General features: G+C 56.2%; 56 protein-coding genes and 2 pseudogenes (2 of these 58 only partly in view). 23 read left to right on the top strand and 35 right to left on the bottom strand.

Annotation, left to right across the window (positions count from 1 at the left end; genetic code table 11):
- Positions 1-1716, top strand: the 3' portion of a protein-coding gene (locus ACZ46D_RS03385) for a flagellar hook-basal body complex protein (protein ID WP_464928628.1). It extends 180 nt beyond the left edge of the window; the window shows 1716 of its 1896 coding nt (coding positions 181-1896); its start codon lies off the left edge, out of view; it ends in the stop codon at positions 1714-1716.
- A 134-nt stretch (positions 1717-1850) separates the two neighbouring features.
- Here ACZ46D_RS03385 and ACZ46D_RS03380 read toward each other — a convergent pair.
- The 18 genes and pseudogenes from ACZ46D_RS03380 to ACZ46D_RS03295 all read right to left on the bottom strand — a co-directional run bounded on the left by ACZ46D_RS03380 (position 1851) and on the right by ACZ46D_RS03295 (position 21577).
- Positions 1851-2183: pseudogene (locus ACZ46D_RS03380) on the bottom strand (type II toxin-antitoxin system HicB family antitoxin).
- 565 nt (positions 2184-2748) lie between these two features.
- Positions 2749-5178 (bottom strand): flagellar hook-basal body complex protein, encoded by a 2430-nt coding sequence (locus ACZ46D_RS03375; RefSeq protein ID WP_464928627.1) that lies wholly within the window; start codon positions 5176-5178, stop codon positions 2749-2751.
- A 41-nt stretch (positions 5179-5219) separates the two neighbouring features.
- Complete coding sequence (locus tag ACZ46D_RS03370) at positions 5220-5888, bottom strand: flagellar hook assembly protein FlgD (RefSeq protein WP_464928626.1); 669 nt, start codon at positions 5886-5888, stop codon at positions 5220-5222.
- A gap of 20 nt (positions 5889-5908) precedes the next feature.
- Positions 5909-7699, bottom strand: a complete 1791-nt coding sequence (locus tag ACZ46D_RS03365) for a flagellar hook-length control protein FliK (RefSeq protein WP_464928625.1) — start codon at positions 7697-7699, stop codon at positions 5909-5911.
- A 487-nt stretch (positions 7700-8186) separates the two neighbouring features.
- Positions 8187-8681 carry a MotE family protein gene (locus ACZ46D_RS03360; RefSeq protein WP_464928624.1) on the bottom strand — a complete coding sequence of 165 codons (495 nt, stop codon included), beginning with the start codon at positions 8679-8681 and terminating at the stop codon, positions 8187-8189.
- Between the two features lie 37 nt (positions 8682-8718).
- On the bottom strand, positions 8719-9168 hold the full coding sequence (locus tag ACZ46D_RS03355) for a flagellar export protein FliJ (RefSeq protein WP_464928623.1): 450 nt from the start codon (positions 9166-9168) through the stop codon (positions 8719-8721).
- Positions 9169-9194: 26 nt separating this feature from the next.
- Positions 9195-10517 carry a FliI/YscN family ATPase gene (locus ACZ46D_RS03350; protein WP_464928622.1) on the bottom strand — a complete coding sequence of 441 codons (1323 nt, stop codon included), beginning with the start codon at positions 10515-10517 and terminating at the stop codon, positions 9195-9197.
- A gap of 40 nt (positions 10518-10557) precedes the next feature.
- The gene (locus ACZ46D_RS03345) at positions 10558-11001 is read right to left on the bottom strand and encodes a FliH/SctL family protein (RefSeq protein WP_464929246.1); all 444 of its coding nucleotides are present in this window, start codon (positions 10999-11001) and stop codon (positions 10558-10560) included.
- Between the two features lie 12 nt (positions 11002-11013).
- Complete coding sequence (locus tag ACZ46D_RS03340; protein WP_464928621.1) at positions 11014-11301, bottom strand: hypothetical protein; 288 nt, start codon at positions 11299-11301, stop codon at positions 11014-11016.
- A complete protein-coding gene (gene fliG / locus ACZ46D_RS03335) occupies positions 11294-12319 on the bottom strand; it encodes a flagellar motor switch protein FliG (protein WP_464928620.1) in 1026 nt (341 codons plus the stop codon). The genes ACZ46D_RS03340 and fliG overlap by 8 nt, the downstream gene beginning before the upstream one ends.
- A gap of 3 nt (positions 12320-12322) precedes the next feature.
- Positions 12323-13933 carry a flagellar basal-body MS-ring/collar protein FliF gene (gene fliF, locus ACZ46D_RS03330; RefSeq protein WP_464928619.1) on the bottom strand — a complete coding sequence of 537 codons (1611 nt, stop codon included), beginning with the start codon at positions 13931-13933 and terminating at the stop codon, positions 12323-12325.
- A gap of 38 nt (positions 13934-13971) precedes the next feature.
- Entirely contained in the window at positions 13972-14271 is a 300-nt protein-coding gene (gene fliE, locus ACZ46D_RS03325; protein ID WP_464928618.1) for a flagellar hook-basal body complex protein FliE, read from the bottom strand.
- A 64-nt stretch (positions 14272-14335) separates the two neighbouring features.
- Positions 14336-14773, bottom strand: coding sequence for a flagellar basal body rod protein FlgC (flgC, locus tag ACZ46D_RS03320; protein ID WP_464928617.1), 438 nt, complete (start codon positions 14771-14773; stop codon positions 14336-14338).
- A gap of 3 nt (positions 14774-14776) precedes the next feature.
- Positions 14777-15163, bottom strand: a complete 387-nt coding sequence (gene flgB, locus ACZ46D_RS03315; RefSeq protein ID WP_464928616.1) for a flagellar basal body rod protein FlgB — start codon at positions 15161-15163, stop codon at positions 14777-14779.
- 266 nt (positions 15164-15429) lie between these two features.
- Positions 15430-16867 (bottom strand): annotated as a pseudogene (locus ACZ46D_RS03310) (sigma-54-dependent transcriptional regulator).
- Positions 16860-17993 carry a two-component system sensor histidine kinase NtrB gene (locus ACZ46D_RS03305; RefSeq protein ID WP_464928615.1) on the bottom strand — a complete coding sequence of 378 codons (1134 nt, stop codon included), beginning with the start codon at positions 17991-17993 and terminating at the stop codon, positions 16860-16862. Before ACZ46D_RS03305 ends, ACZ46D_RS03310 begins: the two are co-directional and overlap by 8 nt.
- A 40-nt stretch (positions 17994-18033) precedes the next feature.
- A complete protein-coding gene (locus ACZ46D_RS03300; RefSeq protein WP_464928614.1) occupies positions 18034-20109 on the bottom strand; it encodes a tetratricopeptide repeat protein in 2076 nt (691 codons plus the stop codon).
- An 82-nt stretch (positions 20110-20191) separates the two neighbouring features.
- The gene (locus ACZ46D_RS03295; protein ID WP_464928613.1) at positions 20192-21577 is read right to left on the bottom strand and encodes a sigma 54-interacting transcriptional regulator; all 1386 of its coding nucleotides are present in this window, start codon (positions 21575-21577) and stop codon (positions 20192-20194) included.
- Positions 21578-21773: 196 nt separating this feature from the next.
- Here ACZ46D_RS03295 and ACZ46D_RS03290 point away from each other — a divergent pair, with 196 nt between their 5' ends.
- From ACZ46D_RS03290 to ACZ46D_RS03275, 4 genes are all read left to right on the top strand, one after another.
- The gene (locus ACZ46D_RS03290) at positions 21774-22502 is read left to right on the top strand and encodes a cell division ATP-binding protein FtsE (RefSeq protein WP_464928612.1); all 729 of its coding nucleotides are present in this window, start codon (positions 21774-21776) and stop codon (positions 22500-22502) included.
- A gap of 61 nt (positions 22503-22563) precedes the next feature.
- Entirely contained in the window at positions 22564-23451 is an 888-nt protein-coding gene (locus ACZ46D_RS03285; RefSeq protein ID WP_464928611.1) for a cell division protein FtsX, read from the top strand.
- 3 nt (positions 23452-23454) lie between these two features.
- Positions 23455-24738 (top strand): murein hydrolase activator EnvC family protein, encoded by a 1284-nt coding sequence (locus ACZ46D_RS03280; protein WP_464928610.1) that lies wholly within the window; start codon positions 23455-23457, stop codon positions 24736-24738.
- Positions 24739-24863: 125 nt separating this feature from the next.
- Positions 24864-26240, top strand: coding sequence for a S41 family peptidase (locus ACZ46D_RS03275; RefSeq protein WP_464928609.1), 1377 nt, complete (start codon positions 24864-24866; stop codon positions 26238-26240).
- A 190-nt stretch (positions 26241-26430) separates the two neighbouring features.
- Here ACZ46D_RS03275 and ACZ46D_RS03270 read toward each other — a convergent pair whose 3' ends face one another.
- The 9 genes from ACZ46D_RS03270 to ACZ46D_RS03230 all read right to left on the bottom strand — a co-directional run bounded on the left by ACZ46D_RS03270 (position 26431) and on the right by ACZ46D_RS03230 (position 33433).
- Complete coding sequence (locus ACZ46D_RS03270) at positions 26431-27012, bottom strand: FumA C-terminus/TtdB family hydratase beta subunit (RefSeq protein WP_464928608.1); 582 nt, start codon at positions 27010-27012, stop codon at positions 26431-26433.
- Positions 27009-27845 (bottom strand): fumarate hydratase, encoded by an 837-nt coding sequence (locus tag ACZ46D_RS03265; RefSeq protein WP_464928607.1) that lies wholly within the window; start codon positions 27843-27845, stop codon positions 27009-27011. The genes ACZ46D_RS03270 and ACZ46D_RS03265 overlap by 4 nt, the downstream gene beginning before the upstream one ends.
- A gap of 175 nt (positions 27846-28020) precedes the next feature.
- Positions 28021-28611, bottom strand: a complete 591-nt coding sequence (locus tag ACZ46D_RS03260) for a PilZ domain-containing protein (RefSeq protein ID WP_464928606.1) — start codon at positions 28609-28611, stop codon at positions 28021-28023.
- A gap of 130 nt (positions 28612-28741) precedes the next feature.
- Positions 28742-29590, bottom strand: coding sequence for a 3-methyl-2-oxobutanoate hydroxymethyltransferase (gene panB / locus ACZ46D_RS03255; protein ID WP_464928605.1), 849 nt, complete (start codon positions 29588-29590; stop codon positions 28742-28744).
- Positions 29591-29625: 35 nt separating this feature from the next.
- Entirely contained in the window at positions 29626-30675 is a 1050-nt protein-coding gene (ruvB, locus tag ACZ46D_RS03250) for a Holliday junction branch migration DNA helicase RuvB (RefSeq protein ID WP_464928604.1), read from the bottom strand.
- On the bottom strand, positions 30672-31289 hold the full coding sequence (ruvA, locus tag ACZ46D_RS03245) for a Holliday junction branch migration protein RuvA (RefSeq protein ID WP_464928603.1): 618 nt from the start codon (positions 31287-31289) through the stop codon (positions 30672-30674). The genes ruvB and ruvA overlap by 4 nt, the downstream gene beginning before the upstream one ends.
- Positions 31290-31480: 191 nt before the next feature.
- Positions 31481-31996, bottom strand: coding sequence for a crossover junction endodeoxyribonuclease RuvC (gene ruvC, locus ACZ46D_RS03240; protein WP_464928602.1), 516 nt, complete (start codon positions 31994-31996; stop codon positions 31481-31483).
- Between the two features lie 2 nt (positions 31997-31998).
- Positions 31999-32748 (bottom strand): YebC/PmpR family DNA-binding transcriptional regulator, encoded by a 750-nt coding sequence (locus ACZ46D_RS03235; RefSeq protein ID WP_464928601.1) that lies wholly within the window; start codon positions 32746-32748, stop codon positions 31999-32001.
- Positions 32749-32821: 73 nt separating this feature from the next.
- Entirely contained in the window at positions 32822-33433 is a 612-nt protein-coding gene (locus ACZ46D_RS03230) for an RlmE family RNA methyltransferase (RefSeq protein ID WP_464928600.1), read from the bottom strand.
- Positions 33434-34293: 860 nt separating this feature from the next.
- Between ACZ46D_RS03230 and ACZ46D_RS03225 the strand changes: the two genes are divergently transcribed.
- From ACZ46D_RS03225 to ACZ46D_RS03170, 12 genes are all read left to right on the top strand, one after another.
- Entirely contained in the window at positions 34294-34998 is a 705-nt protein-coding gene (locus ACZ46D_RS03225) for a hypothetical protein (RefSeq protein ID WP_464928599.1), read from the top strand.
- A complete protein-coding gene (locus ACZ46D_RS03220; protein ID WP_464928598.1) occupies positions 34995-35459 on the top strand; it encodes a LolA-like protein in 465 nt (154 codons plus the stop codon). Before ACZ46D_RS03225 ends, ACZ46D_RS03220 begins: the two co-directional genes overlap by 4 nt.
- 324 nt (positions 35460-35783) lie before the next feature.
- Complete coding sequence (locus ACZ46D_RS03215; protein WP_464928597.1) at positions 35784-36290, top strand: hypothetical protein; 507 nt, start codon at positions 35784-35786, stop codon at positions 36288-36290.
- Positions 36291-36717: 427 nt separating this feature from the next.
- The gene (locus ACZ46D_RS03210) at positions 36718-38013 is read left to right on the top strand and encodes an NAD(P)/FAD-dependent oxidoreductase (RefSeq protein ID WP_464928596.1); all 1296 of its coding nucleotides are present in this window, start codon (positions 36718-36720) and stop codon (positions 38011-38013) included.
- Between the two features lie 137 nt (positions 38014-38150).
- Positions 38151-38888 (top strand): OB-fold nucleic acid binding domain-containing protein, encoded by a 738-nt coding sequence (locus tag ACZ46D_RS03205; protein ID WP_464928595.1) that lies wholly within the window; start codon positions 38151-38153, stop codon positions 38886-38888.
- Positions 38889-38981: 93 nt separating this feature from the next.
- Positions 38982-40118, top strand: coding sequence for a metallophosphoesterase (locus ACZ46D_RS03200; protein ID WP_464928594.1), 1137 nt, complete (start codon positions 38982-38984; stop codon positions 40116-40118).
- Positions 40119-40292: 174 nt separating this feature from the next.
- A complete protein-coding gene (locus ACZ46D_RS03195; RefSeq protein ID WP_464928593.1) occupies positions 40293-41840 on the top strand; it encodes a DUF2235 domain-containing protein in 1548 nt (515 codons plus the stop codon).
- Between the two features lie 36 nt (positions 41841-41876).
- Positions 41877-42908 carry a patatin-like phospholipase family protein gene (locus ACZ46D_RS03190; RefSeq protein ID WP_464928592.1) on the top strand — a complete coding sequence of 344 codons (1032 nt, stop codon included), beginning with the start codon at positions 41877-41879 and terminating at the stop codon, positions 42906-42908.
- A gap of 13 nt (positions 42909-42921) precedes the next feature.
- Positions 42922-43182, top strand: coding sequence for a hypothetical protein (locus tag ACZ46D_RS03185; RefSeq protein WP_464928591.1), 261 nt, complete (start codon positions 42922-42924; stop codon positions 43180-43182).
- Positions 43183-43219: 37 nt separating this feature from the next.
- Positions 43220-43633 carry a hypothetical protein gene (locus tag ACZ46D_RS03180; RefSeq protein WP_464928590.1) on the top strand — a complete coding sequence of 138 codons (414 nt, stop codon included), beginning with the start codon at positions 43220-43222 and terminating at the stop codon, positions 43631-43633.
- Between the two features lie 623 nt (positions 43634-44256).
- A complete protein-coding gene (locus tag ACZ46D_RS03175) occupies positions 44257-44412 on the top strand; it encodes a hypothetical protein (protein WP_464928589.1) in 156 nt (51 codons plus the stop codon).
- Between the two features lie 68 nt (positions 44413-44480).
- Positions 44481-45437, top strand: coding sequence for a sulfite exporter TauE/SafE family protein (locus tag ACZ46D_RS03170; protein WP_464928588.1), 957 nt, complete (start codon positions 44481-44483; stop codon positions 45435-45437).
- A gap of 30 nt (positions 45438-45467) precedes the next feature.
- On the opposite strand, the gene ACZ46D_RS03165 is transcribed toward ACZ46D_RS03170, so the two are convergent.
- Together ACZ46D_RS03165 and ACZ46D_RS03160 are read right to left on the bottom strand one after the other, a co-directional pair.
- On the bottom strand, positions 45468-46301 hold the full coding sequence (locus tag ACZ46D_RS03165; RefSeq protein ID WP_464928587.1) for a prenyltransferase/squalene oxidase repeat-containing protein: 834 nt from the start codon (positions 46299-46301) through the stop codon (positions 45468-45470).
- A 33-nt stretch (positions 46302-46334) separates the two neighbouring features.
- Positions 46335-46676, bottom strand: a complete 342-nt coding sequence (locus tag ACZ46D_RS03160; protein ID WP_464929245.1) for a DUF190 domain-containing protein — start codon at positions 46674-46676, stop codon at positions 46335-46337.
- 51 nt (positions 46677-46727) lie between these two features.
- On the opposite strand from ACZ46D_RS03160, the gene ACZ46D_RS03155 reads away from it, so the two are divergent.
- Positions 46728-46988: a hypothetical protein gene (locus tag ACZ46D_RS03155; protein WP_464928586.1), complete on the top strand. Its 261-nt coding sequence runs from the start codon at positions 46728-46730 to the stop codon at positions 46986-46988.
- Positions 46989-47011: 23 nt separating this feature from the next.
- Here the strand turns inward: ACZ46D_RS03155 and ACZ46D_RS03150 are convergent, their stop codons facing one another.
- From ACZ46D_RS03150 to ACZ46D_RS03140, 3 genes are read right to left on the bottom strand one after another with little or no spacing between them, the layout of a single operon-like run.
- The gene (locus tag ACZ46D_RS03150; protein ID WP_464928585.1) at positions 47012-47389 is read right to left on the bottom strand and encodes a fluoride efflux transporter FluC; all 378 of its coding nucleotides are present in this window, start codon (positions 47387-47389) and stop codon (positions 47012-47014) included.
- Between the two features lie 4 nt (positions 47390-47393).
- A complete protein-coding gene (gene rsmI / locus ACZ46D_RS03145; RefSeq protein WP_464928584.1) occupies positions 47394-48281 on the bottom strand; it encodes a 16S rRNA (cytidine(1402)-2'-O)-methyltransferase in 888 nt (295 codons plus the stop codon).
- The gene (locus ACZ46D_RS03140; protein ID WP_464928583.1) at positions 48278-49069 is read right to left on the bottom strand and encodes a sensor histidine kinase; all 792 of its coding nucleotides are present in this window, start codon (positions 49067-49069) and stop codon (positions 48278-48280) included. The genes rsmI and ACZ46D_RS03140 overlap by 4 nt, the downstream gene beginning before the upstream one ends.
- A gap of 203 nt (positions 49070-49272) precedes the next feature.
- Between ACZ46D_RS03140 and ACZ46D_RS03135 the strand changes: the two genes are divergently transcribed.
- Entirely contained in the window at positions 49273-49956 is a 684-nt protein-coding gene (locus ACZ46D_RS03135) for a hypothetical protein (protein WP_464928582.1), read from the top strand.
- A 93-nt stretch (positions 49957-50049) separates the two neighbouring features.
- Complete coding sequence (locus ACZ46D_RS03130) at positions 50050-50388, top strand: hypothetical protein (RefSeq protein ID WP_464928581.1); 339 nt, start codon at positions 50050-50052, stop codon at positions 50386-50388.
- A 17-nt stretch (positions 50389-50405) separates the two neighbouring features.
- Here ACZ46D_RS03130 and ACZ46D_RS03125 read toward each other — a convergent pair whose 3' ends face one another.
- Both ACZ46D_RS03125 and ACZ46D_RS03120 read right to left on the bottom strand, forming a co-directional pair.
- The gene (locus ACZ46D_RS03125; protein WP_464928580.1) at positions 50406-51155 is read right to left on the bottom strand and encodes a hypothetical protein; all 750 of its coding nucleotides are present in this window, start codon (positions 51153-51155) and stop codon (positions 50406-50408) included.
- The gene (locus ACZ46D_RS03120) at positions 51152-52753 is read right to left on the bottom strand and encodes an RNA-directed DNA polymerase (RefSeq protein ID WP_464928579.1); all 1602 of its coding nucleotides are present in this window, start codon (positions 52751-52753) and stop codon (positions 51152-51154) included. Before ACZ46D_RS03120 ends, ACZ46D_RS03125 begins: the two co-directional genes overlap by 4 nt.
- A 399-nt stretch (positions 52754-53152) precedes the next feature.
- On the opposite strand from ACZ46D_RS03120, the gene ACZ46D_RS03115 reads away from it, so the two are divergent.
- Positions 53153-53569, top strand: a complete 417-nt coding sequence (locus ACZ46D_RS03115) for a rhodanese-like domain-containing protein (RefSeq protein WP_464928578.1) — start codon at positions 53153-53155, stop codon at positions 53567-53569.
- A gap of 145 nt (positions 53570-53714) precedes the next feature.
- Here the strand turns inward: ACZ46D_RS03115 and ACZ46D_RS03110 are convergent, their stop codons facing one another.
- Entirely contained in the window at positions 53715-54323 is a 609-nt protein-coding gene (locus tag ACZ46D_RS03110) for a DedA family protein (RefSeq protein ID WP_464928577.1), read from the bottom strand.
- A gap of 275 nt (positions 54324-54598) precedes the next feature.
- Between ACZ46D_RS03110 and ACZ46D_RS03105 the strand changes: the two genes are divergently transcribed.
- Together ACZ46D_RS03105 and ACZ46D_RS03100 are read left to right on the top strand one after the other, a co-directional pair.
- Complete coding sequence (locus ACZ46D_RS03105) at positions 54599-54949, top strand: ArsR/SmtB family transcription factor (protein WP_464928576.1); 351 nt, start codon at positions 54599-54601, stop codon at positions 54947-54949.
- A 4-nt stretch (positions 54950-54953) separates the two neighbouring features.
- Positions 54954-56080: the 5' portion of an SO_0444 family Cu/Zn efflux transporter gene (locus ACZ46D_RS03100; protein WP_464928575.1), read on the top strand. Its footprint extends 19 nt past the window's final position; only the first 1127 of its 1146 coding nucleotides appear in the window; it begins with the start codon at positions 54954-54956; its stop codon lies off the right edge, out of view.

The following is a 56080-nucleotide window of genomic DNA, read 5'->3' as shown; positions in this document are numbered from 1 at the left end:
CAACTTGGCCAAATCGGAACCTCCTTTACAGACGGCTCGCTCGAAACCACTGGCAAGGCCACGGATATGGCCATCAGCGGCCCTGGTTTTTTCATGGTCCGCCGGGATGACGCCACAGCGGCGGACACCTACACCCGTTCCGGAAACTTTAAACTAACAGACCACCTGGGCGCGGAACTCAACGCCTCCAACCTGGTCACCCAGACCGGCCAATTCGTGCAGGGCTACAACTTGAACGCCAGCACCGTTTCGCCCACCGTGGCCAGCGATATCCTGATCAAGAACATCGCCCCCCAGTCGGCAACCAGCCAGGTACAGCTTGTGCTGAACCTACAGAACAATCCGGCCCTGCAAGAACCCGCCGCCAGTCCGGTCAACCTGTTTGACAGCTGGGATGGGACCAACACGACCCAGCCCATCGCCACAAACAATTACGACTATAAAACCTCACTGACCATCTACGGCGCTGGCGATGAAACCGCCGGTTTTGCAACGCCCTCGGCCACCTATGACCTGACGGTCTATTTCGACGCCACGAAAAACCCCAACGAACAGGAATTCATGGTCACCTGCGATCCTGCCTTGGATCAGCGGCTGAACGCCGGAGGCACCCGCTACGACAGCGCAACGGATAAAGGGGCAGGCGCTCTGCTCTACGGCGTTCTTTCCTTTTCAAACAGCGGCGACCTGACCAATATCCAATGCTGGAATGTGCCGCCCGATGGCACCGTTGCCCCAACCACCCCCGCCAATCTGCTTACCTTGGCCAGGGGCGAATCCTACTACAGCTTCGACTTCAATTTCACCGGCACACCAACCAATAATTCCTCAACTCTGAGCTTTGGCACTACTCCGACGCCACAGGCGGTGATAAGTCCCGCCGCGGCGTTCAGCTCGGCCACTACCTCGGGGCGCATCAGCGCAACCTCCTCCTGGGATACAGCCTCCGACAGCCTGGGGAACACCGTGCAGGCCGGGGACACAATCACCCTTCAGGGCGTTACCGGAGATGGAACCCCTGCCTCGTACACCTACACCGTGAATTCTACCGAGACGGTGGCAAATTTCCTTGCCGGGATAGAAACCCAATTTGCCTGCACAGCGGGAATCGTCGATGGCCAGCTCACCCTCACCGACACCGAAGTGGGAGCAAGCCAGCTGGCAATCTCCTCGATTACCCACACTAACGCAAACGGGGCTACCCCCCTCACCGATCCAACCATTGCCCAGATCTTCGGCAACCAGAGTGCATCCTTCACCGTTGACCTCGGAGACCGGTATCAAGCATCAGGGCTGACCACCACCAACTATGCAACCCCTTCATCAATCCTGTATCAAAGCCAGAATGGTTACGGAAAAGGCAGATTGCAAGATATCAGCGTGGACAGCGAGGGATTTATCACCGGGCAGTACTCAAACGGCCAGAACATCCAACAGGCCCAGCTGGTGCTGGCTAACTTCATGAACCTGCAAGGGTTGCAGAATATGGGCGACAACAGCTTCGTCGCTTCAGCTGAGGCCGGCACCGCAATAATCGGGACCGCTGGCCAGCCATCCTTCGGCACCGCCTCCAACTACAGCCTGGAGATGTCCAATGTTGATCTGGGCCGGGAAATGGTGGATATCATCACCACCCAGCGCGGCTTCCAGGCCAACGCCAAAAGCCTTTCCACCGTTGACGATCTGTACGAAAAACTGCTCCAGATGATACGGTAATCATTCCAATCCTAGACTTCCCTCCCTCGACAAGGGGCAGGGGGGGGTGGGTGGAGGTGCCGACGACCGTGTCCTGGGCAGCTCCCCCTCACCCCAACCCTCTCCCGCCAGGGGAGAGGGAGTTCGCCTCCGCTCTACGCCTGCGCCGCCTTCTTGATGATTTTCGCCGCCCGCTGATTGAGACTTTTTCCTGCAAGCGCCGCAGCTCATCGCGCTGCCGCGTGTCCCTCCGGCTGCACCCGCAACATGAGCTTGCCGGCTGCCGGCTTCTGCGGTTCTCTCCCGATTTTTTCACAGGTTTCAACGTAATCATCGACTGCTTCTTCAAAGGCAGCATGCAACTCTTTTACTCTATCGGCATGGAATCCAACGATATCGTGGTTGCCAGCGATATGGCCGACAAAGATATCATCGCGCGCGTCAAACTCAATCCGTGCCGCATATCCCTTGTAGTTCTCGGTATTCATTCTTTTACTCCTGCCGCTAAAAGAAATACTAGGACATCTTCAACCTGATAGGGCTTTGCAACCTTTGAAGGCTGCAGCCCATGGAAGGTGCCAACCGTCTTGTTGATTACAAATCGTACCCGAGAACCAGGAGGGCCTTCGATGGTTTCCGCACCAAGCGCACAAACAAAGCCTCGACACAGCTCCATTCCACGGTTTTGCATGTCGGAACTGCAAAAATTGCCTCAAGCGTTTTTTTTGTGCTTGCTGTTCATGCCCTATAATAGCGGAGCATCCCTCAATCTGCAGTCACATTTTGATAGCACTATCGGAAACGACACAGAAGATCAAGGCAACGAAAACTCCCTCTCCCCCTGCGGGAGAGGGTTGGGGTGAGGGGGAGCTAGCCAAGATAAGGTCAGTCGGCACCTTCACCCACCCCTCGATCCCCTGCCGTCGAGGGAGGGGAAGACGTGTTGCCTCGAACACACGACAGCAGCGAAACAGATTTCCCCACAAAAAACCGGCGGCCCGGAAACATCTTCCGAACCGCCGGATCAGGCAGGAGACCTGGACTAAAAACGACTTACCGCTTGATGTTGATCAGGTCGGCCAACATCTCGTCGGTGGTGGTGATGATCTTGGAGTTGGCCTGGAACCCACGCTGGGTGGTGATCAGCTTGACGAACTCCGCGCCGAGATCAACGTTGGACTGCTCCAACGAGTTGGGCGAGATCGTGCCCAGGCCGTTGGTTGCCGGTGGACCGGTGATGGGCGCACCGGACTCGCTGGTTTCCCTAAAGACATTACCGCCCTCCTTGCGAAGCCCTGCCAGGTTGTTGAAACTGGCCAGAGCCACCTGGGCCCTTTGCAAGACCTGCCCGTTGGAATAATTGCCGGTGATGATCCCGGCGGTATCCACGGAAACCGACTGGAGAAAGCCCGCGGCAAAGCCGTTCTGATCCTGGAAGATGGTGGTGGAGCTGTTGGCGTACTGGGTAGTGGAGAGCGCCTCGGTGCTAAAGGATGTGCTCACTGTAGCCCCGACGCGGCTGCCATCCTCGCCGCTGGTATCGGCATTGATGATAGTGTAATCGTTTGCCGCTGCGCCAAAGGGGATATCTCCGCCCGAGGCGGTACAGCTATCAACCAGAAGCGCACTGGGGGTTGCGCCGATCACATCGGCCTGGCGGTCGGTGAGCACCAAACGGCCCGCGCCGTCAATGGAGGCCTCGGCATCAAATGCGTTCTCCAGCCAGGAAAGCAGATGCTGCACCGTGGCATTTGCCCCTCCTCCCGTTGTGAATGGGGGGCCATAGCTTGTTCCCACTGTAAATACGCTATTCACGTTCGTGCCATCTCCGCGCTTTCCGACAAAAGTCAGCGTATCATTTAGAACAAGAGCGCTGCTGGCACTGTCAAACACGCTGGTCAACAGGGTATCGGCGGTAATCGGCGTAGAACCGCCAGCGGCGGTCACGGCCCTCCCTGTGGAGACAACCTGCCGCTTGGAGGTTGTGACATTAAAGTTGTTCGTGGTGGCAGTGCTGGCACCAAAAGGGTTCACTCCAGTGTCGAATCCAAAAGTGGTCACAGCCAGGCCGCTGGGTCCGCCACTGTTGTCGGTCATCACGATTCTGCCCGCCGCATCGATGGTGCAGGTGCAGTTAAAGCCGTTGAAGGGGGCGGTATCATTTGCATTCATCGCATCCAGTAGATCCTGCACCTTGCCAGCGCCGAGGGGGGGAATGGTATAGGAACCACTGACCGCGGCGCCATTGTTCCGATATCCCGTCCAACTTATCACCGCCCCGGCAGCAACAGTGGCTCCCGTACTGTCCTTCACCGCACTCCATTGAGTCTCTTTGGTAATCGGCGTGATACCGGCGTCGATGTAGCCCCCGCTGCCGCTTACCAGTATCTGACTCATGGCAGTGCTTTGCCCGCTGTACCGGGCGCCGAGATTCAGGGCGATCTGCTGATTGGTCGTGGCACCGGTGAAATTCGCGTCAAAGGAGTAGTACTGGTCCGTATTCCCCAAAGTAAGCCGGTTGGTGTTCTGGGCCGGGTCTACGGCACCGTCGGGGGGCACGTTCCAGGCCGACATATTGTTGATGGCGCCGGAGGTGGAAAAATCAATCTTCCCGTACAACAGGGCGCCAGCACCCTTATGGCTCTTGTAGTTGTAGGTGGCGTCCGGGGTGTAGATGGAAGCCTCGTCGTTGCTGCCATCCACGACGCCGGCGGCGTCAAGACCAGTGCCCAATCGCCGATTGTCTTCGCTGGGCTCGCAGGTCACCAGAAACTCCCACTGGTTATCCTTGGTGGTACGGTCGAAATACACGGTAAGATCATGGCTTGCACCCACGGAGTCATAGACCTTGATGGCCGTGGTGTACTCGTAGGCATTGGAACTGATAGGGGAGGTGGGTACCGGCAACGCCGAGTTGGTCCCATTCCAGGCTTCGAATAGATTAAGTTCGTTAACCTCGTTGTTCTTCCGGGAATCCACGTTGGCAATAACCTGGACGCTGGTGGTCGCAACCGGCGGGGTGGTCTTGCCAAGGTTGATGTCACCGATGGTGCCCTGTCGCTCGCCGGAGGTGGTGTCCAGGGTCCACCCCTGGACAAAATTGCCGGTGGGATTGACCAGATAGCCCTCCTTATCGAAACGGAACTCCCCGGCCCGGGTGTACATGTCCGCTTCGGCGCTGCCTGCGGCCCGGAGCATAAAAAAGCCCTGGCCGCCGATGGCCAGATCAGTGGCGGTGGAGGTGGACTCAAACGAGCCCTGGGCAAATATGCCGTCGATGGTGGTCATGGTCACACCGCGTCCGACCTGGGCCGCGCCTGCGGCCGTGGCCACACTCTGGGAAAGAACATCCTGAAAGGTCGCCCGGCTCGATTTGAAGGCGATGGTGTTGACGTTGGAAACGTTATCACCCAAAACGCTCATGGCGTTGCCCATGGTGCTGAGACCACTGATACTTGCGTACAACGAACTTGAAACACCCATGTTCTACCTCCTGTTTTCTTGTGCTGTATTTTTCATTGGTCTCACTTCACCACCAAGATATCTGCCACATTCATAGCGATGGAATTATCCACGGTTACCTGGGCCTTGCCGCCGTCAAAATTCACCCCGGTGACCCGACCGGTTGAACGGTAATCAACATCAACTTTCTGCCCTAAGGCATTTATGGCAACCACGTTGTAAGTGTACTGCCCATCGGGAACCACGGTGCCGCTGGGTGTTGTCGCATCCCAAGTCAACTCATGGATACCAGAGGCGGCATACCCCAACTCAACGGTGTCCGCCATGCGGCCTGCCGAGTCATAAATCTCAATCCGGCAGGAATCGGCGGCATCGGCCAAGGTGTATTCCGTGGTCGAAACCTTCCCAGCCACCACGCCCATGTTGTTTCCGGCCCCCTGCACCTCTTTGCCGATCAGGGTCAGGAGCTGGAGATTGTTCTGCGACACCTGGTAACCAAGCAATTTTTCCAGGTTGTCGGACATCTTCATGGTGGCTTCCATGTTGGAAAACTGGGCGAGCTGCGAGGCCATGTCCGTGCTGTCCATGGGCTCCAGCGGGTCCTGATGCTGCATCTGGGTGATGAACAGAGTCATGAAATCGTTACGATCCAGGGTTTTCTTGCCCACCGTTTTCACGGCTGCGGCATCCTGGGTCGGCAGAGTCGAACTGGTGGTTGCTGTGGTAGTCATTGTTTTTTCCTCTCTCGTTCTCAGGCAAACAGATCAACACCGTTTTCACGGCCAATTCCGGGCTGCGCCCGCTGGTAGAGTATATCCTCGGGCAGATCCGCCAGAGTTGTCCTCCGTTGGCCCGCCCCTTTTTCCAGCGAACCCGCCTGGAACTGCTGCCAGGCTTGGTTGCTGTCATTGTTGTCCCGGCTCAAGGACACCATGCATTCACCCATGGTAAAACCTTGTTTTTCCATATTTTCCTTAAACTGCTCCAGGTTGCTTTCCAGCACCTCTTTGACCCGGGAATTCTCCATGGCAAAGGAAACCGCAACCTGATTGTCGCGCACCGTCATCTCCACCTTGACTTCGCCCAATTCCTTGGGATAGAGCTTGAGAACCAGATGATGTTCCTGATTGCGCAATCCCTGGAGCACGCCCTGGGAAAGCTGGACGAAACTCTGTTGCTGGAGGCCATGGGGCATGTTGGGAATATGCACGAAAGGTCTGGCTGCCTGACTGGAAACGGCGGTCGCGCCGACAGATTCCGCCTTGGCCGCCACGACAGCTTCGGTTTGAAAGATGGAACTGTTTTCGGTAAAGAGTTCACCGCTGGCAGAGGCGTTCTTGCCGTCTTGTCCGACCTGCCCGTCGTGGTCCATGGCAAGAACCGGTTTCGCGGTTTCCCCGTCAAGCAGCGCTGCGGCATCCGCGTCCTGGGAGGCAAAAAGATTCTTGGTCTGGTCCAGCTTTTTCTCCAGAGCCGCTTCCGCAGCTCCCTGCTGTACCTTGACCTTGGAAAAATCAACGCTTTTCATGAGCTTTTCAAAAATAGCAACCACCGAACCCTGAACGGCGGAAGAGAGACTCGGCCCCTTGGTTTCAAAACCGGACTTGGTCAGCACCTCCTGCAGATCCGCAAGAAAGGAAAGCGGCTCTGCCTGGAGCCTGTTGGCCTTCACCTCCTGAACACCCTGCTCCAACATGTTTTTCAGCCGATCCAGGGTGAGCGTCACCGGCGGGCCATCCTTAACCAGACCTTCGATAACCGGCAACCGCTCGGGTAACAGGGCTCGCTGCAACTGCTGGGAGACCCCGGCATTGGCAAGAATATCCTGCAACTGTTCCGCTTCAACCGGAGTGATATCGGTAATTCTTACTTCGGGCAGATCCTTCAGCCCGGCGAGAAATTTTTGCAGATCAAGGGTGTTGTCTCCCCGCACCGCTGTCTCGCTGATCTTGCTCACCTCGGCCACGGGGACGCCGAGGCGTTCGAGAAAGCTCTGGAGAAGCGGCAGATCGGTTTCCGGCGCGGTCACGGGTGCGTCGTCTTGCAAGGTCTGGAAATGGCGGGAGAATGAGGCAAGAAAATCGGCAAGATTCAACTTGCCGTCCTGGTTCTTCATTTTTTCCAGGAGCGCGGTCATTTGGCTTTCGTTCATGCCCGCATCCTTGGCGATCTTCTGCAGAAGCTCGGGATCAGGCACCGGGAATGACCATTCTCCAGGTCCCAGTTTTTGATCGCCTGCGCTCTTCTGGAGATCCTGGACAAACAGCCCCAACAAGGCGGCGACGGTGGTTGCCTCATCGGCCCCTTCCTTCTTTGCCGAAGCGGTGGCAGACGCCTTCCGGTCAGCGGCGGAAGCAAGGGTGGCCTTGGCTTTTTGTGTACCGAGAAGGTTGCTTTTGCCCCGGCGTTCGGTGGCCATCTTCTTTTCCATATAGTCGGAAAAGTTCGACCCGGTTTTCTGGCCAGCGGGGGTTTTCGTCTCAACCGCCGCCGTTACCTGGGCCTTGGGGGCCTGCACAATGGGAATCATGAGTGCGTCCACTGAAAAACTCCTCGCCTGGGAAGATTGATCTTGCTTTTGCGCCCGGATGGAGCGCACTTGCCAATGAGCAAAAGCAAAAGGTGTGCCACGATGGAATCAGCCAGCGCCACATATAGCTATAATACTGAAAAAACAATAAGTTACATAATATCTATAACCAGTGGCGCTCCCTGAAAATAAACCGCGAGGGCAGCAAGAGAGGAAAAGAATTCCCCCACCAAAAACCGAGAGAGGGATGAGGAGGCAGGGTTGGGCAAGAATTGCCGGGAGCTGAAAATGAAGAGCAAGATGACAAGGTTCCCTCCCCACTTGCGGGGGAGGGTTCGGGTGGGGGGGGCAGGGCTAGCGAGCATGGTCATTCAGGAGGTCGGCACCTTCACCCACCCCCCAAACCCCCTCCCGTCAAGGGAGGGGGAGAATAGGACAAAAAAAAGCCCCTCCGGCTAACCGCCGGAAGGGCTGAAAAATCAAAACCGGACAACACTCCTTAGGGCAACCCAAGAAGCCTGCTCACCCGCACCGCCTTGTCCTGGCCCAGCTTGGGGATAATCTTCGCCACCGCCTCGGTTTTCATGGCTCGCAATATCTCCACCGCCTCGGCATCCTCCATCTTATCAAGCAGGGGCGCCACCTTGGAGGGACTCATGGCGCTGTAAACCTTGATCAGGTTTTTAAACTGCTGATCTTTGCCCTTAACCGCCCCGCCAAGCTGTCCCTTGAGTTCTTCCTGCAGAGCGTTGAGCTTGGTGTACTTCTCGTCCACCTCCTTGTTCAGGGCGGAGAGTTCCTTCTCCTTCTCGGCCATGGCCTTTTCCTTGGCGGCCAGGGCATCTTCACGCTCCCTCAACCCGGCGGCACCGGAAATCTCCTGGGGCGTGAGCCTTCCCGGGGGTTTCTCCTCGGTAAAAGCAGGGATGGTCACCAGCAGGGTCAAGAGCACGGTGACAACTTGTATAAGGTATCTGCGGTTGCTTTTTTTCATGGTCCCATCCGAGGGGTTGTGGAACCCCCGTCCCTGCCTAGTGGAGATTTCCCTTACGTCCGAAACGAAGCACCATCATCTCGTCCGCCTCGTTCTGCTCTTTCTTCAAGCCAGCCAGGAGGAATTTCTGATAATCCCGCTCCCTGGCCTTTTCCATAACCTTTTTATCCTGCACCTTGGAGGTCAGCTCTTCCCTGGCCCGGGCAACAGCCCCACGCTGGGCCTCCAGCAAGGCTTGCCCAGCCTCGACCTCCTGCTCCTTGCGGAAGATGCCCTCCACATAAAAAGCAAAAATCGGGGCCAGCATCTGTTGCTGCTTTTCTTCTTCAAACTCGGCAATCAATTCCTGCCGCTGCTGCTTCAACGCGGCAAGCTGCAACTTCTGCTGTTCAAGCAGGGTGAGTTCCCTGGCCAGTTTCTGCTGGGCAAGCTCTTCCAGATTCCGCCGCAACCCAAGGACTGTTTCAAGCCTGAAATGATAGGCCATTGTTCCCTCTCCGTGGACCTTTGGCCCTAAACCGCCTTATCATCAGCAAAAATCGCCGCCAGCTGTTGGGCGCTTTCGGCAAAGGAAACCTTCTCGTCCACCTGCTGCTTGAGATAGCCGTTCAACCGGTCGATCATGGCAATGGCGTTGTCGATTTTCGGATTGCTGCCCTTGGCATAGGCGCCGATATTGATCAGGTCTTCCGAGCGGCGGTAAGTGGCCATGACTTCCAAAAATTTATGGGCGACGCGCACCTGATCCCTAGGCACAACATCGGTCATACACCGGCTGATGCTGCCCATGACCTCGATGGAAGGGTAATGCCCCTGACTCGCCAAATCACGACTCAGGATAATATGACCATCCACGATGGAGCGCACCGCGTCGGCGATGGGCTCGTTCATGTCGTCGCCCTCCACCAGCACCGTGTAGATGCCGGTGATGCTCCCCTTGCCCATGCAGGTTCCAGCCCGCTCCAACAATTTGGGGAGCTGCCCGAAGACCGAGGGGGTATAACCGCGGGAGGTGGGCGGTTCGCCGATGGCCAGGCCAACCTCCCGGCTGGACATGGCAAAACGGGTGACGGAATCCATCATCAGGATCACATCGCGGCCTTTATCCCTAAAAAACTCGGAGATAGCCGTGGCAAGATAGGCCCCGCGCATCCGCACCAGGGGCGGTTGATCCGAGGTGGCCACCACTACCACGGAACGGGCCAGCCCCTCGGGGCCGAGATCCCGCTCGATAAAATCCTTCAACTCCCGGCCACGCTCACCGATCAGGGCGATAACGCTGATGTCGGCGGCCGTATGCCTGGCGATCATGCCCAACAAGGTGGACTTCCCCACGCCGGAGCCGGCAAGAATCCCGATGCGCTGGCCCTTGCCCAGGGTCAACAGGCCATTGATCGCCCGCACCCCCACGTCCACCGGCTCGAAGATGCGCTCCCGCTCCATGGGATTTAAGGGCGTGGCATAGAGGGGATACTGCATCTCGGCGTGCAGAGGCCCCTTACCGTCCATGGGATTGCCCAGGCCGTCAATAACCCGGCCCAGCAGAGATTCGGCCACCGGCACCCCGGCCTGCCCGCCCACCAGCCGAATGGCGCTGCCCGGTTCAACCCCGCGCATCTCGCCTAAAGGCATGAGCAGAACCCTGCCTTCCCGAAAGCCCACCACCTCGGCCAGCACCGTGCTCTGATTCTTGAAAACCGAAACCTCGCAGATGCTGCCCACCGGAATACCAGGCCCCAGGCTCTCCAGAACCATGCCGATGACCTGGTTCACCCGGCCGCCCACGCTCACCAGCGAGGTATCCTGGGCAACCTGGAGACAGTGGGAAAGATTCATGGCATCATCATCCTTGCAAAAAGCTGACCGCTTATAGCTCTCAGCTTTCAGTGGTATTCGCGGCCATGGCCGCGAGAAAGGCCTGCTCAACCGCACCATACAGCCTTGCCTTGCAGTTTTCCAGGGTGGCGTCGATCTCGCCGAAATCTGTTTTCAGGAAACAGCCGCCCACGGCAATGTTGGGGTCCTCCACAAGCTGGATCCGGTTCTTGCCCTCGATCAGGCGGGAATTCTCCAGGCTCGCTTTTTTTAGTCGGCCAAAATCATCGCCATGCAGATGGATCTGCACCGTGGAGTTTTCCACCACAAATTCCATGGCTTTTTTAAGACAGGCCTGGATAACCAGGGGATTCACGGAAACCTCGTGGTACACCAGCCGGTCCACCATGGTGGTGATCAGCTCGAGGATACTCTCTTCATGCTGCCGCAGAAGCGCTTCCCGCTCCCCATCCAGGGCGGCAAACAGCGCGGCAAACTCTTCCAGCTGCTGCTCATACTAGGCCAGCCCTGCCGCCTTGCCTGCGGCCTCGCCCTTGGCCAGACCATCGGCATAGGCTTCCTCCCGGAGTTTTTCCGCCTGATCCCCGGCCTGGCGAATCATCTCAGCCGCCTCCTCCATGGCAATCTCCTGCGGAGACCTATGCTTTGCAAGCCGTTTGGCGTCAGCGCTGCCAGGCTTGGTCTGCCAGAAATCCTCAAAGGAGAGGAAATCTTCCGTTTCCAGGCTTGGCCCGGTCTGCGTCGGCACCGCACCATCCTGCTGTCGCTTGATAACCTTAGACAAATTCGTCCTCGCCGCCACCGCCGCTCATGAGCTGGATCTTGCCTTCCTGCTCCAACCGTTTGGCGATCTTGATTATGGACTGCTGAGCGGCCTCGACATCCTTCACCCGGGTCGGCCCCATAATTTCCATGTCTTCCTTGAGCATTTCCACGGCCCGTGAAGACATACAACTGAAGATCTTTCCCTTGAGCTCCTCAGAGGCGAGCTTGAGTGCCAATTTCAGATCATCGGTGCTGACCTCCTTGAGGATAGACTGAACCCCACGATCGTCCACGCCCATGAGATCTTCAAAAACAAACATGAGTCGACGGATTTCATCGGCCAGATTTTCCCGCTGTTCTTCAATCCCTTCGAGAATAGACGCCTCCAGACCCCGATCAGCATTATTCAGGATTTCGGCCACGGCCTCCACCCCGCCGAGACGCTGGCCCTCCATGCCTTCCACGGAAAGCAACTCGTCTTGCAACACTCGGTCCACATCCACAAGAATCTCAGGGCTTACCTTGTCGAGTTCCGCCATACGCATCATAACTTCCACCTGAACATCCTCATTGAACTCCATGAGGATCTGGGCCGACTGAACCGGCTCCAAAACAGAAAGAACCAGGGCCACGGTTTGGGGATGTTCGTTGCGCAGGAAGTTGACCAGCACCTTGGGTTCGAGCTTGCGCGCCTTCTGAAAAAGGGTCAGCTTCCAGTCGGAACGGATTTCTTCCAGAATCTCGCTGGCCTTGTCGCTGGAAAGCGCCCGCTTCAATGCGCCTTCCAGCATTTCGTTACCGGAAAGGAAGATGTCGGTATCACCGGTATCGGCCTTGAACTCATTGACCAGGGCAGTCAGGTCTTCTTTATCGACCTTGTCGATCCTCGCCATCTGTCGGCCAACCTGTTTGATATCCTCGGGATCGAGCCGCTGGAAAACCTGGGAGGCAAACTCCTCGCCCACGGTGAGCAGAAAGACCGCCGCTTTCTCCGGCCCGGTGAGGGCTTCACCGCCCTCTTTTCTACCTTTACTCATGGATTAGACCTCTTCACGTAACCAGCGACGCACTAGATCCGCGGCCCGGTCAGGATCGCTCTGGGCCAGCCGGTAGATTCGTTCCTGATCGCTGATCCCGCGCGGGGCAAGGGTAAGATCTTCTTCCTCGGCCGCAAATCCGCCGACTGCGGGAACATTCCCGCCAGGTCTGGACATGCCGCCGCCGGTGCGGGTCTCCAACTGCTTAGTTGCAAGAATTTTCAGAAACGGCTTGATGACGAAGAGGAGCACAAGAACCGCAACCAACAGATAGACCAAGGGCATGGCCAGCCATTCCATCATTGCCCGCCATTTTTCCATGGCATCCACCTCCGGTTCGGGAACGGCAGAGAGGGCAAAAGGCAGGCTCGCCACTTCCACCTGATCGCCCCGCTCCTCGCTATAGCCAATGGCATTTTTAACCAACTTGTCTAAATTCCGCATTTCTTCAGGGCTGCGCGCCTGGTATTTTAGACTCGTCTTTCCATCCTTGTCAACGCTCTTTTCGTAGGAGCCATCAACCATAACGGCGATGGACAATCTTTTGACAGCCCCGCCCTTATCCTGGGTGTGCTTGGTCTGCTTGCTGATCTCGTAATTACGGGTGACATTGTTGCGATTGTACCCGGCAGCGCTCGCTCCTGCCCCGCCCTCCTCGGCAAAGGTGGCAAGCTCGCCCTTGACCCCGGGGATCCCTTCAGGATTGGCGCCCCCCCGCTGATCATTTTCCGTGAGCATCTGCTCGCTGCGTACCACCTGGGCCTCGGGATCGAAACTCTCCTCGGTCCGCTCAACCTTGTTGAAATCCACTTCCGCGGTGACCCGCGCCCTGGCCCGGTTGACGCCAACCACCTCCTCCAGCATGGTTTCCACCTTCTGCCGCAGGGTGTCTTCAATCTTGATCTGGTACTCCAGCTGGTTGCCGGTGAGTACCCCCTCGCCCTCTCCCTGTTTTCGGTAGAGCAAACGGCCGCTGGTATCGACCAGGGTGATATTTTCCGTGGTAAGCCCTGGAACCGCGCTGGCCACCAGATTGACAATGCTCTGAATCTCATGCTGGCTGAGTTTTTCCCGGCCGCGCAGCTTGACACTGATCGAAGCGGTGGGGGGTTTTTCATCCTCGATGAACACCGACTCCTTGGGGGTGGCGATATGGACCCTGGCTTCGATGACCTGCTGGAAATTACGGATGGTTCTTGCCAACTCTCCCTGCAAGGCCCGCTGATAGTTCAAACGCTGGACAAAATCGGTCTGCCCAAAGCTCGTCTGGTTGAAGATCTCAAAACCAACGCCGCCGCCCCTGGGCAATCCCTCGCCTGCCAGGGTCAACCGGACCTCATACACCTGCGAAGCCGGAACCAGGATGGCCCCGCCATCATCCGACAACTTGTAGGGAATACGCTGATCCTTGAGTTTGGTCAAAACCTCGCCGGCATCTTCCTGGTTCAGTCCGGAAAAAAGAACCTTGTAGGAGGTTTCCTTGCTGGTGGTGGTCAGGCTCAAGAGGCCGCCAACCACCACGGCGATCACCACGGCCCCGAGTATTTTCTGGGTCATGCTCAGGCCCTTGGCGATGGAAGCGATCTGCTCAAGAATTTCTTTTGGGGTAGCCATGCTCTGTTCCTTTCCCTAAGAGTTTTTCAACGTCCTAATTAGATCTGCATCCTCATGATCTCACGGTATGCGTCAATAACCTTCTGCTGCACCCGGGTCATCATCCGAAAGGAGATACCAGCTTTTTCCATGGCGATCATGGTTTCATGAATATTGGCGTGTTCGCCGGCGGCAAGCCCCTGCACCAGCTGATCAGCCTCCTGAGTCTGGCCGTTCACCTCGGCAACCGAGCGGCTAAGAATCTCGGAAAACCCCGTACCCGCAACGCCTGGCGCTCCTGGGGACTTCAGCGGGGATGCCCCGGGCAGGCTGACCGGCTGCATGCTAATCTCTTTCATCTATATACCTCCAGTTACACAGGGTTTGCTTGACAAATAAGCCCACACCATTTTCAACCAGCAACTATCTGCCGATCTCCAGGGCCTTGAGCGCCATATTTTTGACAGCATCCAGGGCCGTGACGTTGGCTTCATAGGAACGCCGAGCGCTCATCATATCCACCATCTGCTCGGCCACGTTAACATTGGGAAAACGAACCACCCCGTTGGCATCGGCGTCCGGGTGCGATGGATCGTAGACTTCCTTGAACGGCGCCTTGTCTTCGCTGATCTGCACCACCTCGACCTTGCGGAGCCGCTCGGTGGTGGAGTTGAGCGTGTCCTGGAAATTCACCCCTTCCAACGGCTTGGCCGCGAAGACCACGGATTTGGCCTTGTACGGCCCGCCTTCCATGGTCCGGGTGGTGTTGGCATTGGCCAGGTTCATGGCCGCGATGTTGAGCCGGGCCCTCTCCGCCTTGAGGGCGGAGCCGCTGATCTGCATGGCGGTTAAAGTATCCATTTGTTATTTGCCCCCCTCGTCAATGGCATAGCGCAGTGAATCAAATTTTTTCCCGATGGTCTTGGCGAGCACCTGAAACATCAACTGGTTTTCCGCCATCCTCACCATCTCCTGATCCAGGTCCACCGGTTTTTTCTCGCTGGCAAACTCCCTGGTTTTGCTGGCTTCCATGGCATCAAGCTGCATGTGTCCCTTATTGGTTCTGGCCAACTCCCCCTGGCCGCTCATCACACTCTGCATGACCTTGGCAAAATTAAAATCCTGCCCCGTATAGCCCGGGGTTTCATAGTTTGCGACATTGGACTGGATCAGTCCCTGTCGCTCCTGGCGCAGGCTGAGTGCCTGGCGCATGGTTTCAACATTGCCGTCGAACAATTTATTTATGGGCATATTCTTCTCCTTTTTTGAACCAAACCAACCTGCCTGATTCTCTTGCAAAAAGGATGCCGACTATAAATATTTTCTCCTTAGAAACACAGCAGCGAGGGAAATAACTGTTTTTTCACAGCGGAAGGAATCTTCAGAAGAGTAAGACCGGAGAAGCAAAAGCGCCATGGCGCGGAGGGGCGGAGAAGCACAACTTACTGGAATAAAAGAACAAAAAAAAGAGAGGAGTGTCTCACAGGAGCTGCCGTTACCGAGCACAGGAGGGGACTTTATTCGATCATGCCTTGAGAACGGTATTCATGCAGTTTATTACGCAGAGTACGGACGCTGATCCCTAGAATCTCGGCCGCATGTGTCCGATTATTGTCGTTTGCCTGCAAGGCCTGTAAGATCATTTGACGCTCCACCTCGCGCAAGGTCTGGGTTCCGATTTCCATGGCCGCGGAAGTATTGGCCGCCGCCACGGCGGAATGACCGGAAACCAGAGCAGCAGCCTCCGCCGGTTCGATCCTGGCCGGCGGCTCGACATCATCCCAGAAATCCCACAGTTCCAGCTCATGGCCCTGGGAAAGGAGCATGGCCCGTTCAATCAGGTTCTCCATCTCCCGCACATTGCCTGGCCAGTCATAGTCGGCAAACCTGGCCCAGACGGCGGCGGAAGGCTTTTTCACCGGCTTGCCATATTGAGCCGCATACTTGCGCACGAAAAAATCAACCAGCATCCCGACATCCTCGCGACGTTCGCGCAGGGGGGGCAGCTTCAGGGGGATGACGTTTAAGCGGTAGTAGAGATCCTGCCGGAAAGTGCCTTCCTTCACCGCCTGCTCCAGGTCGCGGTTGGTGGTGGCCAGCACATGCACATCGATCTTGAAAGGGGCTCTGCCCCCCAGCCGGTCCACCTCTTCCTCCTGGAGCACCCGCAGGAGCTTGGCTTGGAGATGCAAGGGCAGCTCCCCGATCTCATCCAGCAGCAGGGTACCGCCGTCAGCCAGCTCGAATTTCCCTTTCTTGGTGACAATGGCCCCGGTGAAAGCCCCCTTCTCATGGCCGAAAAGTTCGCTTTCCAGCAATCCCTCCGGCAAGGCGGCGCAGTTCAGGGCCACGAACGGCCCGTTTTTCCGCCCGCTCTCCAGATGGATAAAGCGGGCAAAGACCTCCTTGCCTGTGCCGGATTCACCGAGGATGAGCACGGTGGCCTTGCTGGAGGCCACGCTTCTGGCCCGGGCCATGAGCTGCAACAGCTTGGGGTTCTGACCGATGATCGGTTTTTCAAGGGCGATCGCTTCCCCGGCTTTCTGCACCCCCGGCCGCTCGGTCGGTTGCGGCAGCCTGCGCGCCAGGGGCAAAAACCCTGGCCACCGTCTCTTCGATGACCTCCACCGGAAACGGCTTCAAGAGATAATCAAAGGCCCCCTGCTTCATGGCCTCCACCGCCGTATCCACCGTGGCGAAACCGGTCATGATCACCACCGGCAGCTCGGGGCGCAGCGCCTTTACCTGCCGCAAAAGCTCAAGGCCATCCATGCCCGGCATCTTTATATCGGTAATCACCAACTCCGGCGGCTGCCTGGCGATCATCTCCAGAGCCATTCCGCCATTTTCCGCGACCGCGACTTCGTGCCCGTTGCGGCTCAGCGCCTCAAAAAGGGCAACGCGCATGTTCTGCTCGTCGTCCACAATCAGTATTTTATGGGTCTGTTCAGACATCGGCTCTGGCATCTCTTTCCCGACTGGTTCCTGTTCCCACGACGGACTCTGATGGCAGCAGCACCCTGAAGGTGGCGCCCCGGCCCGGTTCGCTCTCTACCTCGATCAATCCGTGATGCGCCTCGGCAATGGCATGGCTGATGGCCAGCCCCAACCCGCGATTCCTACCCTTGGTCGAGAAAAAAGGATCAAAAATTTTCTGCAGATTTTCCGGGGCAATCCCCGCGCCCCGATCCTGCACCCTGATTTCCACCAAAGCGCCATGCTCCCTGTCCGGCGGCAGCGTCCGCAAGCTTAAGGAAAACGTCCCGCCCACCGGCATACTTTCAATGGCATTCAGGCCTAGGTTGAGTAAAAGCTGCCCCAGCAGGGCCTGATCCCCGAGGAGATATGCCTGCTCCGCCTCAATCCGGCTTTCCATGAGTATACCATGCTCTCCGGCCATTTCACGGAGAGTTTCCATGCTTTTCTTGAGCACTGCAACCATGTCCAGTTCCTGCATCTGCGGGAGCAAGACCCCGGAAAAGGTCACAAAATTATCCAACAGATGATGCATGGTTCGCACTGCCCCCAGCATCCGGGCCGCGACCCGTTCATTGTCTGGGTCTCCCGCCAACTCCCGCTTGAGAATCGAGGCATACAGCTCAAGGCTGCCCAGGGGATTCTTCAATTCCTGGCTCATGGCCTCGGCCATCTCCTGCATGGCGGCAAAACGCTTACTCCGGTCGAGATGCATTTCCAGCAGAGCCGGGAAGGTGACATCCTCCAAGGAAAGAAAAAACCCGGCCACATGCAGAAATGGGCTTTGCAAATCGTTGCGGCTGATGAGAAGACAGCGCTTTTCCGCCCCGCCGTTCGAAGGCGGTGCCTCGCAGAGCAGGCGCCCCCCGGAAAGACTTAAGGCCGCAAGCTCATGCGTCAGACCGAATTTTTGGGAGAGCAGCCCCCAGCAGGTTTTGTTCTGAAGAGAGCTTCCGGCCAGGCCGAGAAGCTGAGCAGCCTTTTGGTTTGCCGCCAACAAATTCCCCTGCCGGTCCGCAAGCAAAATCCCGCCTGGCAGACTTTCAATCATGGCAAAAAAGAATTCCCCCAGATGCTCCGGGGTATCAAAGGTCGCTTGCGCCATCAGCTGATCCGGCCTGGACAATATATCTTGCTCTTCGCTTTCACCGGGAGGCCTTTCGCGATTTTCTGCCCAGATCGATTTCGATCTGGTTCAGGATGGTTTTCGCCTTTTTCTTGAGCAGTTCGTCCGGCCCGGCCTGCGCCTTCTGGAGATGCCCGCGCCCTTTTTCCATCTCCCCACCCTTGCGGAATAAATCGCCCAACTGGAGGTGGATCTGCTGGGCCGCCTTGCTGTCCTTGGGCATATCCCCGTCAACGCCGGCCAAATAAGCATCAATGGCCGACTGGGCACTCTGCCCGGCCAACCCATCGCCAAACTCTTTGTACCAGCCCTGTAAGGCTTCCGGCCCCAGCCATTGCTTCTGCCGGGACCGGGAAAGAACCTCCAGCCCCTCGGAATACAGGCCAAGGGTGGCCAGCATCCGCAGACGCGCTTCCACGTAAACCTTTATTTTGGGCGGCACCGGGGCCGCTGCCGTTGCCTGGACATACCAGGCAAGAGCCTCATTCTTTTTTCCTTGGGCCTCGTTGAGCTTGCCGGTGAGATAATGGAATTCGCCAAGATATTCGCTGTCTTTATAGATATCCCGGGCATAGCAGAGCAGCCGGTTGGCGGCGCCCAAATTTTTCTGGAGAAGATACACCTCGGCCCTCCGACTGTAGAGATCAGCCTTGTCTTCCTCGGACAGGGGCAGCCCCTGGGCTCGAAAATAGACGGCGGAGGCTTGATCAAGCAGGGACAACGCCTCAAGCGCCTGCCCGACCAGATAGAGAAAGCGGCCGTTGTCCAGGGTACTGACCTGACGGTATTCGGCAACATACAATTGGTAGAGCTTCTCGTATTCTTTCCGCGCCAGAAACCCTTCCCCGAGGTAAAGCAGAATCTTGCCGGAAAAATTTTCCTTTTTCCCGGCAGCGAGCCCAGGTTTATCATGGTGCAGATAGCTGCCGCCGATATCAGCGGCAGCCGCGGCGTTATTGCGGGCTTGATAGCGGAGAAACAATGCGCGCCGGGCATCCTGGGTAATAGGGTCACCGGGGTACGCCTCGATCACGGCCAGAAAAGGCTTGTCTCCCTCCGGGTCGGTCAGATCCGGGGCCGGTTGTCCCTTGATTGTTCTCCGCTCCGGATTATCCATGTACTCAGCCCGCCGGAACCGGGCCATAACCGCAATCCTGTCCTCGCGGGTACCGTCTTCAAGAACACGCTCATAGAGCTTCAGGGCCGTGCGCCCATCCCCTCCCCGCAGGTAGCTCTCGCCCAACTCGAAAAGAATCTCTCCCTGGTCGGCAGGTTTCTCGGCCAGATTCAGGTAATGGAACAGGGAGTTCCGGGCGTCCTCCTCCCTGCCCACCCGCAGATAGACAAAGCCAAGCTTGCGCAACAACTCGGGGTCCCGGTAGTGATAGTCTGGATATTTTTCAAAAAGCGTGGCAAAAACTTTCAAGGCTCCGACAGGATCCTTGCTGGCAGCCATGATCTCCCCCAAACCCATCAGGGCCTTGGCTTTGATATCCTCACCGCCGGATTCGGCAACATTTTTGTAGATGTCCAGCGCTTCGGCCACCCTGCCCAGGGCAAAAAGGGTGTCCGCCTTCGCGAGCCGCGCCCGATCCCGCAGAGGGGAATCGGGATAACGCTCCAGAAAGAGTTTGAAATAGATGAGTGCTTCCCGATAAAAACGCATGCGGTAATGGGCGTACCCAACCTCGTAATACGCCTCAGCCGCTCGTTTTGCCTTTGGGAAGTCAGCGCCATACCTCCGGAAGATGTCACGGACCTTGCCCCATTCGGGGGTGGCACTCTTCATTGCCTGCTGCTTTATGTTTTGGGCTGCCTGCCAGAGCGCCTCTTCCGCCTGCTCCGCCTCGCGGAATTTTTCATAGTATCGCTGATACGCGGAGGCGGCCTTTTCCAGATCCCCAGCCTTCTCCGCCTCCACCGCCTCCTGCCAGACCTCCGCCGGGGTCTCCACTGGCACCGCTTGCCCGGGGGGGGGCACAACATCTTTGGCCCAGCTCTGCTGCGGCTGGAGCCCTCCCATGAGAAGGGCAAGGCCCAAAAAGATAACGAGCGGCAAGGGATGAAGAGAATGGGGTAAATGGATATTTTTCATGATTTCTTTCACGGGAGTCGGGAGCAAGCCGTGTTGCCACGTATCAGGCCACACCACCAGAGAGAAAAGGCGCACCCTTGTTCTACGCCTCGGCAGAAGACGAAACCAACTTGAATCGTTTCATCTTCTCAATGAGGGTGGTCCGGTTCACATTCAAAAGTTTAGCGGCCCTGTTTTTGACCCAGTCCGTCTGCTCAAGGGCTTGCAGGATCAAACGCTTTTCAAAATCAGCCAGCACCTCATTGAGGAAAAAACCCTGTCCGGGAAGCTCCTCAAACCGTTCGACCGGCACGGTTCCGGCCTCCAGCAAGCGCTCCGGCAGATCAGCCATGGAAAGCACATCACCGCCCGCGAGAATCACCATGCGTTCCAGCATGTTTTCCAGCTCCCGCACATTACCGGGCCAGGCATAGTGCGCGAACCTGGCCATGACCTCCTCCGCCACCCCTTTGATTTTTTTCTTCCGGAGCCGGTTGAACCTGGCCACAAAATGTTCGACCAGCAGAGGAATATCCTGGAGTCGCTCCCGCAGGGGCGGCGCCTCGATGGGGATAACATTGAGGCGGTAATAGAGATCTTCCCGGAAACGCCCGGCCTGGACCTCCTGCTCCAGATCCCTGTTGGTCGCGGCAACCACCCGAAAATCCGAGCTGATGGTTTTGGTGCCGCCGATCCGCTCAAACTCTTTTTCCTGAAGAACACGCAACAGCTTCACCTGGAGCATGGGACTCATTTCAGAGATCTCATCCAGAAAGACCGTGCCCCCATTGGCCAGCTCAAAACGGCCGAGCCGGGTCCGGATCGCGTGGGTAAAGGCGCCCTTCTCATGGCCGAACAGTTCGCTTTCCAGGAGCTCCCCGGGAATGGCCCCGCAATTCACCGGCACGAAAGGACCGGTGCCGCGCACCCCTTCATAATGGAGGGCTTGGGCGATAAGCTCTTTGCCGGTGCCGGATTCGCCCCGGACCAAGACGGTGGTTTCGGCATCGCAGACTTTTTTGATCAGGGAAAAGACCTGCCGCATGGCGCTGCTGTTGCCGATGATGGCGGAGCACCCTTTTCCGCTCTTTGTCGGGGGGGCCTGGGCAGGCGAAGAGATTCGGCGGCTCACCCCGGCCTTGTCCAGAGCGGCGTCAAGGCGGCTTTCGCTCACCGGCGCCTCAAGATAATCCATGGCCCCGGCCTGCAAGGCGACAACCGCATCATTGACCGACGGGTCGCTGGCCGCCACGATAACCGTCGCCGGGGAGGCAACATCCTGAAGATCACTGAGAAAAGAAGCATGGGGCTGAAGTGAGGACACCGCCAGGAGGATCGCCTGACACTGGTTTTCTTCGAGCCAGCGCCGGGCTTCCGCCTCGGAACGGACCATAGCCAGGGCCAGGTCTTTTTTCTGCAGAGCTTTGACCAGCTCGGAAGAACGACCGGAAGAATCAAGAAGCAGAAGGAGCAGGGGATTGTGCGTCATACCACCATCATGAATTTCTTGTTTTCTTTTAATAAATTTCACAGCTTATGTTCTTTTGTATACATTATTCACAAAAAAAGTGTCAATTTTTTTTCACATGCTATATTTTATCAATAATTATTGGAATGTTATGTATACTGTGGCCTGGCTGCCATCCGGAGGGCATCCCCTCCGTCCGACTGAAAAAGGTTTTCACATGCCGAGAGACGCAAGCACGGACAAACCCCTGGTTGAGCTGGTGAACGTCACCAAGATCTATCCGCCCGATGTTGTCGCCGTAGAAGACGTTTCCCTGCGGATTTACAAGGGCGAAATCCTTTTTCTCACCGGCATGAGCGGGGCGGGGAAAACGACCCTGATCAAACTGATCTGCCGCCTGGAAACGCCCACCCGCGGCCTCATTGAGGTGGCCGGGCGCGACCTTGCCAAGATCAGTACGGCCGGGGTCCAGCGCATGCGTCAAAAAATCGGCGTTGCCTACCAGGATTTCCGGCTGCTGGACAAACAGACCGTACTCCAGAACATTGCCATGGCCATGGAAGTGACTTACGCAAGCACCAAGACCATTCGGACGAGGGTCGAGGAACTGCTGGCCCTGCTCAACCTCTCCGACAAGCGGGACAAGCTTGCCGGCGACCTCTCCCGCGGAGAACAGCAACGGGTGGCCCTGGCACGGGCCGCCGCCAATGGACCAAGCCTGCTGCTGGCCGATGAGCCGACCGGCAATCTTGACCCGGCAGCGACAGAGCTGGTCATCAATCTCTTCCGGCACCTCAACGAAAATAATGGTTCGACCATCGTGGTTGCCACCCATGACCCGTCGATTTACGCGGAAACAGAGCACCGGGTCATGACGCTGAGCAACGGGCAGCTTTCCGCCCATCCCAACCGGTCGCCGCGACAGATCGAACTTTTTGAAGCGTAGCCGCCGCTGAGCCCCAAGCTTTACGGGCGAAACCGCTTTCCATTTCAAGGAGCACCAGACGATGCAGTTTCTGGCCTATATCTTACGCCAAACCGGAAAAAATCTCAGGCAAACCTGGGGGACACAGGTCATGACCCTGCTGACCGTGACCCTTTCCGTGCTGATCTTTGCCTTTTTCTTTCTCATCTACACCAACATGCTCAGGGCCAGCGCCCGGCTTGGCGACGATGTCCGCCTCATTGTCTATCTGGACCAGGAGGTTACCGAGCAGATGCGCCCAGGGCTTGAAAAAAAGATCCGCGAGTTCGGGCCGGTGGAGAAGATCGTTTTTGTCTCCCGGGCCGAGGCCTTTAACCGGCTCAGCGCCCAACTGGGCAAGGAAAAGGATGTTTTAAACGATCTGGGCCCCGACTTTCTCCCGCCCTCCATCGAAGTGTATCCCCTGAAAAACCTCAACGATCTCACCAAGATCAGCCAGTTTTCCGACTTCCTCCTGACCCTGCCCCACGCGGCCAAAGTCCAGTCCGGCAGCGACTGGCTCCGGCGCTTCGGCTACTTCACCAATCTGCTCCGGGTCGTGGTGCTGTTAAGCGGTGGCCTGCTCATTATCAGCATGACCTTTATCGTTTCCTACACCCTCCGCCTCACCGTGCTTTCCAGACAGGGCGAGCTGGAGATTCTCAGACTGCTTGGCGCCACCAGCGCCTATATCCGTCTGCCGCTTCTGCTCGAAGGCATGTTGCAGGGGTTTCTGGGCTCAAGCCTGGGACTTGCCGCGCTGTACATCCTCTATCAATGGATTGCCAGCCGCTTCAGCGGCCCAGGCTTCTTAAAACTCTTTGATTTCGCCTTCTTCCCCCCGGAACTCACGGGCGCCATCCTGCTGGCCGGCATCGTGCTGTGCACGGTTGGCAGTCTTTTCTCAATCCGCAGATTTATCCGCATCTGACGCATGATTTCCATCCTTCACCGCCCCTACCTTCCTGTCTGCCTCTTGACTCTGGCGTTGGCCATCTGCCTCGGCCAACGCCTGTGTCTGGCTGCGGAAAACACCCCCGTGGACGCCAAGATTATCGAGGAACAAAAAAAAATCCAACGGTTGAAAAAAGGCATCGAAGATCAGAAAACCAGGGTGCAGACCACCAATAAACAAGAAAGCTCCCTGCTCACTGAGCTGGACCGCCTGAACGGGCATATCCAGAACGAAGGCGACAAGCTCAACCGCCTCAAGAAGGATCTGAGCAAACACGAACAGCTCATGGTGGCAAAACAGAATGAGGCCGCCCAGGCAAAAGAGGCCAAGGAACAGGCAAAGCGCCATATCAAAAAACGGCTCAATTCCTTTTACCGGATGGGAGATATCGGCGTGATGAATGTCATTTTTTCCACCAGCGAGTTGCCTGATCTCCTTGCTTTTCGCGAGTATTTCGACGCCCTGCTCAAGCGAGACCAAGATGTTATCCGGGAATACCGGGAAAAAGTGGCGACGCTTGAGAAAACGCAGATCAGCCTCACCCAGGAAAAACAGTCCCTGGTTGAAACCATCACCAAGGTCAAGGGACAGGAAGAACAGCTCGCCTCCACCCGCGAGGAAAGAATGCGGTTGCTGCAAAAGGTGAAAACCGAGAAAAAACTCTACCAAATGGCGCTCACAGAACTCGAGGGGGCGGCAGACAGACTGACCAACACCCTTGAGCAACTGAAGACCGACGCAGCCAAAGCGCGCCAGAAGGAAGTTCGCCCCAAGGAGTCCCGGTCGGCCGCCCCCCCCAAATCCCGCCCGGGCAACCTCGGCTTTGCCGCCCAGAAAGGGCGCCTCGCTCCGCCGGCGCCGGGCACGGTTACAACCCTGTTCGGCAAGAGCGTCCAAAATAAATTCGGCATCACCACCTTTGCCAACGGCATTGACATCAATACCGCGCCGGGTACGGAAATCACCGCCATCTACGAGGGCAAGGTCATCTACGCCAAATTCCTCCGCGGCTATGGCAACCTGCTCATTATTGACCATGGCCAGCAATATCTCAGCCTTGTTTCCCGGGCCGCGAAATTCTACAAGGAGGAAGGCGACACGGTTGCCAGGGGCGAGGTGGTTGGCATCATGAGCGACCAGGAAGGGTTGCTGGGAGAGGGGCTCCATTTTGAGATCCGCCATGGAACGACGCCGGAAAACCCCCTGCTCTGGGTGAACAACGCCAGGCTTAAAATCAAGGCAACCCCAAAAGCGCCCCACTGATCTTCGCCTTACCAGCACAGATAAATCGTTGTTTCTCGGCATGAAACATGCTATTATCAATGTTACTGCCTCCGCTACAGACAATGAACAAACATCTTTTGAATTTTTCCGGTTAAGGACCAGTCATGAAAAGCTCGACAAAACGGTCGGTTATAAAAATTATTGCTGTCACCCTCTGTGTAGGTACCGGTTCGTTACTGGCCTGGAATTACTCATTAGTCACCGCGACAACCCAGGACACCTACGAAAGCCTTGAGGCCTTTTCCAACGTGCTCAATCTGGTCCAGGAAAATTATGTCGAGGAAGTGGACAGCCAAAAAGCCATTGAAGGGGCGATCAAGGGTATGCTCACCACCCTGGACCCCCACTCTTCCTACATGAAGCCGGATGATTTCAAGGAATTGCAGGTAGAAACCCAGGGGAGCTTCACCGGCATCGGTATAGAAATAACCATGAAGGACAACATCCTCACGGTTGTTTCCCCCATCGAAGGAACCCCCGCCTTTGCCAAAGGGCTTAAGGCGGGCGACAAAATCGTCAAAATCGGCGATGAACAGACCCAAGACATGAGCCTCATGGAGGCGGTAAAACGGCTGCGGGGTCCGAAAGGCTCGGAAGTGACCATCTCCATCCATCGCAAGGGCTGGCCCGACCTCAAAGAGATCACCCTGATCCGCGATATTATCCCCATCCACAGCGTCAAATCGAAACTGCTGGAACCGGGATACCCCTACATCCGCATCATCAATTTCCAGGCGCAGACCACGGCTGATTTCAAAAAAGCGCTCGCCGACTTGGAAAAGCAAGGAAAGGTGAAAGGGCTCATCGTGGACCTTCGCAATAACCCGGGCGGGCTTCTCGACCAGTCCGTAAAGATTGCCGATATCTTCATCGACGAGGGCGTGATTGTCTCCACCAAGGGGAGGATCAAGGAACAGAATTCCGTATTCTACGCCCGCGACAACAGCCCCAAGTACACCTTTCCCCTGGTGGTGCTGGTGAACGAAGGCAGCGCCAGCGCCTCGGAGATCGTGGCCGGCGCCCTGCAGGATCACAAAAAAGCGGTGATCATCGGCGCCCAAACCTTTGGCAAGGGCTCGGTGCAGACCATCATCCCCATGGACAGCGGGGCGGGCCTCAGACTGACCACGGCCAGATATTACACCCCCAGCGGCCGCTCGATCCAGGCAACGGGCATAACCCCGGACATCATCGTCGCCTCCCCCACGAGCCTGTCCGTCGAAGCCGATGACAAGGATGAGGAACAGGACAAAAAACCGAAATACCTGCGGGAAAAAGACCTGAAGCATCACATCGGCAACGGCCTGAAAGATGACGTAACGCAAAAAGACGAGAAACCAAAAACCGAAGAAAAGCCGAAACCCCGGGTAAAAACTCCGACGAGCAAGGAAAAATCGGAGCCCGAGGATCTGAGTAAGGATCAGCAGCTGAACACCGCGCTCACGCTGCTCAAAGGCTTGAGCGTTTTCGGCAAGAAATAAAGACCCAGAACATACAGGACTCAGCCTTAATGGCTGACAATTGACAAATAAAAAAGGAGAGGCTCAGCCCTCTCCTTTTTTATTTGGAGCCGTTAGGAAATCGTCATCTAACATCCATGACCATCGCCGTTAATAGTAGTGTGAGGGGCGCTGCTTCGTTCCGGACCAATGTAACTAAATGGTCCGGTTATTATTTTTCACAACGGCTTGTTGCGGCAACCAGCGCATAGTAATCACGGCCCTCCAGGTCATTGATCACCACGGCCGGGAAGTTTTCCACTTCGAACCGAAAAAGGGCCTCCGGCCCGGCATCGGCAAAGGCAATCAGCTCGGCTTTCTTAATACATTTGGACAAAAACGCCCCGGCCCCGCCAATGGCGGCGAGATACACCGCACCATGCGCTAGCATCGCCTGACGCACCTCGGCGGAACGGGCCCCCTTGCCCATGGTCGCCGCAAGCCCCAGCGCAAGCAGGCGCGGGGTGTAGCTGTCCATCCGGTAGCTGGTGGTGGGCCCGGCCGCGCCGATTACCCGACCGGGCCGGGCCGGGCTCGGCCCGACATAATAGAGCAGCTGCCCCTTAAGATTCACCGGCAGCTCCTTGCCCTCATCCAGCAGGGCGCAAAGTCGGCGATGGGTCTGATCCCGCCCGGTGTACAGCGTCCCGCTCAGGCTTACCAGTTGGCCGGCCTTGAGCGAGGCCATGGCCTCCGGAGTTAAAGGCAAACGCACCTCGGGCAGGTTGTCAAAAAAAGCAGGTTCAGTTTTCACAAGACAATTTCCTTATGCCGATGGGCATGGCACTGGATATTGATTGCCACCGGCAGACTGGCGATATGGCAGGGAAAAGTTTCCATATGCACGGCCAGGGCGGTGCTGATCCCGCCAAAACCGTGAACCCCCTGGCCCTGACCATTGATCTCCCGCAACATCCTCTCTTCAAGCACAGCCACATCCGCGCGCACGCTTTTCTCGCCAACCGGTCGCAGCAGGGCTTTCTTGGCCAACAGGGCCGCCTTTTCAAACGAACCACCCAGGCCAACCCCAACAATCATCGGCGGGCAGGGATTGGAGCCTGCGGCCAGCACCCTGTCGATCACATGCCGGACCACCCCTTCCGTTCCAGCGGCAGGAGGCAGCATGACCAGACTGCTCATGTTCTCGCTGCCGCAGCCCTTGGGCAGAAAGCGGATGGTAAGGCGATCGCCGGCAACCAATTCCAGATGGACGACGGCCGGGGTGTTGGTTCCGGTATTTTGGCGGGTCAAGGGGTCGCAGACCGATTTGCGCAGATACCCTTCCTCGTAGCCGAGCCGCACCCCCTCCTGCAACGCCTCGTTCAGATCGCCCTGGATGTGGACCTCCTGGCCCAGTTCGAGAAAGAGGATGCCGGTGCCGGTATCCTGGCACACCGGAATCCGCTCCCGGCTCGCGATATCGGCATTGGTGAGGAGAAGTTCCAGAATATTCCCGGCGAGTTCCCCGGTTTCCCGGTCCCGCGCGGCAAGCAGGGCCTCCAGAATATCCGGCTCCAGGTCATGGGCCGCGGCAATGGCCAGATCACGGACGGCCTGGCGGATCTCGCTGCTGTTAATCTCGCGCATGGTTCAGAAAACTCTCAAGGATTGACGGACTCGCAACCAGTCGGGATCGGGATGGCTAAGCAAAAAGTTCGATATGCAAGGCGCGGTGTGCTTTTGCGAATGAGGCTATACACACGGTATGCCGAATGAGCAAAAGTGCGCCGCAACGCAGCAGATCGGACTTTTTGCGACGCCATCAGGGATTGAGCCTGCGGTTGCGTAGAGCCAGGCTCTGTTGCTTGAAGGTATGCTGGATGATTTTTTCCCGATCTTCTTCAAGAAGGAAAACAAACTCCAGGGCGACCCGAAATTTAGAGCCGGACTCTTCCTCTGCCGGGGCCGGATCGCAGGCAATGACCTTGCCAAAGGAATACACATAGGTGTAGGAAGGAAGCAGAACAAGATGGATCTCGACAATCTCATCCAGCCTGGCCGGAGCATCGCTATAAATGGCGATGCCATTGGCACTGATATTGGCCTTGCGCATGATCAGAGCGTCCAGGGGACTCTCCCCCCCCTTGACCTGTTTGAGCATCATGTTCATCTTGTTGTCCAGATGCTGCAAAAAATCAGCCAAGTCTGCGTCCCGCTCCCGCAAGTTGGCCAAGGCACTCTGGGCGCCGATGAACATCTGGATATCGGCAAGCCCTTGCTGGTTGTACGGAGAAATTCCCTGCTGAAAATCCTTGGCAACAGCCTGCATCTTATCCGCGGAAACCGGATGAATTGCCAACATCACCCTGTCCGTGACCCGAACCGACTGTCTGCGATTTAAGCCTTCCTTCATGTCTGCACCCCACCCCGTCAAAATGATATCTCTAGGAACAGCACACAATCCGCTGCCTTTTGCAACCCGCCAAGACCAAAGGAACAGCCCCCCTGCGCCGATGCAAAACCGCATCAACGGAAGAATACAATCAACCCTTGCCCTGTTTGAGCAGATCCTCCACCTCACCCTGCATGACAAAGCTGTGCTCAGCGTCCGGATACAAGCCGCCCTTGACCTCATCCCGAAAAGCGGCGATGGCCCCGGCGATCTGGGGAGCCAGGTTCGCGTATTGCTTTACGAAACTGGGTACGAACTTTTCAAACATGCCCAGCAGATCGTTGATTACCAGCACCTGCCCGTCGCACTGCGCCCCGGCCCCGATGCCGATGGTGGGGATGGGAACGCTTGCGGTAATGGCTGCGGCGAGCTTGTCGGGGATGCACTCCAAGACAATGGCAAAAGCCCCGGCCTCGGCCAACCCCTTGGCCTCGGCCAGCAGCCGCCGGGCGGATTCGGCGTCACGGCCCTGCACCTTGTAGCCGCCAAGGGCTCCGGCGGTCTGCGGGGTCAGGCCGATATGGCCCATCACCGGAATCCCGGCCCGGACCATGGCCGCCACCGTGGCACAAATCTCCAGGCCGCCCTCCAGCTTCACCGCGTCACAGCCCGCCTCTTTCAAGAAACGGCCTGCATTGGCAATGGCCGAACCGGCATCGACTTGGTAGGAGAGAAAGGGCATGTCGCCGACCAGGAGCGCCCGTTCCACCCCATGCTTAACCGCCCGAGAATGGTGCAGCATCTCCTCCATGGTCACCGGCACCGTGGATTCATAACCCAGGACCACCATGCCCAGGGAGTCGCCGACCAGGACGATCTCCACCCCGTTTTTGTCCAGGAACCGGGCAAAGCCGGCGTCATAGGCGGTCAGCACGACGATTTTGTCCGCCGCGCGCTTCATGTCGATGATGTCACGGACTGTCAATTTTTTTCCGATCATACGCTCCTCTCCTTGCTTCCCGGGCCTGCCCGCCTTTAAAACAGCAGACCAGCAGCCTCGCCGTTGCTGAGATCCGCATCCTGCCTTCGGGTAAAGGGCCTGTCGAAGTGGGCATACGCCGCCTGGGTCGCCATTCGGCCCCGGGGGGTGCGCATCAAGAGCCCCATCTGGATGAGAAAGGGCTCATAGACATCCTCCAGAGTGGTCTTTTCCTCGCAGGCCATGGTGGCCAAGGTTTCCAGGCCGATGGGGCCGCCTTGGAACTTGTCGATGATGGTGAGCAGAATCCGCCGGTCCATCTCGTCCAGCCCTTCCTGGTCCACGCCCAGCATGTTCAGGGCCTCATCCGCCACCTGGGCCGTGATGCTGCCCTGGGCCTTGACCTCGGCGAAATCACGCAACCGCTTGAGCAGCCGGTTGGCTATCCGCGGGGTGCCCCGGGAACGGCGGCCGATCTCCAGGGCCCCGCCCTCATCCATGGGCACGCCCAGGAGATGGGCCGAACGTTTGACAATGGTCACCAGCTCGTCGGGCGTATAAAAATCGAGGCGCAGCACCATGCCGAAGCGGTCCCGCAAGGGCGGGGTCAAAAGGCCGGTGCGGGTGGTCGCCCCCACCAGGGTGAAGCGCGGCAGATCCATCTTGACGCTGCGCGCCCCAGGCCCCTGGCCGATGATCAGATCCAGCTGATAATCCTCCATGGCCGGATAGAGAATCTCCTCCACCACATGGTTGAGACGGTGGATCTCATCGATGAAGAGCACATCGCCTTCCTGAAGGCTGGTGAGGATGGCGGCCAGATCCCCGGCCCGCTCGATCACCGGCCCGGAGGTGACCCGGATGTTGGCGCCCATCTCATTGGCGATGACGTAGGCAAGGGTGGTCTTGCCCAGGCCGGGGAAGCCGTGCAACAAAACGTGGTCCAAGGCCTCGCCCCTGGCCTGCGCGGCCTTGAGCGCGATGCCGAGATTGCTCTTCAGCTGCTCCTGGCCGATGTACTGGTCAAGCAATTTGGGCCGCAGCGCATGATCAACCGGCTCGACCAGATCGGCCACCGGAGAAACCAACCGTTCTTCATGATTCACACTAAGGCCCTCAAGGTCTGACGGAGCAGTTCTTCAAGCCGCATGGCAGCAAAGGCCTCTGCTCCGGCCTGCTGCCGGACCAAAGCCAGCGCCTCCCGGGCCCGAACCGCGGGATAGCCGAGATTCAACAGGGCGGAAATCGCATCGTGCACCCGGTCATCCTCACCCGGTTCAATCTGGGCGGCAGAAGAGGCTGAGAGCGCCTCGGGCACGAACTGCACCTTATCTTTCAGCTCAAGGCAAAGCCGCTCCGCTGTTTTCTTGCCCACCCCGGGTAACCGGGTAAGGCGGGCCAGATCATCGTGCAAAATGGCCCTGGCCATCTCCGCCGGAGAGATCCCGGCGAGAATATGCATGGCCAGCTTGGGCCCTATCCCGGAAACCGTGTTCAGCAACTGGAACATCTCCTTTTCCGGGGTCTCAAGAAAGCCATAGAGGTTGAAGGCATCCTCACGCACCACTGTCTGGATATGGAGAAAAACATCCTCCCCCACCGCCGGCAACCGACCCTGTCCGCTCTGGGGGAAAAAAACCTCGTACCCCACTCCACCCACGTCAACAATGAGGGATTCGGATAATTTCTGAAACAATATTCCTCGCAGGCAGGCAATCATTATGCGCTCGTAAAAAAAAGAAAAAGGTCACAGGTCCGTAACACAAAATAAAACAGTTCCAAAGAAATAACCGTTGTAATCGCGGCTTGTTGCGATTTCAACCATCATCTTGGTGTCTATTATGGAAGAATTTTGGCAAGAAGAGAAGCAAAAAGCCCGTTCGCCCATAACCGTCCAGGCAAACGTTTACCTCAACGGGGCAGATTGTTGCAATGACTGGCCCGGCAGATGGCCACAGCCAAAGCGTCAGCCGCATCATGGCTGGGCGAGGCGACAAGCTTTAGGAGAACCCGGACCATCTGCTGCACCTGCTCCTTGGGCGCCTGCCCATACCCGGCCACCGCCTGTTTCACCACGGTGGGGCTGTATTCCTCCAGGAGCAACCCGTGCTGTCTGGCGGCCAGGATCAGCACCCCGCGGGCATGGCCGAGCTTTAAGGCCGAGCGGGGATTGATGGCGGTGAAGATGTCCTCAATCCCGGCCAGCTGCGGCTTATAGGCACCAATGACCTCGCGGATGCCGTCGTAGATCTCTTCCAGCCGCTCAGGGAAAGGCTTTTTCTCCGAGGTCCGGATCACCCCGCAGGTGACAAAGGTAAGCGCATGGCCCTGCCGGTCGATCACCCCGTAGCCGGTTGCCCGCGAACCGGGATCAATCCCGAGGATGCGGATTATCTCCGCCCCTGCCTTCCCTTTGCCTGGGGTCATGCTTAGGAAATTTTTTCCATCAACTCATCGGGGATATCGAAGTTGGCATGCACCTTCTGCACGTCATCAAAATCCTCCAGATTGTCGATGAGCTTCATCAACGAGATGGCCGTCTTTTCCTCGGCAACCTCCACGGTGTTCTTGGGGATCATGGAGATGGAGGCCTCGACAAAGCTGACTCCGGCCTTCTCCAACGCCTCCCGCACCGCGTTGAAATCCTCGATTGCGGTCAGTACCTGGAAGATATCGCCATCGTCGACCACATCCTCGGCTCCGGCCTCCAGGGCCAGTTCCAGAAGCTTTTCCTCATCAATCGCCTCTTTTTCCACCAGGATGGAACCTTTTTTGTCAAACATGTAGGAAACGCAGCCGGTCTCCCCCATGTTGCCGCCGGACTTGCCGAAAAAGAAGCGCACCTCGCCCACGGTCCGATTCCGGTTGTCGGTGAGGCAGTCAACGAGAACCGCTACCCCGCCCGGTCCGTAGCCTTCATAGGTGATCTCTTCGTAGTTCACCCCTTCCAGCCCGCCGATCCCCTTCTTGATAGCCCGGTCGATATTGTCCTTGGGCATGTTCACGGCCCTGGCCGAAACAATGCCGGCACGCAGCCGGGGATTGGCCTCGGGGTCGCCGCCGCCCATGCGGGCAGCCACGGCGATTTCCTTGGCAAGCTTGGTGAACATCTTACCGCGCTTGGCGTCCTGGGCGCCTTTACGATGCTTGGTGTTAGCCCATTTTGAATGTCCGGACATGATTTACTCCTTGAGGTTAAAAATTAAAAATACAGAGTTATAAAACCGGCCTTACCATGGCCCTCTGCATTGATCATTCTGCCCTATTCGTCTTCTTAAATCCCATCCCCAGCACAAAGACCTCGCGGCTTTCCGGACGGGAGCTTTTCGGCTTCACGATCTTAGTCAGGTTGAAATGGGGGCGGACCTCATCCACAAAGGCCTTGAAATCCTCGCCCTCAAACACCTTGCAATAAAAATTGCCGCCTGGCTGCAACATCTCCTGAGCGATTTCCACAACCCGCCGGGAAAGGTCCAGCGAGTGCTGCTGATCCGACCATTTGTTCCCGGTGGTACGCGGGGCCATATCGCTGATGATCACCGCAAACTCCGGGCAGATACCGCGCACCCGGTCCAGCACCTCGGCGGTCATGATATCGCCGTGCAGAAAGGTAAACTTGGCGCTGTTACCCTTGGTGTTGATCTGCCCGAAGTTGAGGTCAACCCCCACCACCAGCCCCTGGGGGCCAACCACTTGGGCCGCGTACATGGACCAACTGCCGGGCTGACAGCCCAGATCCAGCACGGTGTCGCCTTTTTTCAGCAGCCCGTGCTTGATTTGGGCCTCCTCCAGCTTGTACACCGAGCGGGCGGGATAGCCTTCCTTCTTGGCCTTTTTGAAGTAGTGATCCTGAACTTCTTTCACAGGCCTGCCACCTTGGTTGGGGTCTGCACGGTTGCCGTAGTACGCCGCGAAAAAACATCGTTGAAAAGCGGTTATATTTAGCCTGTTTGTCGCTTCTTGACAAGCATAATCCCCAGGCGATTGAGGATGGGGATTGCGGAATTGGCAAGGGTGTTGCGCGACGCAGCAGGTGCAGCGCAGAGACTTTCTTTTTCCTGGGTTGCCAATCAACCTGGGAGTATAGAATGATCCTTGAAAATGTTTGGGAGCCAGATAACACCCCGACTAATTTTAGCCCGAATTATCCACCCGGCAATACAACACCCCTTTTCGGAATGAAGAAATGGCTAATTAAGAAAAAATGATCAAAAAATTGCCATGTTGGGTCAACTTGTTAGCCTAAAAATAGGTACAAAATTTCAATTCGAGCTAGCTCAATAATAATATTGTTATGCTTCCCCTACCCTTTCATTCTGTAGCAGCATTTATTTAGTTTCTTTCTCACCCCATTCTGTGGTATCTATTTGAATAGCTTCTTTCTCACCTTCACAAGTAAGGTGAAGTCCATGGCCACCTCAATCGATCCTCAAAACTGCAAAAACTTCCGTCGCAGAGACGTGTGCCCCAACAGAGGCAACGAAGCCCTCATTGATCTTGATCATCTGCTTGGACCCCCTCGCGTTTTAGTCCCCAAAGACATATTTGAAAGAGTCAAAACGGTGTGCGCTGGGTGCGATCAGTTTGAGCCTCTAAGTCCAAACCGTTAAACTTTCAGCGACAATATAATAACAAGGTCAGTCCAACCGACTGTTGGGATCTGGGTTGTTTTCAACAGTAACCGCTGACACGGTCGACGAACTTTTATCGTTTGGGGAGATACCATGAGCATGAAATTACGAGTCGGGGATAAAATCCGTCCTTGGGGCGGTATCAACTATGGGACCCTTGGTTTCTTCTGCATTGATGAAACCAAAGATGTGTTTCTCGCAACCTGCGATCACGTTATAAAAACCCTCTCAACCCCGGAAAATGGCCCATGGAAGATATATTTTCCTTTCGGAAGCGGATATTCAGAAAAAATAGCCTTGTATGAGGGGAAAAGCTTGGTCACAAAAAAACAAACTACAGCAGATTTCGCATTGGCAAAAGTATTGTTAGATATTGAATCTGAAATTTCGCTACCAATGATTATCCCCTCAACCAAAGTTCGTAAATTTATAAACACGAAGCTCCCAATAGAAGGCGATGAGGTGATTTTTTGGGGTGCAAGGACGGCAACTTACCATTCTGGTGTTGTAATGGGACAAAACAGTAATCACTCCTGGCCTCACGGGAAATATGGCCTCGTAAAATACGAAAAGCAATTTTCTGTAGCAATTAGGTCAAGATACACACCGGAAATTGGGGATTCTGGAGGTTATATTATAACTCCAGACGGAACTTTGGTTGGAATCCTTGCAGCGCTTTCTGGAACTGTATCAGACGATGGCAATTTATTGATTCATTGCGTTCCGGTAAAGGAATGTTGTGAAATACTCGGCGTTCAGCCAATCACTAACCAGAATATGGGGGGGGGGGCAAAATGAAGATTAAAGATGCGTTAACTTTCAGGGTGTTATTGATTTTGATCGCTCTTACAATGCTATCCGGGTGTGCTGGATACAGCATTACACTGAATGGCGATGGAGCTGGCTATGATGTCTATAAACCAGAACCGTACCTACTTGTAACGCCAGCAACGGACAAGGTAGCAGCCGAAATTGTTTGGCTGCCGAATTACAGTCAGCGTTATCGTATAAAAACATGGAATTTCTTGGGGAAGGCTGATTTTGAATTTAACATTGACAATGGATGGAAACTAACAAAAATCTCTGACAAAAGTGACAATACTACAATACCTTCCAAGCTCCTAGATATTTTGCAACAAGCCACTAAAGGAGGAACAATAGCTCTGACAGGTCAAGCGCAGTTGTTTCGACTTGTTTATAATGAAAAAGGAGAGTTTGTTGGCTTGAAGCTAGTTCCTTTTATAGAAGAAACTAACTAGTGACCGTCTTACAACTGGAATATCCTCTTTTGTTTTAAGGACATAAGAAGGACATAAGGGGACGTTGTTGATTTGTTAACTAACCTACCCATAAGATTTGGGTTTCCGGTTATCATTTCACATCCCATATCCAAGATAGCCTGACAGGTTAGTTTTAGTAATGAAACCAAACAGTTACGGACGTTGACAAAAACGGCATCATGATCTGCTTGTCGGCCAAAACCGTTGGGTCTCGCGGCGCTTAACCCAACCTACGCGGCTAAAAAGTGGGCGGGGAGATTTTAGCTCGAGCTAGATAGACAATATTATGAGGTATTATCCAATATGGACACAAATCGCTTTAAATCCATAACTACCGGAATCCAAAGTATTATTTTTTCCATTGGCCTGATTGTTGCGGGCATGTGGGGCGTGTATGAATTCTATGCCACTTATTACGAATCATTGGATTTGAGCATTGATGCTACTCAAGTAAAAGACCTTGGTGACGGAGAACTTGTCATCTCGATAAAATTATTAATTAAAAATGATGGGAAAAGAAAAATTGCTATTCCTCTTTCTGATGAATCCATAATTGTTAGTAGAGTTTTATTTGATAATAATGGACGAATTTCTAAAACTGATGATCGTTTTACAACTGGAATAGCATCTTTTGCTTATCATGACAAACTTTCTACGACAAATCTCATAACTTCACTACCAAATTCAGATAAAATCATTCATTTTTTAGTACGGGTACACAAGTCTGGCCCATACTTAATTGAATTTTTGTCAGATGATAAATCAGACTCAAATTATTGGTTTGCCAATACATACGTTGTTGTCAAATAATGCTAAATTGTGAATCAAAACAATATCTAACAAAGCAGATTAACCGACACCACTACCACACAACGCGCTGCATAGTCCGGTTATTTACTGCGTTAGCCATCACAAATAAATTGGGAGGAAAAAGCTTGAACATCAAACATTCGAAAACAGTCGGAGTGGCTACCTTTTGGGGATGCCTCATGGGGGGGGTCTTTTTAACCCTGGCAGCAGGTGCAGTTGATAACGCTACAGCAAAGAGCAGCCCTGTCCAGGCAGACGTCTGTAACAAAGAATCAAAGTGGGGTGTCACGGCCTGTGACCGAGAATTCCGCGAGCACAAGGATACCCGGAAACATGCCGACTGCCTGGCTGCTGTCAGATCCAAATATGATACGTGCATGGACCCTGGTGCGAGATAGCATTTTACGGCATTGAACCAGGGTCTAAGATGACAACTCCCACAAAACATGTCGTCATTGTCGGCGGCGGCTTTGCCGGGCTCAATGCCGCCAAGGTGCTTGGCAATCAGGCCGGTGTCCGAGTTACCCTGGTAGACCGCCACAACCATCATCTCTTCCAGCCCCTGCTCTACCAAGTGGCCATGGCCGCCTTGAGCCCGGCGGAGATTGCCGCGCCGATCCGGCACATCCTCGCCAAGTACCGCAATATCACGGTGCTACAAGACGAGGTTGTTGCCATCGATCTCATCAATCGCCAGATGGTCGCCAAGGAATGCACCCTCACCTATGATTACCTGCTCCTCGCCTGTGGTGCCCGCCACTCCTACTTCGGCCATGACGAATGGGAAGAGTTTGCCCCGGGGCTCAAGACCATCGAGCAGGCCACCGAGATTAGGCGGCGGGTGCTCACGGCCTTCGAGACGGCGGAGCGCACGGCAAACCCGAGCGAACAACGGAGACACCTCACCTTCGTCATCGTCGGCGGTGGCCCCACCGGCGTGGAACTGGCCGGGGCCATCGGCGAGATGAGCCGCTACACCCTGGCGCAGGACTTCCGCAACATCAACCCTAAGCTGGCGCGCATCATCCTCATCGAGGCTGGGCCACGCATCCTGCCCTCCTTCGGCGAGGCCCTGGCAGGCGAAGCGACCCGCGACCTGGAACAGCTTGGCGTGCAGGTGTGGACCACCAGCCCGGTTACCGGCATGGACCGCAACGGCGTGCAGGTCGGGAAGGAGCGCGTGGAGGCGTCCACCATTCTCTGGGCCGCCGGGGTCACAGCAGAAAGCCTCGGCCAGCAACTTGGCGTGGCCACCGACCGGCTGGGCCGCATCCTGGTGGAACCCGATCTCAGCCTCACGGATCACCCCGAGGTCTTTGCGGCAGGCGATCAGGCCTGCTTCAGCCATGGCCGCACCGCGCCGCTGCCGGGACTTGCCCCGGTGGCGCTCCAACAGGGTCGCGCCATTGCCAAAAACATTCTCCGCGAAACCGCAGGGCTTACGCGGCAGCCGTTCCAATATCAAGACAAGGGACAACTGGCCACCATCGGCCGCAGCAAGGCGATCGTCGAAATCGGCCGCCTCCGTTTCGGCGGTTTCTTCGCCTGGGCCACCTGGCTCGTGGTCCACATCTACTATCTGATCGGTTTTGAAAACCGCCTTTCCGTAACCATGCGCTGGGCCTGGTCCTTCTTCAATTTCCGGCGCGGGGCGCGGCTTATCGTCAATAAAGAATGGCGTTTCTATCCCCCGGCTGATGACGGAAACCGGCCCTGCCCATGAAAAATGTGGCCAGGCCTGACGTTATTATGAGCAACTTCCGTAAAACATCTTACAATTAAAAAATTCACCTGCCGGATTGGCTCAAGTTGCCGCCGACAGGGCAACCCCTATTACAATCGCTGAAGAGGTCTCGCCCGATGAATGCACGCAAGAGAATGACATTTTTTCCCGGTCTGGTGCTCGCCGCCTCCCTGCTCCTGTGGCATCCTCTCCAGGCCTGCGCCGGCGCAATAGGCGGGGGGGGCGACCAATCAATGCAAGGGGTATCCGGCAAGGTGGTCGAAACCATGAACAGCGGCGGCTATACCTATGCCCTGGTGGAGAAGGACGGCGCCAAGACCTGGGTGGCCCTGCCCCAGAGCACCATCGCGGTGGGCAGTGAAATCGCCTGCCAGCCGGGCATGGAGATGCGCAACTTCAAAAGCACCTCGCTGAATCGCACCTTCGAAAGCATCATTTTTTCCGCAGGGCTTGCCCCTGTCGGCCCCGTTGCGGCGCCAACCCCTGCCGCCCCTGCAGCTCCGGTCGCAGCTCCGACTGAAGCGATCACGGTGAGCAAGGCCGAGGGAGCCGAAGCCCAGACCGTCGGCGAGATTTTTGAAAAGAAAGATGCCCTGGCAAATAAGCCGGTGGCGGTGCAAGGCAAGGTGGTCAAGGTCAGCCGCGGCATCCTGGGCAAGAACTGGCTGCATCTGCAAGACGGCACCGGCAATCAGGCCGCCGGGACCAACGATCTGGTGGTCACCACCGCTGCGCTGCCCGAGGTTGGTGACGTGGTCACCATCAAGGGGAACCTTTCCCGGAACCGTGACTTCGGCGCGGGGTACCGCTACGGCGTCATTGTCGAGGATGCCGAGGTGACCGGCACCAAGTGAGGCCCGGGCTGCCAGGAAAAATCGCCGAGGATTAATGCTTGCCATCGGCTTTTCCCGGCAGCCCTTTACGCAAAGCAAACCGGGTGAAAAAGCATGATCCGTTTCCTGCTTCTTTATCTCTCCATCTATCCCCTGGTCCACTACTATGCCTTCCGCAAGATCAGGGCGGCCTTTCACCCCGGCAGGAAGGCCAATCTCGGCCTAGTCCTGTTCATGGCGGTCATGATCGCGGCGCCGATCATAGTCCGGCTGACCGAAAGGCTCGGGATTGAAACAGGAGCCCGGCTTTGGGCCTATGTAAGTTTCAGCTGGATGGGGATGCTCTTCCTTTTCCTGATCCTTTCCGGCGCGGTTGATCTGAGCCGTTTTGCCTTTCTGGCAGCGGAAAAAATCCTGCAACGAAAACTTCCCCGGACAACGGTTTCACCAAGGCAACTGTTTGCGGCACAGGCGCTGCTGGTGGTCACGGTGTACGGCTACGGCATATTTGAGGCCGCGGATATCCGCCTGGAACGGATCGAGATCGCCAGTCCCAAGATTACGGAAAAAATCGGCAGGCTACGCATTGCCCAGATCTCGGATGTGCATCTGGGGCTCATTATCCGGGAGGGAAGGCTCAATCGGGTTCTTGCCCGAATACAGGAGGCAGAGCCCGATATCCTGGTGTCCACCGGCGATCTGGTTGACGGCCAGCTCAATCACTTCGTCAAAGAAGCCCAACTGCTGGCGGCGGTCAAGCCGCCCCTGGGCAAATTCGCCATTACCGGCAACCATGAATTTTATGCCGGCTTGCAGGATGCCCTGGATTTTACCGAGAGATCAGGCTTCACCCTGCTGCGCCAACGGGGAATGGTAGTCGGCGGCATCAATCTTGTCGGGGTGGACGACCCGGCACGCAACTCCTTTGCCCAAGAACCTGCCCCATCGGAGCGCGATGCGCTTTCCGCCCAACCCAAGGAAAATTTCACCGTCCTGCTCAAGCACCGACCCGATATTGACCCAAACAGCCTGGGGCTTTTTGATCTCCAGCTTTCCGGCCATACCCACAAGGGGCAGGTATTCCCCTTCAACCTGCTCACCTGGTTTTTTTATCCCCAACGGGCCGGCCGGCTCACCAAACTGAACAACGGTTATCTCTATCTAAGCCGCGGCACCGGCACCTGGGGCCCTCCCATCCGCTTCCTGGCGCCGCCGCAGGTGACCATCATCGATCTGGTGCCTGCGAAATAACGGCTGCCGCGAGTATCCGCTTCCCCTGCGAGGAAGACGCCACCGCAGAATGAGCACCTGTCAACAATTGAGTATCTCCGCTTAATTGCGGGACTATTGACAAGCCAAGCGAATTCCGGTACCTAACAAAGGAGAGGTCTTCTGCCAATCCAGGCAAGGGGGAGGGTGCTGCCGATGAAACATCTCATTGTCTGCTGCGATGGCACATGGAACAATCCGGCCCAGGAAGATAACGGAATCCCCGCCCCGACCAATGTCTTCAAGATCTATAACGCTCTGGCAGATCATGACGCGCAGGGTGCAGTAGTGCAACGGAAGTACTACCACCCCGGGGTCGGCGGGGAAGGCGGGCTGCGCAACGCCATCCTCGGCGGGACGGTCGGCGCGGGCATCAGCCGACACATCTGCAGCGCCTACCACTGGCTCGGCAGCAATTATGCAGAAGGGGATCACATCTACCTTTTCGGCTTCAGTCGCGGGGCTTTCACCGCCCGCAGCCTCGGAGGCTTTCTCGGCCAAGGCCTTCTCAACCTGCAAGATCTTTCGTCCAGCGAATCATGGCTCCGGGTCCACCGTGCCTACGAGGATGGCTACCGCAACAAAAACGCCCAACCCACGGCCTGGGCCGAACCCCACTGGCTGTTCTTCCACCAGGGCCAGCCCACGCCGATCCGTTTCATCGGCGTCTGGGATACCGTTGGCGCCCTCGGGATACCGGATGATCTTGAATTTTTTAATTTTTTGGACAACAAATCCAAATGGGAGTTCCACAACACCGAAATCGGGACAAACGTTGCCACAGCCCGCCACGCCATGGCCCTCGACGAAATCCGCTCCTGCTTCTGCGTCACCCGCTGGCAAAACGCCGCCCAGCATCCGGATGCCGTTGAACTCTGGTTTCCAGGGGCACATTCCGACGTGGGCGGCGGCTATGCGGGATGCGACCTCTCCAACGGCGCCCTGCTTTGGATGATGGAGGAAAGCGCCAAGGCCGGGCTTACCTTTCGTGACAACATTCAGGAGACCATCAAGGCAGATCCGCTCGGGGCCATGCACATTTCCTACAAAGGCGCCTTTGCCAAGCTCCGCTCCCGACCGCGGAACATCGAGGCAATGATCCCGGAAAACCATGCCCGGTTTCATGCCAGTGCCATCAGGCGCCAGCTTGTTTCGCCGATCACCCACCCGGCCTATCACCCCACCAAGATCCTCGCGGTTGGGGAATCCCACACGGTTGACATCTTCGCCGACACCCGCTGGAACTACTCCAGCGTCTACCTGCCCCAAGACCACTCCTTCACCTTTTCCGCCACCGGCCAGTGGCAAGACTGGAATGACACCTGCGACTGGCGAGGCACTGAAAACAAAGAAAAGACCGTCGGCGATCTCGTCCGGGGCGCTTTCTCCCTCGTTGGCACGCTTGAAAACACCTGCAAAAAACTGACCAAAAATGAGTCAGCGGATCTGTGGTTCACCAAACGCGTCGAGAATCTCAAATGGTTCGCCCTGGTCGGGGCAATCGCCAACGACGCCGGTCTGAAACAGGTGGTGGGCAATGACGGCAGCCCAGTGCCGCACCAATATGTCGAACTGGCAGCCCACGAATCAATCCCGTTGCGGATTACGGCGCCAGGCTACCTCTACTGTTTTGCCAACGATACCTGGAGCCTTTACAGGAACAACCATGGGAGTGTGCAACTCACCATCCGCCGCGTTTCTTAGTGACAGCCACGGGCAACCACACACTGGGAGGGGAATATGACCTACAACTTCAGGAATCTGATCTTTGAAGGGGGCGGCGTCAAGGGCATTGCCTATCTCGGCGCCATCGACGTGCTGAGCCAAAAGGGAATCATTGAACAGATCGAACGGGTTGGCGGCACCTCCGCCGGAGCGATCAATGCAATCCTGGTCGGGCTCGGTTTCACCCCGAACGAAACCAGGGGTATCCTCTGGTCCTTGGATTTCAACGAGTTCAAGGATGACAGCTTGGGGATAGTGCGGGACACCGAGCGGCTTATCGAACACTATGGCTGGTACAAAGGCGATTTCTTCAGAAACTGGATCGGCACCCGGATCCGCGAAAAGACCGGCAACAGCGAAGCCACCTTTGCGGACATCGAAGCCCTGAAGGAAAAAAACAAATTCAAGTCGCTCTACTTCATGGGCACCAATCTCTCCACCCGGTTTTCCGAGGTATTTTCCGCCGAACATACTCCCAGGATGTGCGTTGCCGATGCGGTACGGATCTCCATGTCGATCCCGTTATTCTTTGCGGCCAAGCGCAGCCCGCGCGGCGATGTCTATGTGGACGGGGGGGTACTCGACAACTATCCCATCAAACTCTTTGACCGGGATAAATACGTCACCCCCGAGAACTCCTTTATCCCCGAATACTATGCGCGGATCAACGCCGACGTTCAAGGCCAGGACCGCGCCATAGCCGGGTATGCTTACAACAAGGAGACCCTTGGTTTCCGGCTCGACACGAAAGAGGAGATTTCCGTGTTTCGGGATCAAGCCGAACCGCCCCAGAAGAAAATCGATAATTTCATTGACTATGCCTCGTCGCTGATCGGCACCATCATGGATGCCCAGCAAAACTCTCACCTGCACAGCGACGACTGGCAGCGGACCATCTATATCGACACCCTCGGGGTCAAAACCACCGAGTTTGACCTCTCCGAAGAAAAGAAAAAGGCCTTGGTCCAGTCCGGCAAGGAAGGGGCAGAGGCGTATTTCACGTGGTTTGACAGCGCAAATCCGGCGATCACACCCATCAATAAATAGCAGAGGGAGACACATGATTATTTCACGCAAACAGTTGGGAATTCTCACCATCATGGTCTTGGCCGGCACCTTGGTTTTCAGCGCGCATCCCGCGCTGGCGCGGGATGAAAAGTGCATCGCCGAATGCAAGCAACGCCACCGCGACAAGATCGAGATATGCAACGATCTGGTCAACAGCAGCGGCAGCGTCTATTACCGCGATACGGTCTGGCATAAACAGTGCCTGGGTGAAGCGCGGACCGAATTCGACAACTGCCTCTCGCTCTGCCAGTGAGGAAGGCGCGCGGTCTTAGGCCAAAGGAGTTTTCCTGATGGAAGAATATCTGCGGGAATACCGGGCGCAACTGGTCGCCGGCAGGCAGCAGGTCATCGACAATTACGAAAAGACCCTGCTGACCCTCACCACCGGCGCCTTGGCGCTCTCAATCACCTTTGTGAAGGACATTCTCGGCGACACCCCAACCTGCGCCGTCTGGTGGCTGCTCACGGCCTGGGGTTGCTGGACCGGCACCGTCGTCCTGATGATCACCTCCTACTATCTCAGCCCCATGGCCTACAGCAAGGCAATCAGCCAGGTCGATGACGGCTCGATCACCAAGGATAAGGTCGGCGGCGTCTACACCGCCGCCATCCTGGCTTTAAATTCCTTAGGCGGCGTGACGTTCCTGGCAGGCATCATCTGCTTTGCAATCGTGGGCATCACCAACCTCGGAGGAAAGCCATGAATACGAAGCCCGGAGTGGTCCAGGCAATTGGCGACGATAAACGGAATTGCCCCCCGCCGCCCCCGCCGCCCCCGCCTCCTCCGCCACCACCGCCCACGCCTCCGCCTCCGCCGCCACCCAAACCAAAGAAAGAAGGGTAACCGATGCAGCCACGCCGAAGCCTCTTGCCACTCCGGCGTGGCTGCTTGCTTCCGGGACGCCAGTGAAACCATGGGAGCTGCCTGGCCGGTTGCCGTTTAAGTTATTGCCAAACGGGGTGCGGATAACCCATAATGGGGGCTTGTGACGTCTGTCGCAAATCGTGGAAACCAAATTATCCACGCCGCAAGTTCTTTTCTGTAATATCGCCGTCCATAGGCTGGCCGTGGAAATCCCAACCTTTTCTGCGCTCGCCGCTCCGTTGCGGCAGAATAGCTATGCCCTCTGTGATCTTGGTATCACCTCGAGACGTATCAACAATAAAGAGTTGTCTTGCTCATGAGCGATCTCCGCCAAAAGTCTGCGGTTCCGGTCTAGACAAAATGATCCGCCAGGGGGTATAGAAAAGTGATCATCCCCTGCGCCGATGATCGATGACCGGCTCCCGCCGCCTTTGCTTACCCCGTACTCCATGGAGGGCTTTCATGCCACACCTGATCTGTTACTGTTTTGGTTACACCGAAAAGGATTTGCGCCAGGATGTTGTGGAACATGGCCGTTCGCTGATCATGGAGCGCATTGTTGCCGAGAAGAAAGGCGGCCGCTGCCAATGCGCGGAGAAAAACCCCGCCGGCCGCTGATGCCTGGCCGAGGTCCGCCAGGTGGTGGACGCAATGCTGAAAAACACCTCCAGCAAGGAGAACCGCTGATGTATTTTCCTGTTGCCAATATCGAGGTCAACCCGCTGGTGCCGCCGCTGGTCGCCTTTGCCATCTCTTTTTTCACCTCCATGGGCGGAGTGAGCGGGGCTTTCCTGCTATTGCCCTTTCAAGTCAGCGTACTCGGGTTCACCAGTCCGGCGGTCAGCTCCACCAACCAGTTGTTCAATATCGTGGCCATTCCCAGCGGCGTGTACCGCTACATCAAGGAAGGGCGGATGCTCTGGCCCCTGACCTGGATCGTGATCATCGGCACCCTGCCCGGCGTCCTGGTCGGGGCCATCGTCCGGATCAAATACCTGCCCGACCCGAAAAACTTCAAGCTCTTTGCCGGACTGGTCCTCCTCTATATGGGCGGAAGGCTGCTCAAAGATCTGACGTTCAACACAAGAAGGAAAGGAGACACGCCCACGACCGAGGAGCGGTTTCACCAGCGGGGCAAAACGCAGAACCAACCAACCGCGAGCGAAGCCGCCTCCTGCGAGCACCTGTCCTGCGTCACGGTCCGGCAATGGACCCCGACCCGGCTCGTTTACGATTTTTACGGGGAGACCTTCACCGTCAACGCCGTGGGCCTCATGGCCTTAAGCCTTGTTGTCGGTATGGTGGGGGGGGTGTACGGCATCGGCGGCGGGGCGATCATTGCCCCGTTTTTGGTCAGTTTTTTCGGCCTGCCGGTCTATACCGTGGCCGGGGCGGCCCTGATGGGAACCTTTGTCACCTCGGTGGCCGGGGTGATCTTTTACCAGATTCTGGCGCCCCACTACCCCGGGATGGTCATCGCCCCGGATTGGCTGCTGGGCTTTCTCTTCGGGATCGGGGGATTCGCGGGCATGTACTGCGGGGCGCGGCTGCAAAAGTTTGTGCCAGCCAAATTCATCAAATGGATTTTGGTGGTCTGCCTGCTATTCACAGCAGGCAAGTACATCTGGTCCTTCCTCTTTTAGGAGCTGCCACGGAGCAGCACTGACGCACTCTTAGACGGAGAGAACCAACCGGCTCTGCCGGCTGGCAATCTCCGGCGGGAGACCCGCAGGCCGCTCTTCCATCTCCTCAAGCAGACGAAGACCGGCGACCCCATGCCAGGAGGCGTCAAGAAAAGGGGCAGCGCCGGGGCTCCGGGCAAAGCCGCCGCCTCCGGTCTGGCAGCTGACGAGAAAGGTCCGGGCATTGGCCGAATCAACAGGCCTTGCGCCGAGAAGAGTCAAGGCGGCAAGAGCGGCATGGCAGTTCTCGATGAATGAGGTGGTTCCAGGGAAAAAACCGAACCCGCCATCGCCGTTTTGCGAGCGCTGGAGCCAGCCGGTCAGTTCCCCCGCCTCCTCGATCCGCTGCCCGCCCATGGTTTTCACGAACAGATATCGGGCCGCATCCTCCACCGCGCACCGTCCTGGCAGCGCCACCGGCCGTTTTGGCTCAAGGACCTCCGGCTCTTCCAGTATCTCCGTGAAAATCCTGCGCACATAATAGGTGGCAGCAAGGGAAGCGTCCCTGCTCAGACAGGCAACGAGATGGGCGCGGAGCCGCGCCACATCCAGGGCAAGCCCGCAGAGGCGGCAGGTAATGAGAAGGCGGAAGGTGGTATCGATCCCCAGCCAGGGCACAGCCAGCATTCGGGCGAGATATTCGGCCAGGGCCGGCTCTGCCTGCGGGGTGGGCGTCTCTTCGCCCAGGACAAGACGGATGGCCACCGCCTGGAAGGTATCTTGGATGGTGGCAGGCAACCGCGGCGTGGCGCCGTAGCCGCCCGTGGCCTTGCGCCGCTTGCGCAAAAACTCCAGGAGCGCAGTATAATCAACCTGACGAGGCATACGTCTCCTCCGTTTCGGCAGAACCTCAATCCATCATTTGTTTTCCTTGCTCCGGTAGGAAATCACCCGAACCTTTTCCAGGGTGACCATTCCCTCGCCGAGCATGGCGTCCAGATCCGGAAGAAAGGCGGCGATCCGTTCTGGACTGTCAACGATCTCGATGACCAGCGGCAGATCTTCGGAGAGCCGCAGGATCTTGGCCGTATGGATGCGGCTGTTCCTACCGAACCCCATGATCCCCCGGGTGACCGTGGCCCCGGCCAGGCCGCGCTTCCGAGCCTCTTCGACAATGAGTTCGTACAGCGGCCGCTGACCAAGCTTGCTGGTTTCGCCGATGAAGATGCGGAGCAGCTCCGCTTCCGAGGGGAGTTCCATAGCCATGTCTCCTTTTTGTGATTAGCAGGCAATCCCCGCAGTCAGAGGAATATGCTTTATCCTTCTGTTCATTTCTTTGCTTACTCGGTAATCTCCGTTAAGTTCTTTTTTTCACCTGCAGTTAAAGTCCCATTGGCCCGCAGCCGAGCACCGGAGAGGCTGCCGAAAAAGGGCTTTGCACTGTTTGAGCGCAGCGAGTTTGCAAAGCCCCGGCAGCATCGAGGAGCGCAGGGCATCCCGCCTTCGGCGGGACAAGGGACACAGGGTGCCTTTTCTTTTGGTTCGTTTTCTTTGGGCAAGCAAAGAAAATGAACAGAAGGATAAAGCATATTCCTCTAAATCAATCTGCCCAACGCCATCCCCAGAAAAAACAACACCAACCCCACCCCATTCTGCAGCAGGATATTGCCAAGCCCATACCAATGCTGGCCGTCGGCAAAAAGATGCCCGCTCTCGGCGACAAAGGTGGAAAAGGTGGTAAAGGCGCCCATGAAGCCGGTGAGCAGGATGATCCGCAGCTCGCCGCTGCCGACGAAACGCTCGCTGGTCACGGTCCAGATCACCCCGAAGAGCAGACAGCCCAAGCCATTCACCGTCACAGTGCCCCAGGGAAAACTTGCCCCGGCCACCCGCTGCACCAGCCCGGCCAAACCGTAGCGGGCCAGGGTGCCGCAGGCCCCGGCCACGGCGAGATAGATTAATTTTTGCAGCATCCGCTTACTCCTTCCACACGGCCAGGGCCTTCTGATACACCTCGGAGCGGGAGAGGTCCAAGTCCTTGGCAATACTCGCCACCGCGTCTTTCAGGCTGAGCCCGGACTGCTCCCGATACCAGCGCAGGAGGTCTTCGAGATTGTCCGGCCGGGCCGGGGCCGAGGCGCGCAGCCCTGCGATGAGGACCACGAACTCCCCCTTGATCGCCTCCTTGGCCTTGAGCCCGGCCAGGAGTTCAGCCAGCTCGCCGGAGCTGATCTCCTCATGCATCTTGGTCAGTTCCCTGCCGATCACCACCCGCCTCTCTCCCAGCTCCGCCAGGCAATCCCCAAGGCTGGCGATGATCCGCCGGGGCGACTCATAAAAAACCAGGGGATGGGCATCGTTCTTAAGCCCCCGCAGCAATTTGCGCCGCTCCGGCCCCTTGGCCGGAAGAAACCCGAGAAAAAGATGGGAGGGCTCGGTCAGGCCGGCAACGCTGAGCAGGGTGGCCAGGGCGGAAACCCCGGGCACCGGCACCACGCTGATGTTGTGGGCCTGGGCGCTGTGCACCAGAATCCCGCCCGGATCGGAGATGCCTGGGGTGCCGGCATCGGAAACCAAGGCCACCTGCGCCCCGGAAAGCAGCCGGGCCACAATCTCCTGGGCGCGGCTCGCCTCCTTTTCCTTATAGTAGCTGATGAGCGGGGTATGGATATCGAAATGACTGAGGAGCTTTCTGGTGTGCCGGGTATCCTCGGCGGCGATCAGATCCACCTCCTGCAGGATGCGCAGGGCCCGGAGGGTGATATCCTCCAGATTGCCGATGGGGGTGGCCACCACAAACAGGGTGCCTGGCTTGCAGGTGTTTCCGGTGACGGGCTGGTCCTCTTTTCCGCGGGGCTGCCTCATACCTGCAGAGCCTCCGGCGGAATAAAGAGATGGAAGCTGGTGTGGCCGGGGCTGCTCTCGCAGGAGATTTCCCCGCCGCAACGGGTGATGAGCTTTTTCGCCAGATACAAGCCAAGGCCGAGATGCCCTTCCCCGGCTTTGGTGGAATAAAACTGTTCGTAGAGATGCGCCGCCGCCTCACCGGTCAGCCCGGGGCCGTTGTCCTGCACCCGCACCCCGATGCCTTCGCCTTCCCTGACGGACTCGACCACAACCTCCGCTCCTTCCATTCCCTGCACGGCTTCCAGGGCATTGACCAACAGAATATGCATGATCTGGTGCAGCTCCAGCTGAAAACGGGTCAGGGACGGCAGCGCCTCGGCCAGGGTCACAACCTTGCGGACCTTGTGCTTGAAGGTCGAATCAGCAGACAGAAACTCCACCTCGGTCTCGATCACCGAATTGACCGTATAGGGAACGCCGCCGGGAAGCTGCCGGAACTCCGGGAGGATCAGGGTCCTGTGCAAGATCTGCTGACTCTGCCGCACCTTGTCCTGCATCTGGGAAAGGGCATCGGCCCTCCGGGCGAGAAGATCTTGCAGGGTGTCCATCTCCGGCGACGAGCCGGTCTGCCGCATCTGCTCCAGCACCGCCATCGCCTTGTCCAGCATCATGGCGGAAAGATCCGTGTGCAGGGAAAAAACCTGAATAACCCCGCCGAGGTTGTGAATGATCCCGCGGAACATCCGCCCCAGCGCGGCATCCTGACTCTGCGCCAGATACGCCTCTTCCCATTTTTCCGATTGCATTGCCCCTCCGATGCGCAAAGATAGCGGCCTCAACGGCTGGCCTCCCCCACAGTTTACCCGGAATGGGGGTATAAAATCCAGGCTATTGTCGGCCCGGCTTGAAAACAGTGGATCACCCGCCACTGGCCCCGGCCTGCACAATGGTGTAGAGTAAAAGCAGATGTTTCTCATTGCCAGAACCTTGCGCCTGCCGGGGAACCGCCATGCTTCTGCTCGATGTCCCATTCCTGCCCGACCCGCAGTACACGGAATTTCTTGCCGAGTTCCAGCCCTCGCTTTATTCTGTCCACTTCAGCCTTTTCCTGGACAACATCCCGGACGGCCGCCATCGCTCCAGCGTCGGCCCGGAGTTTGCCGCTCTGGCCCCTGCGCTTGCCCAATTGCCCGGCCCGAAAAAATACGGACTGCTCAACAGCCGCTTCCACCATCCCCGCCTCTATTCCGACAAAGCGGCTTTACAAAAAATCATCCGAGCGCTGGACACCCTGCTTACGGCAACCACCCTCCACGGCATCACCATTGTCGATTTCTATCTATTGCAGGCGCTCTCCGACACCAGCCCCGAGACCTGCGCCCAGCTTGAGGCAGTCCCCGGAGTCAACTGCATGCTCGATTCCTTTGCCAAGGTGCAGGCCTGTCTTGCCGCCATTGCCGAAACCGGGTTCAAGCCGCCGACCAAACTCAACCTGGACCGCTCCCTGAACCGCAACCTGCCGGAGCTGGCGACAATCTCCCAACAATGCCGCCGATACTTTCCCGGAGTCAAGCTGACCCTCCTGGCCAACGAAGGCTGCCTGGACCGCTGCCCCTTCAAGCTGACCCACGACGCCCAGATCGCCTTTGCCAATACGGGACTTATCGCCAACCAAACCCATGCCGCCAACTAGGAACTCGGCTGCATCCGGGAACTCGCCGCGCATCCGGCGGAGCTGTTCAAATCCCCCTTTATCCGGCCCGAGGATCTGGAGCATTACGAGGGGATGGTGGAGGTGATCAAGCTCTGCGGCAGAACATTGGGACCCGCCTTTCTGCAACGGGTGGTGCGGGGTTATGCGGCCCGGCAATATGCGGGCAATCTGCTGGATTTGATGGATACCATGGAATGGCTGGCCAAACGGCTGCATGTGGCCAATGAGGAATTGCCTGGGAATTTTTGGGACCGGCTTACGTGTTGCGACAAGAACTGCCGCGCCTGCTCGTATTGCAGTGAGCTGCTAAAGAAGAGTGGTCGGTCGTTAGCTTTTCAGCTTGATGATTTGCGGCAAGAAAAAATGGGGAGTGTCCCTAATTTCCCTTCTTCCCGGGATACTTCCTTCTGACCAACTGGTTGATACTTTTAAAATGCAGTATCAAGTTCAATCCCACGACTACACAAAAAATCAATTATATCCGAAAAGAGCTCAGCTGTAGCTTTGCCTCCGGAAATCTTATATATTAAATGGTCTGTGGATATTTTATAACTTAACGCCTTTCGCGGGTTATAAAATCCCGCATTTTTCCACTTACTACTCCCTGTCGAATACTGTAACGCCAAATATATTAGTAGCTGTTTAATATCCCTGCCGGATATGTTCCTGGAAACTGTTTTAATTTCGTAGAGTGTATCGCCCACTGACAAATCGGCCTTACACTTCCCCAAAAATCCGGCACCAACAATTATCGGGCTAAATTCAATATCATTTGAGCCTAAATGCTCGAGGAAGTATTCATATTGCGCAGCTAGAGCTATAGATTCAGCCACTTCAGAATCATTAAGGGCTATCTCGCAGCTTTCACTTTCGTATTTTTTTAAAAAATTAATTGAGCGGTTATACGCTTCTTGTATGTTGTGTTGTTCAAGCTTCAGCTTATTAATCCAGAGAGACTTTTCATATGCCAATTTTGCAAGTTGAAAAGAAAATTCAGCGACTAGATCATGCTTTTTTATATCCTTCCCAATGGGAATTCTTTTCATATGTGAATCGGGGGTCACAAGATCCTCTTCACTAGCCTCGTTAAAAACCCGAACAAAAGATGGTGTTAGCAAAGGAAGAGATTCGCTCCAAAACCCTTTAAAATCAGCGGCTATATTTTTCTCTGAAATCATACAGGGACCTTCCCATTTTTTTGTAACCTGTTTGCATACCAATCTCTAATAAGGGTATCCGTTTCACTCCATGTATCTTTTGTATGCGTTCTCCAATGTTTTCCTTCATCGCCAAGTGAATACGAAGCAATTATTAGCGCCCTTTTTTCCCATTCGGTATAGCCTCCGTAGTTTCCCTTAATATCTGTTAGCCAGTAATGACAATCCCAGCTTGCCATTACCATTATTACCTGACGCTTTATCAATGGTTTTGTTGTGTTATCAAAGATATCGATCAATATTTCTTCCTTGGGCAAAGATCTTCTTCTTGACAGGGCCTGCACGAAATAACTTATATTTAAATCCACACTTACTAAATGCGACTTGGATTCATAAAGCGATACCAGTTGCTTATCAACAAAATCTTTCCCGTCCTCAGGAAGATCATTGTAAACACCTTTAATTGCCCTCATAACCAGAACAAAAACTGGCGACAAAACAGAAAGGTTGTCTTCTTCAAGCAGAGTGCTTATTGCACCATATTGCTCCTGAGGATCAAGCGCATGTATTGCATTGATCGCTTGTTTTGTAACAGTAGAGTCTATTGTTGTCTTCGATACTTCTCGGCCTAATATCCCGATTATATCAATATCTTTGACAGCAAACTTTAATGCCTCATAATCTTCATCGGCATTATCAGAGTAAGGGTCATATCGAAGAGAAATATTTAAAAGCTTTTGCTCTTCTTCAGCCAAAGGGTCATTTTTATCTGCAGGATCGATTAGTCTTGCAGTCTCTCTAAATTCTTCTGTTGTAATTATTTTTGTCTTCTTCTTTTGAAGAGATAGTCCTTCTATATGCAGCTTCTCTGATAGGAGGACAAGTAATTTATATGCGTCAGATTTATTTTCACAAAATATGCAATAATCATCTGCGTACCTACAAAATTTTATATTCCTGCGCGATAACTGGAGATCAGTTGTTACAAGAGCAAGCTCAGCTAAAATCCTTGAAGCAGGCCCCCCTACCGGAAGCCCATAAGATACATTTTTTGAAAAAGAGAATAATAGATCCATTATTCTCTTTGGTGTTTCACCAACACCAGGAAGTCTTCTCAACGCATTATCGATTCGATGATGATATATCCGCGGATAAAAGTCGGCAATATCGGTAACTATAACAAATTGATATTTTTCACTAAGTTCAAGGCCTTTCTTTTTGTAGTCAAGCCAAGTACTTGGCTTGAAAAGTTTCGCGCTAGTATCATCCCATTCATAACGATAAGAAAACACCTTCTCATTTTCCACAGGTACTCGAGTATTTTCAATCTGTTCTGCAATCGAAATAACTAAAGCTAAATAATATACATTCCAAAATGGTTCTATTTGGGTTGCCCATCTAAACCCTGTATATCCAACCTGTGTTAGGGTCTCTAATGTTGAAGGAGGAGTTCGCGCCATATAGTCATCAAATTTGGCGTGCATATCTAACAGGATATTTTTGCATTCCTTTGGATTGTCAAAGAAAACATGGGTCTCGAAAGGAAAAGGGAAAACATCTGTATCGCCGTGTTTGGCAACGTTTTCGAGAGCTAAATCAATCGCTTTTTCGATATTCATTGATTGCACACATTCCTAAATTTGTATGGCGAGGTAATTGCTGGTAAATGCAACATTTTCATATTGGGGGAAAACTCGGGACACTCCCCAATTTTTCGCCTTCAGGCGTAACTTATGGAAATAGGTCAGCATTTCGGATGTTCACCAAGAATCTCCCGATCAGCGTCCACCAATGAGTCACCCTAGCAAACCTTCGTACCAAGCACAACACAGAAAAAATATGAAGATGCATCTTGGGTAACCTACAACAAGAACCGCCTTCCTTATTCTTATCATTACTTTTTTCTATAAATAACAAATAGTTGTTTCGTTATTACCTATTGGCCAACCCCTCCTCCCTGCTGGTACAAACATATCCTCACATTGCACCACCTTTCATACCCAACACGGAGGAATACCATGCTCAAACGAATCGCACTGTCCCTGGCCTTTACCCTGCTGGCTGCCGGTCCCGCCCTGGCAACCAACTACATCACACCGGCAAACCTCAAAAAAACGCTGGATGCAAAACAGGAGGTAATTCTGGTGGATATCCAGCCCGCCGCCGACTTTGCCAAGCAGCATCTGCCCGGCTCCATCGAAACCAACGCCTTCCCCGCTAAAAGCGACGAGGAAAAGGGTCGCCTGAACAAGGCGCTGCCAGCGATCAATGCCAGCAAGGCGCAGGTGATCGTGCTCTGCCCCCGTGGCAAGAGCGGGGCAAAGAACAGCTACGAATATTTAGAGAGCAAGGGGGTGCCTGAGAATCGACTGCAGATATTGGAAGGGGGAATTGCGGACTGGCCCTATACCGAGATGTTCGTTAAGGGACGTTAGGAGATCATTTCGCCAGGCACCGTTCGGCCTGAACCCGTCGAAGGCCAGCAATGGCAGAAGAACTGCGGTTCGACAGGCTCACCGCGAACGGGAAAATAGGATCGATCAAAGAAAGTGGGCTCCCATCTTGGCTGCCCACTTTTTTTCAACCCCGCTCGTCTTCCTGCTTGGGCTGCAACTTGATGTAGACAACGACGATCAAAACAGAAAGGACAAGCACCCCGGCAAGGGCCTGGTGCGAGTATTTCATGATCAGCTCCTGATTGCTGCCGATGAAATAGCCGATCCAGGTGAGCACCGTCACCCAGATTCCCGCGCCGAGCAGGGTGTAGAGGGAGAACTTCCAGTGGTTCATCCCGGCAAGGCCTGCCGGAAGCGAGATGAGGTGGCGGACCACCGGCAAGAGACGGCCAACAAAGGTCGAGATCTCGCCGTGCCTGATGAAAAACGTCTCAACCTTGGCAAACTTCTCCTCGGTGATCCAGACATACTTTCCATATTTCAAAAGCAGCGGTCTGCCCAGGTAATGGGAGGCGAAGTAATTGAGGTAGGCGCCGAAAAGGCTGCCCAGGGTGCCGCAGAGAATAACAGGCAGCATCTCCATCTTCCCCGCCTGGACCAAATACCCGGCCGGGGGCATGACAACCTCGCTGGGGACCGGGAATACCGAACTCTCCATGGCCATGAGGATGAAGATCCCCGGATAGCCCATGGCTCCGACACTCTCCACGAGCCAGTTGATCAGATTGTGCATGCAGCGCTCCTTGCTGTGTTGATGGAGCGCCATTCTATACGGTTTGAGGCAAAAAAACGACCAATTATATAAACCGTCATTCCCGCGAAGAGCCTGCCCTCGACCTGATCGGGGCGGGAATCCATAGGGAGTGGATGCCCGACGAAAGCATTCGGGCATGACGTGTTTCATCGCCGGGTCAACAACCAGAAATCCACGCTGAAAATTCCGGCCTTGACATCCGGGCACAATCGCCCTAATAGCTGAGCAGCTGCTCATATACTAAAAGGAACGCCATGCCGACCGACCGTTGCCAGTGCCGGATTGTCCACGAACAGCAGGTGGAAAAAGCCAGAAAAGCCGCCCTGCCCTCCGCTGAAATCGACAAACTCGCCCAATTCTTCAAGGCCTTTGCCGACCCGACCCGACTCAAGATTCTCCAGGCCTTGCATGAGGAGGAGATGTGCGTCTGCGATCTGGCCGCCTTTCTCGGGGTCAGCGAATCGGCGGTGAGCCATCAGCTGCGGCTGCTCCGGCAGATGGCCCTGGTGGCCAACCGCCGCGAGGGGCCGGTGCTCTATTACCGGCTCACCGATGCCCATATCAGCCAGCTTATCCTCGTGGCCCTAGAACATATTCAGGAGTAATGCCATGCCCCTCATCTTCAGCATCTTCAGCGAATCCTGGCAGCTGCTTCTCGACGCCGCCCCCTACATCCTCTTCGGCATCCTCATTGGCGGCCTGCTCAAGGTCTTTCTCTCGCCCGCCCAGGTGGCCCGCCATCTGGGCCAGGGCCGTTTCAGCTCGGTGTTCAAGGCGGCCCTGTTCGGGGTTCCCCTGCCCCTGTGTTCCTGCGGGGTTCTGCCTGCGGCGGCAGCCTTAAAAAAGCAGGGGGCCAACAACGGCGCCACCGCCGCCTTTCTCATCTCCACCCCCGAATCCGGCGTGGACTCCATCGCGGTCACCTATGCCCTGCTGGACCCGATCATGACCGTGGCCCGGCCCCTGGCCGCCTTTCTCACCGCCCTGGCCGCCGGGATGACCGAAAACCTGCTGCGTCCGCCCAAGCCCGGCCTTGCCATGGCTGATTTCTCCTGCGTGGTGGATGGCTGCTGCTCCGGCATCGACTGTCCGCCCGAAACCCACGCCGCCCATCATACTCTCGGAGAAAAGCTGTTGACCGGGATGCGCTACGCCTTTGCCGAACTGTGGGGGGATCTGGCAGGCTGGTTCTTTTTCGGGCTGCTGCTGGCCGGGACCATCTCGGCGCTGGTCCCGGAGACCCTGATCACCGGCTATCTCTCCGGCGGGCTCGGCTCCATGCTATTGATGCTGGCCTTCGGCATCCCGCTCTACATCTGCGCCACCGCCTCCACCCCCATTGCCGCCGCCCTGATTCTCAAGGGGGTCAGCCCGGGCGCGGCCCTGGTTTTCCTGCTGGCAGGGCCGGCCACCAACATGGCCACCCTCACCGTGCTGGCCAACCTGCTGGGCAAGCGCACCACCTTGGTCTACCTGACGGCCATCGCGGTAGGCGCGGTATTCTGCGGCTTGGCCGTGGATGGAGTCTACGCCCTGTTGGGCATCCAGGCCAAGGCCGTGGTGGGGCAGGCGGCGGAGATCATGCCCTACCCGGTCCAGCTGGGCTCGACCCTGCTGCTCCTCGCCCTCTCGGTCAAGCCGATATCCGCGATGGTTCGGGGCTGGTTCACAAAAGGGGATGGTGGCGGTTGCGGCTGTGAGGGCGGTTGCGGGAGCAAGGCCGAAAGCCACAGCCA

The sequence above is a fragment of the Thiovibrio sp. Mzg5 genome (genome assembly GCF_055379285.1).
This window is presented reverse-complemented; position numbering and strand designations above follow the sequence as displayed.

What these genes read in the sequence shown, in the direction of transcription:
- ACZ46D_RS03185 (WP_464928591.1), top strand. Translation starts at nt 42,922, where the DNA reads ATGATTATTTCACGCAAACAGTTGGGAATTCTCACCATCATGGTCTTG.
- ACZ46D_RS03260 (WP_464928606.1), bottom strand. Translation starts at nt 28,611, where the DNA reads ATGAAGGAAGGCTTAAATCGCAGACAGTCGGTTCGGGTCACGGACAGG.
- ACZ46D_RS03135 (WP_464928582.1), top strand. Translation starts at nt 49,273, where the DNA reads ATGCTTCTGCTCGATGTCCCATTCCTGCCCGACCCGCAGTACACGGAA.
- ACZ46D_RS03265 (WP_464928607.1), bottom strand. Translation starts at nt 27,845, where the DNA reads ATGCGCGAGATTAACAGCAGCGAGATCCGCCAGGCCGTCCGTGATCTG.
- ACZ46D_RS03210 (WP_464928596.1), top strand. Translation starts at nt 36,718, where the DNA reads ATGACAACTCCCACAAAACATGTCGTCATTGTCGGCGGCGGCTTTGCC.
- ACZ46D_RS03205 (WP_464928595.1), top strand. Translation starts at nt 38,151, where the DNA reads ATGAATGCACGCAAGAGAATGACATTTTTTCCCGGTCTGGTGCTCGCC.
- fliF (WP_464928619.1), bottom strand. Translation starts at nt 13,933, where the DNA reads ATGGCTACCCCAAAAGAAATTCTTGAGCAGATCGCTTCCATCGCCAAG.
- ACZ46D_RS03130 (WP_464928581.1), top strand. Translation starts at nt 50,050, where the DNA reads ATGGTGGAGGTGATCAAGCTCTGCGGCAGAACATTGGGACCCGCCTTT.
- ACZ46D_RS03155 (WP_464928586.1), top strand. Translation starts at nt 46,728, where the DNA reads ATGCTTTATCCTTCTGTTCATTTCTTTGCTTACTCGGTAATCTCCGTT.
- ACZ46D_RS03120 (WP_464928579.1), bottom strand. Translation starts at nt 52,753, where the DNA reads ATGAATATCGAAAAAGCGATTGATTTAGCTCTCGAAAACGTTGCCAAA.
- ACZ46D_RS03195 (WP_464928593.1), top strand. Translation starts at nt 40,293, where the DNA reads ATGAAACATCTCATTGTCTGCTGCGATGGCACATGGAACAATCCGGCC.
- ACZ46D_RS03290 (WP_464928612.1), top strand. Translation starts at nt 21,774, where the DNA reads ATGCCGAGAGACGCAAGCACGGACAAACCCCTGGTTGAGCTGGTGAAC.
- ACZ46D_RS03360 (WP_464928624.1), bottom strand. Translation starts at nt 8,681, where the DNA reads ATGAAAAAAAGCAACCGCAGATACCTTATACAAGTTGTCACCGTGCTC.
- ACZ46D_RS03370 (WP_464928626.1), bottom strand. Translation starts at nt 5,888, where the DNA reads ATGACTACCACAGCAACCACCAGTTCGACTCTGCCGACCCAGGATGCC.
- fliG (WP_464928620.1), bottom strand. Translation starts at nt 12,319, where the DNA reads ATGAGTAAAGGTAGAAAAGAGGGCGGTGAAGCCCTCACCGGGCCGGAG.
- ACZ46D_RS03200 (WP_464928594.1), top strand. Translation starts at nt 38,982, where the DNA reads ATGATCCGTTTCCTGCTTCTTTATCTCTCCATCTATCCCCTGGTCCAC.
- ACZ46D_RS03150 (WP_464928585.1), bottom strand. Translation starts at nt 47,389, where the DNA reads ATGCTGCAAAAATTAATCTATCTCGCCGTGGCCGGGGCCTGCGGCACC.
- ACZ46D_RS03305 (WP_464928615.1), bottom strand. Translation starts at nt 17,993, where the DNA reads ATGGCGCAAGCGACCTTTGATACCCCGGAGCATCTGGGGGAATTCTTT.
- ACZ46D_RS03165 (WP_464928587.1), bottom strand. Translation starts at nt 46,301, where the DNA reads ATGCCTCGTCAGGTTGATTATACTGCGCTCCTGGAGTTTTTGCGCAAG.
- ACZ46D_RS03350 (WP_464928622.1), bottom strand. Translation starts at nt 10,517, where the DNA reads ATGAATCTTTCCCACTGTCTCCAGGTTGCCCAGGATACCTCGCTGGTG.
- ACZ46D_RS03105 (WP_464928576.1), top strand. Translation starts at nt 54,599, where the DNA reads ATGCCGACCGACCGTTGCCAGTGCCGGATTGTCCACGAACAGCAGGTG.
- fliE (WP_464928618.1), bottom strand. Translation starts at nt 14,271, where the DNA reads ATGAAAGAGATTAGCATGCAGCCGGTCAGCCTGCCCGGGGCATCCCCG.
- panB (WP_464928605.1), bottom strand. Translation starts at nt 29,590, where the DNA reads ATGATCGGAAAAAAATTGACAGTCCGTGACATCATCGACATGAAGCGC.
- ACZ46D_RS03275 (WP_464928609.1), top strand. Translation starts at nt 24,864, where the DNA reads ATGAAAAGCTCGACAAAACGGTCGGTTATAAAAATTATTGCTGTCACC.
- ACZ46D_RS03355 (WP_464928623.1), bottom strand. Translation starts at nt 9,168, where the DNA reads ATGGCCTATCATTTCAGGCTTGAAACAGTCCTTGGGTTGCGGCGGAAT.
- ACZ46D_RS03190 (WP_464928592.1), top strand. Translation starts at nt 41,877, where the DNA reads ATGACCTACAACTTCAGGAATCTGATCTTTGAAGGGGGCGGCGTCAAG.
- ACZ46D_RS03280 (WP_464928610.1), top strand. Translation starts at nt 23,455, where the DNA reads ATGATTTCCATCCTTCACCGCCCCTACCTTCCTGTCTGCCTCTTGACT.
- ACZ46D_RS03295 (WP_464928613.1), bottom strand. Translation starts at nt 21,577, where the DNA reads ATGACGCACAATCCCCTGCTCCTTCTGCTTCTTGATTCTTCCGGTCGT.
- ACZ46D_RS03235 (WP_464928601.1), bottom strand. Translation starts at nt 32,748, where the DNA reads ATGTCCGGACATTCAAAATGGGCTAACACCAAGCATCGTAAAGGCGCC.
- rsmI (WP_464928584.1), bottom strand. Translation starts at nt 48,281, where the DNA reads ATGAGGCAGCCCCGCGGAAAAGAGGACCAGCCCGTCACCGGAAACACC.
- ACZ46D_RS03110 (WP_464928577.1), bottom strand. Translation starts at nt 54,323, where the DNA reads ATGCACAATCTGATCAACTGGCTCGTGGAGAGTGTCGGAGCCATGGGC.
- ACZ46D_RS03180 (WP_464928590.1), top strand. Translation starts at nt 43,220, where the DNA reads ATGGAAGAATATCTGCGGGAATACCGGGCGCAACTGGTCGCCGGCAGG.
- ACZ46D_RS03215 (WP_464928597.1), top strand. Translation starts at nt 35,784, where the DNA reads ATGGACACAAATCGCTTTAAATCCATAACTACCGGAATCCAAAGTATT.
- ACZ46D_RS03220 (WP_464928598.1), top strand. Translation starts at nt 34,995, where the DNA reads ATGAAGATTAAAGATGCGTTAACTTTCAGGGTGTTATTGATTTTGATC.
- ruvA (WP_464928603.1), bottom strand. Translation starts at nt 31,289, where the DNA reads ATGATTGCCTGCCTGCGAGGAATATTGTTTCAGAAATTATCCGAATCC.
- flgB (WP_464928616.1), bottom strand. Translation starts at nt 15,163, where the DNA reads ATGCCCATAAATAAATTGTTCGACGGCAATGTTGAAACCATGCGCCAG.
- ACZ46D_RS03300 (WP_464928614.1), bottom strand. Translation starts at nt 20,109, where the DNA reads ATGAAAAATATCCATTTACCCCATTCTCTTCATCCCTTGCCGCTCGTT.
- ACZ46D_RS03170 (WP_464928588.1), top strand. Translation starts at nt 44,481, where the DNA reads ATGTATTTTCCTGTTGCCAATATCGAGGTCAACCCGCTGGTGCCGCCG.
- ACZ46D_RS03375 (WP_464928627.1), bottom strand. Translation starts at nt 5,178, where the DNA reads ATGGGTGTTTCAAGTTCGTTGTACGCAAGTATCAGTGGTCTCAGCACC.
- ACZ46D_RS03115 (WP_464928578.1), top strand. Translation starts at nt 53,153, where the DNA reads ATGCTCAAACGAATCGCACTGTCCCTGGCCTTTACCCTGCTGGCTGCC.
- ruvC (WP_464928602.1), bottom strand. Translation starts at nt 31,996, where the DNA reads ATGACCCCAGGCAAAGGGAAGGCAGGGGCGGAGATAATCCGCATCCTC.
- flgC (WP_464928617.1), bottom strand. Translation starts at nt 14,773, where the DNA reads ATGGATACTTTAACCGCCATGCAGATCAGCGGCTCCGCCCTCAAGGCG.
- ACZ46D_RS03175 (WP_464928589.1), top strand. Translation starts at nt 44,257, where the DNA reads ATGCCACACCTGATCTGTTACTGTTTTGGTTACACCGAAAAGGATTTG.
- ACZ46D_RS03225 (WP_464928599.1), top strand. Translation starts at nt 34,294, where the DNA reads ATGAGCATGAAATTACGAGTCGGGGATAAAATCCGTCCTTGGGGCGGT.
- ACZ46D_RS03125 (WP_464928580.1), bottom strand. Translation starts at nt 51,155, where the DNA reads ATGATTTCAGAGAAAAATATAGCCGCTGATTTTAAAGGGTTTTGGAGC.
- ACZ46D_RS03285 (WP_464928611.1), top strand. Translation starts at nt 22,564, where the DNA reads ATGCAGTTTCTGGCCTATATCTTACGCCAAACCGGAAAAAATCTCAGG.
- ACZ46D_RS03160 (WP_464929245.1), bottom strand. Translation starts at nt 46,676, where the DNA reads ATGGAACTCCCCTCGGAAGCGGAGCTGCTCCGCATCTTCATCGGCGAA.
- ACZ46D_RS03140 (WP_464928583.1), bottom strand. Translation starts at nt 49,069, where the DNA reads ATGCAATCGGAAAAATGGGAAGAGGCGTATCTGGCGCAGAGTCAGGAT.